Below are 53,189 nucleotides of genomic sequence, written 5' to 3'. Positions count from 1 at the left end.
GAAATCACCCGGGCGGGATCATTCCGTTACAGGGGGGCGCGATCATCTCGTAATCGGGGGGCGCCATCATTCCGTTAGGGGGGCGCCTTCATCTCGTTTTAGGGGGGCGCCTTCCGTCGGAATCATCAGTCACGTTCTCGGTGACCATCGTGATCTCCGCAATCGTGTCGTTGACGCTGGCGCCGATGCTACGTCGATTGCGCACGAAAATCGGTGCGGTGTATTTAATCAGCCGAACGCAAGCCGGTCAGCCGAGCCAATTCTCCAGCTTCAGGCTTCTGACACGGCTGAACTCCCCCATATTGTTCGTGACGAGCAGGAGGCCCAAGGCGATTGCATGTGCGGCGATGAACAAGTCATTTTGTCCAATGGGGCTGCCTGCCGCTTCCTCGAACGGAATCGTTCGATCGATCAGAATTGACTTCAAAGAAAGAATGCTAATCGGCAAGGGGTCACAGAGCCAAGCCGTTGATTGCTCCTGAATATTCTTGTCGAATCCACGCCGATAGGGGTGCGTCACGCCGAAATATGACTGCGGTTTGGATAAAGCTCGATCCGGTCCGCTCCGTCATCTCGCCGCCTCTACGGTCCTTTCGCACGCCGCGACGCGCCGGAACCTATCCTTCGCAAGATAGTTTTGCAGTCGCGTTGCTCGTCGATGACCAGCAAAGTTCACGTCACGCCTTTTTTCGTGTCGACTGAGAGAGACTGTCTCGATGCAGCCGAGTCATTTTGCGCGGCGCCGTTTCACGCCGAGTTCCAGAAGCGTCGCGACGCTTCTGCCAAACGCTTCGATGTTGCTGCTCGCGGGCTGCTCCGGTGGGGTGCTCGACCCCAAGGGACAGATCGGCGCCGAGGAAAGCAAGATTCTCGTCAACGCCTTCGGAACAATGCTGATCATCGTCGCGCCGACCATTTTGGGCGCGCTCGTCTGCGCCTGGTGGTTCCGCGCATCCAATCGAAAGGCCCGCTATCTTCCCGACTGGGTGTTCTCCGGGCGGCTCGAGCTCGTCAATTGGGGCTATCCGCTGCTCATCATCATCTTTCTCAGCGGGCTCATCTGGGTCGGCTCACATCGCCTCGATCCCTTCCGGCCGATCGCCTCCGCCAATGAGCCGCTCGAGGTGCAGGTGGTCTCGCTCGATTGGAAATGGCTCTTCATCTATCCGGAGCAGTCGGTCGCGACCGTCAACGCGCTCGTCCTGCCGGTCGAGGTCCCGGTTCATTTCTCGCTCACTTCCGCCACGGTGATGAACTCGTTCTTCGTGCCGCAGCTCGGCGGCATGATCGCCACCATGCCCGGAATGGTGACGCAGCTCCATTTGAAGGCGGATCACATCGGCGATCTCTGGGGTCTCTCGACTCAGTTCAGCGGCGACGGCTTCGCCGGCATGGGCTTTTCCGTGCGCGTCAAGTCGAAGGAGGATTTCGCATCCTGGGTCGATGAGGCGCGCAAGAGCGCTTGCGATCTCGATCGCGCGGGCTATGCCGCGCTCCAGCCCGAGAGCCGCAATGTGCGTGCTTTCGCCTTCCGCTCGGTCGCTCCGTCCTTGTTCTCCGAGATCGTGAGAGGAGAGCTTTCCCTGCAGAAAGCGAGCGAGAGCGCCGGCCCTGTCGTCCCGTGCCCGGAGGCGATGCGATGAACCTCTTCGGCAATCTGTCGTGGGACGCGCTCCCCTGGAACTCGCCGCTACCATTGATCGCGGGCGCCGTCGTCATCGCTCTTTGCGTCGCGGTCGCGGCATGGGTCGTGCTCGCCGGCCATCTCCCATACCTCTGGCGCGAGTGGATCACCAGCGTCGATCACAAGCGCATCGGCGTGATGTATATCGCGCTCGGCCTCGTCATGATGCTGCGCGGCTTCGCCGACGCCATATTGATGCGCTCGCAGCAAGCCGTCGCCTTCCGTGCGGAGGGGTACCTTCCCCCTGAGCATTTCGATCAGATTTTCAGCTCGCACGGAACCATCATGATCTTCTTCGGCGCCATGCCGCTGACGCTCGGCCTCATGAATTTCGTAATTCCCCTGCAGCTCGGCATGCGCGACGTGGCCTTTCCGACCTGGAACTCGACGGGCTTCTGGCTCACCGCCACGGGCGCGCTATTGGTCAATATCTCGCTCGTCGTCGGCGTGTTCTCGCGCGCCGGATGGCTGCCGTATCCGCCGCTCTCCGAGCTGCAATTCTCGCCCGACGTCGGCGTCGACTATTATCTCTGGGCGCTGCTCATCTCCGGCGTCGGCACGCTGGTGACGGGCATCAATTTCGTCACCACCATTCTCAAGATGCGCGCTCCCGGCATGGGCTATCTCAGAATGCCCATGTTCTGCTGGACCGCGCTCGCATCCAGCCTGCTCATCGTCGCCGCTTTCCCGATTCTGACGGCGACGCTCCTCATGCTCACGCTCGACCGCTATCTCGGCTTTCATTTCTTCACCACTGCCGGCGGCGGCAATATGATGATGTTCATCAATCTGATCTGGGCCTGGGGCCATCCCGAGGTCTACATCCTCGTGCTGCCCGCCTTCGGCGTTTTTTCGGAGGTCATCTCGACCTTTTCCGGAAAGCCTCTGTTCGGCTATCGGTCGATGGTGGCCGCGACGCTCGGCATCTGCATCATCTCCTTTCTGGTCTGGCTGCATCATTTCTTCACCATGGGCGCGGGCGGCACGGTCAATGCGGCCTTCGGCATCGCCACCTCGGTGATTGCGGTCGTCACCGGCGTCAAAGTCTTCAATTGGCTGTTCACCATGTATGGCGGACGCATCCGGTTCGAGACGCCGATGCTATGGTCGCTCGGCTTCATCGTGACCTTCGTCATCGGCGGCATGACGGGCGTGCTCCTCGCCGTTCCGCCGGCCGATTTCCTGCTGCACAACAGCCTCTTCCTCGTCGCCCATTTCCACAACACCATCATCGGCGGCGTGGTGTTCGGCGTCTTCGCCGGCATCGCCTATTGGTTCCCGAAAGCTTTTGGCTTTCGCCTGCAGGAGGGCTGGGGAGTCGCCGCCTTCTGGCTCACGCTCGCCGCCTTCTACGCCGTCTTCGTTCCGCTCTACATGCTCGGCCTGCTCGGCATGCCGCGGCGCATGCAGCATTACGACATGGAGATGTGGCGCCCCTGGGTGCTGGCGGCGATGATCGGCGTCGTCCTCTTCGGAGCCGCCATGATCTGCCAGGTGATCCAGCTTGTCGTCAGCATCCGCCGTCGCGACCTGCTGCGGGACGAGACCGGCGATCCCTGGAACGGCCGCTCGCTCGAATGGGCGACCTCGTCCCCGCCGCCGCAATTCAACTTCGCCGTGACGCCGAATGTGGCGGGCGAGGAGCCCTATTGGGAGATCGAGCGGCGCGTGATCGCGAGCCGGCAGAACGAGAGCGGCTATGAAGCGATCCCGATGCCGAGAAACACGGCGACTGGCTTCGTGACCGGCTTCTTCGCGACGATCACCGGCTTCGCCATGGTGTGGCACATCTGGTGGTTGGCGATCCTCGGCCTCGTCGCCGCCTATGCCGTGTTCGTGTGGTACGCATGGCGCGACGTTTCCGAGGAGGAGATACCGGCGGAAGAGGTGGCGCGCATCGACCAAATCCACCGCAAGAGGCGAGCCGATCGGCTCGCGCGGCATTCCGACGCGGGGGAATCGGCATGACGACGACGATCGAAGCGCCCGCGCTCGAGCGACATGCCGCCCCCTACAGGCTCGGCCGGGCCGACGGACTCGCGACCGGCCATGGCGAGGCGGGACCGGCGTCGAAACGCGTCGTCGTCGCCTTCGGCTTCTGGATCTTTCTGCTCAGCGACATTGTAATGTTCTCTGCCTTTTTCGCGGCGCATGCGGTGTTGCAGACGGCGACCGACGGAGGGCCGACCGGACGCGATTTGTTCAATCCGACGCGGGTCGCGATCGAGACTGCCTGCCTCCTCGCCTCGAGCTTCACCTGCGGCCTGTCGGCGTTGGCGACGGATGCGCGCAATCATGTCTGGACGCAGGCGGCGCTGCTCGTGACGGGCCTCCTCGGCCTCGCCTTCCTCTCGCTCGAGGCGCAGGAATTCGCCGCAATGATCGCGAGCGGCGCGGGGCCCGAGCGCAGCGCATTCCTCTCCTCCTTCTTCGCGCTCGTCGGCCTGCACGGCGCCCATGTCTCCGTCGGCCTGCTCTGGCTCGGCACGATGATGGCGCAGCTCTTCGTCAAGGGATTCGAGCCGGTGATCTATCGGCTGATCTGCTTCAATCTCTACTGGCACGTGCTCGACATCATCTGGGTCGCGATCTTCACCGTCGTCTATCTGATCGGAGAGGGCCGATGAGCGATTTCGAAGGGCGCGCTGCGGAAGACGTGGCGCCCGGCTTTATGGACGCCCCCGGCCGCAGCCTGCGTGACGGCCTCTTCAGCTACAGCGCCGGCTTCGTGCTCGCCGCCGCGCTCACCGCGGCGGCATTCTTCATCGTCCGGACGGATTTGATCTGGGGACCCGGGATCGTCATGGCGCTGGTCTCATTGGCGATCGCGCAGATCGGCGTGCATCTCGTCTTCTTCCTCCACCTCACCACGGCGCCGGACAACACCAATAATGCGCTCGCCCTCGCATTCGGCGTTCTGATCGTGACGCTCGTCGTCGGCGGGTCCTTGTGGATCATGTCCCATCTTGCGCACAATGTGATGCCCGATCGCATGATGGCGAAGATGGACCTCGACAGCATGGCGGCCGAAAGCGCTCTGCGCATAGAGGGCGTCGTCGCTCCGAGGGAGACGCGGGAGGTCGGCGCGCGCGTGGCGGGAGTCGTGTCGTCCGTTCGATGCGACGCCGGCATGCATGTCGAGGCGGGGCGGCTCTGCGCGGAGATCGATCCGCGACCTTTCCGGGCGGCGGTGGATCGCAAGACGCGAGAGCTGCAGGCGGCGCAGGCCCGGCTCGATGGCGACCAGGCGAGGCGAGGCGCGGCGCGCGACGCTCTGGAGCGCGCGCAGGGCGCGACGCGGAGCAGCGGCGTCGCGCGCCTGCGTCGATCGGTCGAGACGCGCGAAAGGCGCGTCGAACGCGCAAGCGCCGGGGTCGCGCGCGCCGAGGCGGAGCTCGCCGCGACGCGCATCGTCTCGCCGATCGAGGGAACGATCCGCTCGCGCAATGTCGAGCCGGGCCGCGAGGTCGCGGCGAAGGCGAAGACGCCACTGTTTGTCGTCGCGCCCGATTCGGTGCGCATCGCGGCGAGAATCGGCGCCGCCCAGAGCGGCCGGATCGTTATCGGCGACAAGGTCGTCATCACGGTCGACGCCCTTCCCGGCCAATCCTTCGACGGAACGGTGACGAAGATCGAGCCGCTGCGAGAGGGGGCGGAGGCGATCGTCGACATGACGGCGCGAGATCCGCGTCATGCGCTCGAGCCCGGGATGGCGGCGAATGCGCGCATCTCGAAGCAATAGAGCAATCGCCTCGATGATTTTGCTCTTTCACTCTGCATCAGCGGAGCACACGAAACCACGCCCGCGTGTTGGCTTGGAGAAATCGAGGGTCGCCAGAGCCGTCATCGCGAACGAAGCGAAGCGATCCAGCGCCGCGCGGCGACTCCTCGATTCCTTCGTCGCTGCGCTCCTCGCAATGACGGCCTATGGCGCTTGCGAAGCCGCGCGGATCAGGGAGGCGACATGAGCGCAAGCGGCGATGAGCTCTCGGCGCTCGTGCTCCAGGGCGGCGGCGCGCTCGGTTCTTATCAGGCGGGCGCCTATGAGGCGCTGCTCGCCGCCGGCCAAAAGATCGACTGGGTGGCCGCCATCTCGATCGGCGCGGTAAATGGCGCGATCATCTGCGGCAATCCACCCGAGCGCCGGGTGGAGCAGCTGACGAAATTCTGGCGCGAGACTTCCAGCCTGATCACCGCGGCGCCGGTCAATGACGAGGAGCTGGTCCTCCAGCTCTTCGACGAAACCAGCGCAGCGATCACCGCCGCTTGCGGCGCGCCGGGATTCTTTCGTCCACGCCTGCCGCCGGCGCTTCCCGGCTTCCGCCACGCGCCGGAGAGGTTGAGCGTCTACGACACGGCGCCCTTGCGCGAGACGCTGCTGTCGCTCGTCGATTTCGACCTCCTCAACTCCGGCGCGACCCGCTACAGCATCGGCGCGGTCAATGTGAAGACCGGCAATTTTCATTATTTCGACACGGCGCGCGAGCGGATCGGCCCCGAGCATGTGATGGCCAGCGGCGCGCTGCCGCCGGGCCTTCCAATGATCGAGATCGAGGGCGAGCGCTATTGGGACGGCGGCCTCGTCTCGAACACGCCGCTGCAATATGTGCTCGACTACGAGCGGCCGCGACGGGACATGCTGGTGTTCCAGCTCGATCTCTTCAGCGCGCGCGGCGAGCTGCCGCAGACATTGCTCGAGGTCGCCAGCCGCGAGAAGGACATTCGCTATTCCTCGCGCACCCGCATGAACACCGACTTGATGTGTCGCCTGCACGCGCTGAGCGCCGCCATCGCCCGGCTCGGCCCCAAAGCGCCGAAGGAGCTGCGCGAGGACCCGGACTGGCGCATTCTGAACGAGGCCGCGCATGAGAACACGACGACGATCGTGCATTTGATCCATCGCCCCGCGCCGGGCGAAGGCCCCGCGAAGGATTTCGAGTTTTCTCGCTGCACGATGGAGCGCAATTGGATCGACGGCAAGCGCGACGTGGAGAAGACGCTGAGCCGCCCGGAATGGCGCGAGCGCGCCCGCGCGCCGGGAGGGGCGGTGACGCTGGATCTGACCGAGGACGCGGAAGGAACCGAGCACAGCTGTGCGAGAGGAGACGGCTCATGAGAAAAGCGCTGGTTGTCACGCTCGGCGTCGCCGCGGCCGTCGGCGTCGCGGCCGCAGGGGCGATCTATGCGAATTGGAACGCCTTCGTTCCGATCGCGGCGATGGGAATCAATTATTGGCGCTATCTCGACGCGCCGAAGGGCGAGCTGACGGTCGAGACCGCAGACGGCTTCGACGCCGCGAATGCAGGGGACCCGGTCCGCTCGCCGCCGCCGGACGACGGCCTCTGGCCGAGCTACAACAAGACGCTGACCTCCGACCGCTTCTCCTCCCTGACGGAGATCGACCGCGACAATGCGGGCCGGCTGCGCGTTCTCTGCACCTATGACACGGGGCAATACACGGGCTTCAACTCGGGGCTCGTGATGGTGGACGGAGCGCTGCTGTTCACCACGCAATATGACACTTTCTCCATCGACCCGCTCACCTGCCGCGAGAACTGGCGAAAGCACGAGAGCTATGCGCCGGCGACGCCGCAGGACGTGAACCGCGGCGTCGCTTATCTCGACGGACGCGTGTTTCGCGGAACGCAGGACGGGCGCGTGCTCGCTTATGATTTCAAGACCGGCGAACGCTTGTGGGAAACCGCCATCGCCGATCCGAAGAAGAGCGAGAGCGCGCCCGCGGCGCCGATCGCCTGGAACGGCCTCGTCTTCATCGGCAACGCCGGCGGCGACTTCAAAGGCGTGAAAGGCCGCATGTATGCGCTCGATGCGGCGACCGGACGGATCGTCTGGGAGTTCTATCTCGTTCCCAGGCAGCCCCGCGATCCGACCCGCGGCCCGCAGGGCGAGACGCCGCTCGACGCCTCGAGCTGGAAAATGGCCGCCGACGCGCCGATCTCGGGCGGCGCGACCTGGACGTCCTATACGCTCGATCCGCAAAGCGGGCTGCTCTATGTGCCGGGTGGCAATCCGGCGCCCGATTTCGACGTGATGCTACGGGGCGGCGACAATCTCTACTCCAATTCAGTGATTGTGCTCGACGCGAGGACAGGCGCCTATCGCGAGCATTTCAAGATCGTCCCCAAGGACTGGCACGATTGGGATGTCTCCGCCGCGCCAGCGCTCGTCACCACCGCAGCTGGCCGCCGCATGATGCTGGTCGCGCCCAAGGACGGCCATCTCTACGGCTTCGATCTCGAGACGAAGGAGCGGCTCTATCGCGTGCCGATGACGAAGATCGAGAACGCCGACGTTCCCTTCTCGGCGGACAAGAGCGTGCATTTCTGCCCCGGCTCGGTCGGCGGCGCCGAATGGAACGGACCAGCCTATGACCCGCAGAACAATCTCGTGATGGTCGGCGAGGTGCAATGGTGCACGACCGTCCGCATCGAGCCCGAAAAGGAGATCGAGGGCGAGGCGAAATTCACGCCGTGGTCCGGGGAGGATTCAATAAATCCCTTCAACATGTGGGGCCGAGCCGATCCGGTGTTCCAATGGGCGGGCTGGCTCCAAGCGGTCGACGCGGACAGCGGTCGCTGGCGCTGGCGCGCCAAGACCAATTATCCCGTGCAGAGCGGCGTGGCGCCGACGGCGGGCGGCGTCGTCTTCTTCGGCGACATGGGCGGCAATTTCTACGCGCTCGACGCGGACACGGGCCGCAGGCTCTGGGGCCAGAAGATCGGCGGCGCGGTCGGCGGCGGCGTCATCACCTTCTCGACGCCGAAGGGGCAGCGCGTCGCCGCCGCGACCGGCCTCACGGAGGTCCTGTGGCCGACCGAGATCACGACGGCCAAGGTCTCCATCCTGGGCCTCGACGATCATTGATATCGGCCAGTCGCGAGAGCATGCAAATGGGCGATCGGGTTTTGCCGCCCTTGCGGCCCATCAGGCCCGCCATCCAGCTCGCCGAACCCGAGGCGGTCTCAGGATCGTCGGCATAGGCGAAAAACAATCCAATCTTTTCGGTTTGTCATTGAGGCCGAGGCGACTCGAGAGCCTGGACGCAGCCACTTTGCTCAGGCAGAGTTGCACATGAGCGCCCACGTCGCCCAATTTACGGCTGAGCCCCTCGCAGGCCAGCTTTTTGGCCGTCGGGGCAGCAATCCCGAAGCGTCCGATTTTTCGGTTTAGCGGCTCCGTAGCGCCCGTTGCCGCCGTCGAGCGCCGGCGCAATCGAAATCTTGGCGACGTGTCGGAAGGGGCGTGAAAAGCCATGACTGAGGCAAGTCTGGGAACAGATCGCAATTTCGGTCTCACGCTGGCGGCGCTCGGCGCGGTTTTGTTCTCGACCAAGGCGGTTCTCGTCAAACTCGCCTACGCCTATCCACTGACGCCGGAAGCTTTGCTCTCGTTGCGCATGCTCTTCGCAATGCCCGTGTATCTCGCTGTCGCGGCCTATCTGAGCCGCAGTGGCGCGCGCCTGTCGGCGCGGGATATCCTCGGCATAGCCGCCTTTGGTCTCGTTGGCTATTACGCCGCAAGTCTCCTCGATTTCGCTGCTCTTGTCCGGATCTCCGTGGATCTGGAGCGGCTGGTTCTCTACACTTATCCGCTGATCGTCGTCCTGCTATCCGCCCTGGCCTTCGGCCGGCCGATCACGCGAAACGACATGCTGGCGTTCGGCGTCGCCTATCTCGGCCTCACGCTCGTGGTGCTCGACGATCGCACCAGGGCCGGCGCGACGCCAGATTGGATCGACGGCGTGCTGTTGGTGCTGCTGAGCGCAACAGCCTATGCGGTCTACCTGATCGGCAGTCAGAAAATCATCGGACGTCTCGGCGCCAAGCGATATACGGCGCTCGCCATGCTGGCGGCGACGGGCGGCACACTGCTGCATTTCAGCCTGTCCGGGCCCGCCTCCCAGCTCCTCGAGCAGCCAGCGGCGGTCTATGGCTATGGTTTTGCGCTCGCGATCTTCTCGACGGTCCTGCCGAGCTTCTTGACCTCGGAAGGGATCGCGCGGATCGGCGCCGCCAACACGGCGATCATTGGCGCGCTGGGGCCGATCGCGACCATGCTCATGGCCTGGCTGCTGCTCGACGAGGCGATCACCGCCGTGCAACTCGCCGGCACGGCCCTCGTGCTCCTCGGCGTGCGCGAAGCTTCCAGGAGCCCTTCCCGGTGAACGGCGAGCGGGATATTGCTAGTGCCCCGCTTCAGCCAATTTGAAGGGGCCTCTCCTTCCCCCGAGTCGGAGTTTCTGATTCGCTTACGCATTGATTCGACCGAGGAGGCAAGGATGGCGCAGGACGAGATCGGCGAGAAGAAATATGTCGTGCGGCTGAGCGGCGAGGAGCGCGCGCAGCTCGAGAGCATGTCGAGCAAGGGCAAGCACTCGGCCAAGACTTTGGTGAAGGCGCGGATTCTTCTGAAGGCCGACGTGTCCGAGGCCGGCGAAGGCATGAGCGACGGCGAGATCATCGAGCAGCTGGAGACGAGCGTGTCGATGGTCTACCGTGTGCGCAAGCAGCTGGTGGAGGAAGGCTTCGACGCGGTCTTGACGCGCAAGCAGCACTCGCGCCCCGCCGTGCCGCGCATATTCGACGGGGAGAAGGAAGCCAAGCTGATCGCGCTCTCGTGCTCGGCGCCGCCGGAAGGCTATGCGCGCTGGTCCTTGCGGTTGCTGGAGCGAAAAGTGGTCGAGCTCGCCATCGTCGATGCGGCGAGCGACAGCACGATCGGTCGTGTTTTAAAAAAACATCTTGCAGCCGCATCACAAGGAGCAGTGGGTCATTCCTCCGCATGCGGACGCGGCCTTCGTCGCCGCGATGGAGGACGTGCTCGAAGTCTATCGGCGTCCGCATGATCCGTCGCTGCCGGTGGTCTGTCTCGATGAGGCGACCAAGCAGCTGATGAAGGAGACACGCCCGCCCATGCCGATGCAGCCCGGGCAGCCGCAACGCGTCGACTATGAATATGAGCGCAACGGAACCGCCAGCATCTTCATGATTTTCGCGCCGCTCGAAGGCAAGCGTGAAGCGATCGTGACCGAGCGCCATACTGCGATCGATTATGCGCATGCGCTCGAGCATGTCGCCGACGTGATGTTTCCGCAGGCGACGAAGATCGTGCTCGTGCAGGACAATCTGAACACGCACAAATCCGCCTCGCTCTATCAGGCTTTCGCGCCCGACAAGGCCCGACGGCTGACCGAGCGTTTCGAATGGCGTCACACGCCCAAGCACGGAAGCTGGCTCGATATGGCCGAGAGCAAGCTCAGCGTTCTGTCCTCGCAATGTCTCGCGCGCCGCATCCGCGACATCGAGAGCCTGCGCGCCGAAGTGGCCGCCTGGGTCGCCGACCGAAACACGCATCAGGCAAAGGCGGACTGGCAGTTCACCACCGCCGACGCCCGCATCAAGCTCAAAGCCTCTATCCGGTCTTCCCCGTTCAAAATGGCTGAATCACGCCACTAGTCGGATCGCCCGGAATCCCCTTCGACGCCTTGCCCCGTCCTCCGGCTCCCCACGGCGTTTTCGACCAACGAAAACGGCAATTCAGCGCCTTTCCGCCCCCGCATCACTGCGCCGAACCCAGCTTCATCCCCTGGTCCCGCGCGCCACGCGGCCGGCTCGGCGAACATCTCGATGGGCTAACCCATGGCCCAACCAGGACATCGAGGCGCTCATGCCTTGGAATTTCAAGCCTGCTGAGTGACCGGCGCCGGATGAGCGCTAACGGACGATCAACGTTCCGCGAAGCCGTCGAAGCGTCCCGGCGGCAGACAGCATTCGGCGACGAACGAGTCGCCGAACTCGCTCTATGATTTCGGCGCGGCCTGCGTCGCCAATTCGCATAGCGCGCAGGGCTGCTCCAATGCGGGCGGCGTAAAGACAGGCGCGGTCCAGCCGCCGCCGAGCGCCGCCATCAGCGACCACGCCGCCTGAAGGCGCCCCATGCGCAACGCGATCGCTTGACACTTCACTGATACTGAGGTATTACCATTCCACAGGAAGCAGGATTAGAGTAATATCTGAGCATAGCAATCTATGTGTGCCCGCTTACCGTAATTGCGTCTTATATATTCAGTTGTGGTTTGCATGGCGCACGCAAACATTATTTGGTGGAAATTCATGCGCTACGCACGTTTCATATTTGGTCTGCTTTATGTCCTGGCGGGACTGGCGAAAACCGTCCCCAGCATAGAGGATGTGCCGCAAACACTGCGCACCGCGGCGATCAACAATGCCGGAACGCTCCTGGAGCCGATCAGCCGGTGGCTTGCGGACCATGGCGGCGCTATGACCGCCGTCGTCGGAGTGGCGCTGTTCGCTTCTGGCGTCAGCTATCTTTTTGACCGCCTCGTGATGGCGGCGGCGATCGGTCAATTGGCGATGATCGCCTGTTTCATCGCCATACTCGCAAGAACGACTCCGGAGATTGTTGCTATCGATCTGCCTTTCGCGATCGTCGCAATTTTGCTGATACGCGACAAGTTGCAAAAGCGGCGCGCTCCTGCAACGCGACCGAAGGTGACGCGAGACGACGATATACGACAGCGCACGCCGGCGTCGACGCCGCAGAACCGATAGACCAAGCCTGCATTGAACGCCCACGATTTTGCGGCCGCGGCGCGGCCGAGCTAGGCCACGCGCCTCGAAGCTTGGGAGATTGCGATGCTTACGCGAGAATTTGACAGGCCGGCTTCACAAGAACTCGAACATTTTGAAAATAGCCGTCCGTTCAATGCGCCAAATTTCGCGGACGTGATCGTCGTCGGCGGCGGATTGGCGGGACTGACGGCCGCGTGGCGCATGGAAGGATTTGATGTGACTCTGCTCGAACAGGGTCGCAATGTCGGCGGCGCCGCCCGCTTCGAGCGCCATGGCGAATTGCGGTTTCCTACTGCAGGCGCCTGCCTGCAATCGCCGGCGCCCGACGGAAGAATCGCAGAACTCCTGAGAGACCTCGGGCTGTGGGGTTTGTGGCGCTCGGCGGCCGACGATTTGCTGGTTCTTTTCAAGACCGGCGAATTGATCGGCAATCTCGGCGTCGTGTCACGCGCTTTTCTTTCCCATCCCGCATCTCTTCTGAACCCCAAAGTTTACCGCCTGACCGGATCGCTCGTCGCGGCCGCGCTGTCGGGCCAAGCCTACGTCGCCGCAGAAAAGCGGCTTGGCGACCCGATCTTCGCGCATCTGAACGCTTATCTGGCGCGCATGGCGCCCGGACAGGGCCGCCACCCCTCCATTCCGTGGAATCCCGCCGACGGCTGGACCCGCGCCGAGATGGAGCAGTTCGACAGCGTCACTCTGGGGCAGTTGCTGTCCGACGCTCGCCTTCAAGACACGCTGCCGCCAGACCTGCGTCCCCCTAAAAGCCTCGACAATCTGATTCGTGACGCCATCGTCACGACGCTGCAGGTCGAAAGCCTGACGCTCGACGATGTATCGGGATACGTTGGGCTCCACTTCCTTATTGGCTACCTGTATGGCGAGCTTGTCGCATTTCCGGGCGGCAACGGCTTCGTGTCGGAGCGGTTGCGCGAGCGTCTTGAAATGCGCGACGGCTTTCGCTGCGTCAACGGGGCGAAAGTCACATCCGTGCTCAGCCGCGGCGCCGACCGCTATCGCGTGACCTTTGAACGCGAGGGACAGCAGCATGTGGTCGAGACGCGCGCGGTCGTGTGGGCGGCGTCGAAACACGCGGCGCTTGACGCGATCTGCGACCTTCCCTCCGCGCAGCAGGCCGCGATGGCCGAGATCGAGTACGGCGACTATGTCGTCGCGAACGTCGTTTTGAAGCAGCCGGTCTGGGCCGACCGCTTCGGCGCATATGTCATCGGCGGAAATGAAAACCGGGTCGCCCCTTGGGGCTGGTGCCGGATTGGCGGCTGCATCTCCGCGAACTGGCTCGATCCGACGCGAAGCCATCCAAGGGGCGTGCTCACCCTCCTTAAGCCTGTATCTCGCCGCGACAATCAGGGCCGGCTCGCCAAAGCGGCGTTCCGAGACCTTCAAGAAACGGCGCGAGCCGAGGTCTCGGACATATTGGCCTGCGCAGGCGTTTCGCCACAAGCGGTCGAGGACATTCGCCTGTGGCTTTGGCCCAAAGGGCTCGTATCGCCTCGTCCGGGACAAATGAAAAGCGACGTCTTCCGCAGAGCGTCGGCGCCCTGGGGTCGTATCGTTTTCGCCAATCAGGACACCTATGGAGTCGGCAATTTCGAATCCGCCGTCGGCGCGGGACTCGACGCCGCCGAACATTTGAAGGTCTCGCTGCACGCAACAAGCGCGCCGCGCGCGGAAGAATTCACGGCGATCTAGCGAGTCGCGAGCCATTTAATTCGTCAACTTCCAGCAAGAGAATAGCAATGGCCGATACGATGAAATACGTCCGAGCGCTCGACGGAACCGTCGAGGGGGATCGCCTGACGCTGGGAGGAAAAGCGGCGTCGCTGAACGCGCTCGTGCGCGCTGGCCTGCCGACGCCGAAGGCCTATTGCGTTACGACAGGAGCCTATCACGACTTCGTCGAACGCGTCGGCCTTACAGGGGAGGCGATCGCCAGCGATCCGGCGCGCCTGCGAGACGCCTTGGAGGCGGCTACGTTTCCCCAGGACCTGCAACACGAAATCGCCGCCGCCTATGCAACGCTCGGAGGCGGGCGGGTCGCCGTGCGCTCGTCGGCTGTAAGCGAAGATTCGGCGGAAAGCTCTTTTGCCGGCCAATACAAGACATTCCTGAATGTCGAAGGCGAGCGCGCCGTCATCGACTGCATAAAGCGCTGTTGGGCGTCATTATGGACCGACCATGCGGCGGTTTACGGCCGTCGGCGTGAGGCGGTCGCGCAGAGCGGCGACACGGAAAAATCCATCGCCGTCGTCATTCAGCAGATGGTGAACGCCGACGCCGCCGGCGTCCTCTTCACGACTGATCCTATCGGCGGCGACGCCAACCGCATTGTCATCGAGGCCGCATGGGGCGTCGGCGAGGGAGTTGTGTCGAGCCAGGTCGTCACCGATAGCTATCTCGTGGATCGCACGGACTTCACCGTCGCGAGTACGGTCCGCCACAAGCCGATGCGCACGATATGCCACCGAGACGGCGGCGTGGCGCTGGAAAAAACGCCGGCCATGATCGCCGATGCGGCCACGCTGACGGACGATCAGGCCGCGCAGCTCGCGCGACACGCGATGACCATTAGGCGGTCGTGCGGTCCGGCCTTCGCTGACAAGGAACTCGACGTCGAATGGGCGATCAAGGACGGAAAGATCGCCATTTTGCAAGCGCGGCCCATCACCGTGAGCGACCCGCACGCCGCCCATGCGGTTTTTGCCGACCCGGAGGAAGCGGAAAACTCGCTGCGAGACAATACGATGTTCTCGCGCATGGACACGGGAGAGATTGTCACCGGGCTGATGACGCCGTTCGGTCTGTCATTCTGCCGGTTCTATCAGCACAACATTCACGGCCCGGCGGTCAAGACTATGGGGCTGTTGAATATGTCGCCGTCACGGCACTTCATGGGCTACATCCGCGGATACGTCTATCTCAACATTTCGGCCTCGGCCTACATGCTGACGCAGTGTCCGCCGACCCGCGATCACATGAAATTCACCAAGAGATACGCCACCGACGAGGTCGATCTCTCCAACTACCGCAATCCCTACGGCGAGCCGGTGAAGGGGTTTGCGTATCTGCGCAGCGCCTTATACTGGCTACGCCAGCAAATCATCAACGTCGCGACCGCCGAAAAAACCGCGCAGCGCATGGAAGCGTTGGGCAAAGAGCGCATCGACAGGTTTCTCGCGCTCGATCTCACGACAATGAGCCTTGAGGAGCTCAACGCCGAACTCGAACTGATCGACCGCAACTTCTTGGCGAGCTGCTCGGCCTATATGCCGTTCTTTCTGCAATCCTTCGCGCTTTACGACGCTTTAGCGGAACTTTGCGAGACGTGGCTCGGCGGGCGAGGCGAAGGCCTGCACAACCGGATCAAGGCGTCGCTCAACAATCTGCGAACAATCGACGTCACCAAAGGCGTCGTCGCGCTCGCCAACACGGTGAAGGCTCACCAAGAGCTGCGCGATCTCTTCTTGGACGCCTCGGCGGACGAGCTGGTCGAGCGATTGCAGATCAACTCCTCCGGCAAGACGTTCTGGGATGGCCCGTTCGCGGAGTTTCTGCGTCAGTTCGGATCGCGCGGGCGTCAGGAATTCGATTTGAGCATTGCGCGCTGGAACGACGAGCCTCTCTATCTGCTAAAAGTCATCCGCCTGTATCTGCTAAACGAATTCGATCTTTACGACAAAATGCGCGAGAGCGACGCGAAGCGGCGCGAAGATACGGAGCGCTTGCTCTCGACCCTTCCGCTGAAGGCGCGGCTGAAGCTGCGCTTCGTGATCTCCAGCTATGCGAAAATGGCCGACCTGCGCGAGCGCGTCCGGCCCGTTTTCGTCGCCGAAACCTGGTTCTATCGCAAAATTACGCTGGAGATCGTGCGACGGTTGAGCGAAGAGGGCATGGTGCGTCTATCCGACCTTCCGTTTCTCGATTTCAACGAGCTGCGCGATTACGTCGCGGGCCAAAAGACCGCGGCGCAAGCCTTCTCGCGCGAGCTCATTGAGAAAAACCGGCGCGAGCATCTAATCAACCTGCGCGCCGACGAGCCGCCCATGAGCATCGTCGGGGGCTATAAGCCAAAACGGTCAACCGCAGCGGCGCGGCTGGCGGATGACGGGGACGCCCTTGTGGGACTCGCCGCAAGCCCCGGCGTCGTCGTCGCGCGCGCCCGCGTTATCACCGATTTGCAGCGTCAGGCCGAGGAATTTCAGCAGGGTGAGATCCTCGTGGCCAAATTCACGGACGCCTCTTGGACTCCGCTTTTTGTCCTGGCCGCCGGCGTTGTGGCCGACATCGGTTCGCCGTTGTCCCACAGCTCCATAGTGTCGAGGGAGTTCGGCATCCCCGCAGTCGTTAACACGCGGTCGGGGACGCTGAAGATTCGAACTGGCGACTTTCTTTATCTCGACGGAGACGCTGGCGTCGTTCGCATCGAAGAACGCGCCGAGCGGCAAGCCGCCGCCTGACCGAACGCCACAAAACTCTTGCCTCTCCGGGCGTCGCGCCCGGCGGGAATTTCAATTCGTAGTCGTTTTTGTCACAAACGCTGGAAACCGACCGTGGAAACTTCGATCTCCATCGCCGTCGTCGTCGTTACGAAAAGCCAGTCGTTTTTCCAGACTGGCGTGAACGTCATTAACGACATCAAGACAGACGTCTTCCATCGCGTCTTCGTTGACGCCGAATGGCCATGCGGTCAGGACGATCTCGTCGAAGATCCCGTCTACTCGGAGGCGCGCGAGAAAGCGATCCGCTTCTTATCGAGCCGCAAGGATCGACTGACCCTGCTCGTTGTGCAGTCGTCGACTTTGGATCGTGTGGCGGGCAAATTGATCGCTTTGCGGGAGCGGACGGAAGGCGGTTTTCAGGTCGGCATGGCCTTCGTCGATTTCAGCGATACCGACTTCGCCGCGATGTCGATCGACGACTTCGACCGCGCCCTGGCCGATTTTTACGCGAAACTAGGCGACGCCTCTATTCCGGCGTTTCAATCGTCTTTTTCGACTGTCGTATTCCAACGTCCCGGCCGCGCGCGCATACAATACCACCCCATGAACTACATCAGATGCGTCATGCCCCAGGATCGCGGCGTTCTGCAGACCAGACTCTTGTGTCTGTGGATGGACTTCTTCGAGATGAGCTATGCGAACCAGCGGGTCAAGCCCGGCGCCGCGCGGCGGCCAAAATCCGCGCTGGCGGAGAATTTGGCCGCCTTTCTTTCAGAGCGCGCCGGATCCGAATGGCTAATGTTCTATTACACGGGCTCGGTGGTCTCGACCCTCATTAACGCCCTCGAGAATTGCTGCAAAGAGGTCGGCGCCGCGGTCCTACGCGGCCCAAACGAGCATAGCCTGGCTTGCGGCGCCATGGCCAACTGGCAGCTCTATAGCAAGCCGTTTGTGATCGTCGTGACGAGCGGCATGATCGACGAATTCAAGGGCACGCTGGCGAATCTGCGCGAGGCGCGCGCAAAAGGATTCATCGTGTGCGCCGAACAGCGCTTAAATTCCTGGTTCGCGTTTCAGGCCACGATAACTCCCGACGAGGACAGCAGAGAAGTCGTCAAGGCGCGGCGCTTGCCTTGCGTGTACATGGACGATCCCGACCGCCTCGCCGAGGATCTGCAAACTGCGGCGACGCTTTACGACGCCGGCGAGGGTCCGGTGGTGGTGCTCGCGACGCGCGCGGTGATGGACGTCAGCGGCCCGATCGAGGCGCGCTTGCCGCCAGCCCACAACATGACAGGCCCGTTTGCGGCGGCGGAGGGCGATCCGCCCGAGTTCGGGGCGGTCATGGATATACTCAACAACGGTCCCGACAAAGTGTTGTGGCAATGCGGCCCAATGGACGACGACGAGTTGGAGCTCGTCCTCGACATCGCTGATCGCGCCGGCATCGCGCTGACCGACAGTCTCGCTTATCCGGGATCGATTCCGAAATTCCGCAATGGCGTGCGAAACCCGAACTTTCTGGGAACATTGGGAGTCTACGCCTTCAGCGAACGCGTCTATCGCTTTCTGCACACCGACGGGCGGATCAATCCGCCAAACGAACAATGCCTTTTCTTCGTAAAGAGCAAAATCTCCCAGATCGCAACGCCCTTCACGGAGGCAAAACTGGGCAGAAGTTTCGACATCGTGCAGGTGACGCACAACCAGGCTCATATTTCGCCCTTTACCGACCATTCGCTCATAATGGACAGCCGCGCGTTCCTGCAAGCGGTGGATCGTAGTCTCGATGTTGATCCTGCCCGGCGCGAGCGGAGAATCGCCGCGATGTCGACGCTCTGCGATACGCCGTCCGACGTCATCAGCAAATTGCCGGCGGCGCCGATGAGTCCAAACTACTTCTTTCACCAGTTCAGCCGACTGATCGAGCGCCTCATCGTTGCAGACGGCTACGATTACACCGGCGTCTACGATGTCGGCCGCTGCGGCATTTCGGCCGTGCGCAACGTTCCGCGCACGAGGCGCGGATTTTCGGGCTGGTACGGACGCGCGCTCATGGGCGACGCTTTGCTCGCGACACTGTCATTGGCGCACACTTGCCCAACCGATCTGATCGCATTCGTCGGCGACGGCGCGCATGCAATGGTTCCCGACGTTCTGCCCAGCATGGCCGAAAACATACTGGCGCAGGCGCCATTGGGCGACAAGACGATCACCATCTTCACCTTCTTCAACGGCGGCCTGTCGGCAATTAACACTTACCAGGAGCTCGTTCTCTTCAACCGGACGTCACGGCAAATGCGGCTCGTCAACATTGCCGCCGAAGAATGGGAAGAAAACATCTGCGGGCTGAAGGTGGTCTCTCGCACCCTCGACGCATTCGACGCAAAAATGCTGAAATACGCCTTACTTGAACGCGGCCGGCTGAATCTTTTCACGGTCAATCTGTCGCACAACAACGAAGGCGACGGGCTTTCGCTGGCGAGCGCAAAAGGTTGGCAGCGCGACGGCGCTTTGGCTAGGCAGCCGGCGCCGCGGTTCCGGCTGAACGCAGCGACCGGCGAAGTTCGCGGCCTCACGAAGGAATTCGGCAGATGAAGTTCGGTTTCATCGCGCATCCGACGTCGATCGAATTGAAGCGCTACGTCAAGATGATCGACATGATGGAGCGCACCTCGCGGGACCTGCATGACGGCTATTCGAGAGAGCTGTGGAGCCGCCGCAATCTTGTACCATTTATGGAGCTTGCGCCGATCCGTTCGGCCGGCGGCGGCGAATGCGCCGGCTGGGTCCAGTATTTGCCGTTGACGGCGGAGGAGATGCTTAACGAGCCGCAGATTATCCTTCGGCGTGTCGTCGAGGGCGTCGAGCGGATGGCTGACAAGGGCGCCGATCTGGTCGGCCTCGGCGGCTTCACGTCGATCATCGGGCGCCGCGGTTTGGAAACAGCGAAACGGGCCTCGATCCCGGTCACGAGCGGAAACTCGCTGACCTCTTACGCGGGTTTCAAAGGCTTGCGCAAAGTATTCGAGCTGATGCGGCTCGATCCCAAGGAGCATCGCGTCGCGGTGGTCGGCTTTCCGGGCTCCATTTGTCTTGCGATCGCTAGAATGCTGCTTGAAACCGGCGTTTCGCTCGATCTGGTTCATCGGCCTGGCGCCAATCCCGACGACGTGCTTTCGCACCTATCTCCCGAGTGGCGCTATCGGGTCGCTCTGACCGACGACATCGCCGACCGTTATCCGGTGAATCGATTCTTCGTCGCAGCGACCTCATCCGGCGGCGTGATCGACGCCGATCGTCTGCTCCCCGGTTCGGTCGTGATCGACGTTGGCCTGCCGCGCGACGTCAAGCGAGGCTCGAAGCGCCGCGACGATATTCTAGTGATCGACGGCGGCTGTCTGACGGGCTCCAGCGAGGTCCGCCTGGGAACGGAGTCCATGAATTTGTCGGTCAAGCAGCAACTCAACGGCTGTCTGGCTGAAACGATAGTTCTGGCGCTCGACGGTCGCGCCGAGCATTTCTCGATCGGGCGCGAACTCCCTCCAGAGAAAGTGATGGAAGTCGGACGCATCGCCGAGCGCCACGGCTTCGTCCCCTATCCCCTCGCCTCATACGGTGAGCGTCTTGCCGAAGACATAATCGCGAGTTTTCGCCGTTTTCATTTGAAGCCGAATGGCGTTCGCGCGCAGGCCGCGCTTGGCGACACAGAGCCGCCGGCTGCGGACGGACGAGATAGCCGGCTCGAAACGATCGATCGCTACCGCCGGCACATCAATCCGATGATGGCGAATTTCCTGCAGATGCTTCACTGCGACCATGTGTTCGCAAAGGGCGAGGGCTGTGTCCTGACCGATACGGAAGGGCGTCGCTTCTTGGACATGGTGGCTGGATACGGCTGTCTCAACCTGGGGCATAACCCGCCTGTCGTCGTCGACGCGTTGCGACGATTTTTGGCGGAAGGCCAGCCGAACTTCGTTCAGTATGTTTCGTTGCCCGAGCGCACCGCCCTGCTCGCCGAACGTCTGTGCGAGATGGCGGGCGGCGGGCTGCAACGGGCGTTCTTCAGCAATTCGGGCGCCGAAGCGATCGAGGCGGCGATCAAACTGGCGAAGGCCGCGAATCCTCGCACTCGACTGCTGTTCGCTGAGAACAGCTACCACGGGAAGACGCTCGGAGCCCTCTCCGTGACGGGCCGCGACAAGCATCAGCGCGCGTTTCGGCCATTGCTTCCCAATTGCTTCGGCGTTCCCTTCGGCGACCTGCAGGCGCTCGAACGCGAACTCGCCAAGGGCGACGTCGCCGCGTTCATCGTCGAGCCAATCCAGGGCGAAGGCGGCGTGATCGTGCCGCCAGTGGGCTATCTCGCCGGCGTGCAGGATCTCTGCCAGCGGTTCAACTCGCTGCTCATTGTCGACGAAATCCAGACGGGCATGGGCCGCACGGGCCGTATGCTCGCCGGCCAATGGGACGGGCTCGAACCGGATATTTTGGCCTTATCGAAGTCTCTTTCCGGCGGGCTTGTGCCGATTGGCGCGACGCTCTCGAAGCCAGAGGTGTGGGACGCCGCTTATGCCACAGCTGACCGCTTCCTGCTGCACACGTCCACGTTTGGCGGCTGCAACTTCGCAGCCGTCGCTGGACTCGCGGCTCTCGATGGAATAATCGAACAAAATCTGCCTGGGCGGGCCGAGGAGCTCGGAGCCTATTTCAAGAACGAACTGACGAGAGTCGCGGCCAACTATCCATTCGTCGCCGAGGTTCGCGGCCGCGGACTGATGCTCGCCATTCAATTCGCCAGCGATTTTCATGGCTGCGTGGCCGCGAGCGCGAAGGAATTCGCCACCCGCCTGCCCGGAGACTGGCGTCTGACATGGCGCTTTCTTCCTGACGCCGTTCAGGAGGGTTTGATCCAGGCGATGAACAAGATGGAGGAGACGCTCGGCGAGATGTTTTGCATGCGCTTCGTCACGAAGCTCGGCAACGACCACAACATCCTGACCTTCGTCACGGCGAACAGTTCGACCGTCATTCGCATTCAGCCGCCTCTCATTATCACCCGCGAGCAAATCGACGCATTCGTGCAAGCTTTTGCTGTTGTCTGCGACGAGATGTCAACGTTCTTGGATTGAGGAGATTGAGCCTTGGAATCAGAAATAAAGGAAATCGCCGGCATTTTGACAGGCTTCTTCCAATCGAAAGCTGTCTCCGCCGCATTGGAGTTGCGGATATTCGACGCGATCGACCCGCCGGCGCGCGCCGAGGTAGTTTGTCGTAGGGCGGGCGTGCCGCTTGCCTCCGGAAAGCGACTGTTGATCGCGCTCGAAGCCATGAAGCTCATTTTTCGCGAAAACGACGAATATCGCCTCTCCGATGCCGCCAAACGCTGCCTCGTCAGCACATCGCCGCAATGGATGGGCTGGATGGCGCGACACTGTGACGTTTTTCTTTACCCGCTCTGGGGCCATTGCGCGGAGGCGATTCGCCAAAACGAGGATCGGCGCACGGCGGTGTTTGGAGACAATCGCAGCTGGTTCGACATTCTTTACCAGAATCCAAGAGACGTGGCCGATTTTCAGGAATTTCTCGGCGTCCTCGCGCAGCCCTTCGTCGACGGCGTGATCGAATCCTTCGATTTTTCGGCCTACAAGCGACTCATCGATATCGGCTCCGGATGCGCCTCGTTGCCGATGTCACTCGCTCGAAGCCATCCCGAGCTTGAAGTCGCGGTTTGCGAACTTCCCCAGGCCGCGGCTTTCGTGCGCGAAAAGCTAAACGCGCGCGGCTTTGAAAACCGCATCGCCGTCTTCGAAGGCGACGTCATAGAAGGCGCGCTTCCCGGCGGTTTCGATCTCATTCACCTCGGCTGGATGCTGCACGACTACGCAATCGAGACTCAAAGGAAGATTCTCAAAAACATATTGGCGGTCATGCCGTCGAGCGGAACCTTCGTTGCAAGCGAAACGCCGCTCAATGACGACGAGAGCGGGCCGCTCTTCACATCGCTTCTTTCGATCAACATGCTCCTGTCCACCGACGGGGGCGTCGAGTCCACGACAGAGGAATATCTCGATCGTTTCCGTGACGCCGGGTTCGTCAACGTTCGAGCCCAGACGATCCCTGGTCCACGCAAACTGTTGATTGGGCAAAAAGCCTGACTGACGTCATTTGGAGGGATAAATGCTGGCAAACAAGATTCAGCGGCTTGTCGCCGAGACCTGCGCCGGCGGTGACGTGGACCAGATCGAACTGGACACCCCGCTGCTGGAACTCAACTTCCTCGACTCGAGCGCGCTGTTCGATCTGGTGGATCTGCTTAATCGTGAAGCGGATGTCGTCATCCCGCTTCGCGAGGTGACGCCGAACAACTTCGGCTCTGTGCAGGCAATAATCGATTTGGTCGAGCGATTGCAGTCGACGCTGCAGGCGTGAACGATTTTCATCATTCTAGCCATTAGGGGGCGGTAATGACTGCCATGATCGTGGAAAATGCGCGGCACGTCGAATCCTCGCTATGGGAGACGACCATCGACATCATTCAACGTCACACCGGATATGCGCGCGACGACATCGCGCCCGAAGCCGAATTCGAGGGCGACCTCGGGGTGGACAGCATCGTGCTGGTTTCCATCCTCGCCGATATCGGGAACGCCTACGATATGCGCCTGCAATCGACTGGCCGCGACCTGCGAACGGTCGACGATCTCGTCCAGCTCGTTCGCGCCCACCTAAATAATGAGGGTGCGCGCAGGCCGATGTCTCCTCCCGGCGAGGTGGGCGACGAAAACGACAAAGATCGCGCCCCCATCTCTGATGCGGTGATCGCGACGCTTGAGAGGCATACGGGCTATCCGCGGCGCCGATTGATCGAAGACGCCAGGCTGAGCGAAGACCTGGGCGTCGACTCCGCGAAGCTGAGCAACGTGCTCGCGGAGACGGCGGCTGCGCTGGACGTCCCGCGGGTGGGCGTTCCCTCCGAGCTCATAACGGTCGGCGATCTGATCGCCATCTTCACTGAGGCGGACGCCAGAAGCGCCAAGCGGGATGCGCCCCAGCCCCCACTGGCGCCCCAAGCGCACGCGGCTATTGCCGCGCCGCCGCAGTTCCGCGCGTCTCATTCCGCCGATGTGGCGAAAATGGTCGCCGCGTCGGGCGGGAGCGAGGTCCTTCCCGAAAAAAAAGGCTTCGAATCCGTCGAGCCCCCGAGCTTTTCGGCGATGGGGCTGCGAGAAGGCGCCGTCGAATCGCTGCGCGATAGCCTGCGCGATGAGCGTGGCGTGCAGGAGGTTGTCCATCTTGCCGACTGTGACACGATGGAAAAGCCTCACGCCTTCTTGCGCGCGTCCGACGCCAATAAGGTCGAGACTTTCGACGAAACGCGCGAGCGTGTCGTGAACACGCACAACCGTTTCGCTGCGCCGAACGGCGACCGGCGTACGATGAAGGACTTCATTGCCCTTCCCCACCGCGACCTATTCCACAAGGCGTATGAGTTCAACACGTTTTATCGGGGCAAACGGGAAGAGCAACTGTATTGGTATGGAATGCCGCTCGAAAGCAAGTGCCGCAACCGCGCCGTGATTCACGACGAAATCACCGGCAAACGGCGCGAGTTCCTGATGTTCGCGTCCAACAATTATTTGGGCCTCGCCAATCACCCAGAAGTGATCGACGCCATCGCGGACGCGGCCCGGCGTTATGGCGCGACAAACACCGGTTGTCGGCTGATCGGGGGCTCCAACGTCCTCCACAAGGAGCTCGAGCGCCGTCTCGCCAAGTTGAAACGCACGGACGACGCAATCGTGTACCCGTCCGGCTACTCGGCCAATCTCGGCTGCATATCGGCGTTGGCCGGACATGACGATCTCATATTCACCGACGCCATCAATCACATGAGCATCCAGGACGGCTGCAAGCTGTCGGGCGCATCCAAGAAAATATATCAGCACTCCATCGAGTCGCTCGAACGCACGCTGGAAAGATGGGCCGACCATCCGGGCGGCAAGCTGATCGTCACCGACGGCGTGTTCAGCATGCATGGCGACATCGTCGATTTGCCGAAGGTCGTTGCGCTAGCGCGCAAATACGGCGTGAAAGTGCTTGTGGACGACGCCCACGCCACTGGCGTCCTGGGAAAAACAGGCTCCGGTACGAGCGAACATTTCGGTATGAAAGGCGAAGTGGATCTCGAGCTTGGAACCTTCAGCAAGACGCTGTCGGGCGTCGGCGGCTTCGTTGCGGCCAAAGGCGAAGTCGTCGAATATCTGCGCTTCTATTCGAATTCGTATGTATTCGCGGCGACGATTCCGGCGTCCGTGGCCGCGGGCCTGATCGCTTCGATCGACGTTATGCAAAGAGAGCCGCAGCGGCTGGAAAAATTGTGGAGCAACATTCATCGCCTGCGCGGTTTGCTGTTGAGCGCCGGCTTCGATCTTGGCCAGTCGGCGAGCGCGATCATACCTGTCGTGATCGGCGACGAGACGAAGACTTTGGAGTTCGGCCGCCTCGTCCGTGCGCGCGGAATGTTCTGCCAGACCGTCGTCTATCCGGGCGTGGCGCTTGGCGACGCGAGACTCCGCATCAGCGTGACCTCTGAACACACGCTCGAGGATCTCGATCTCGCAGCCGAGATTCTTATCGACAGCGCGAAGGATGTTGGCGTCCGTTGCGAACCGCAGGACGCGCCCCCCCTTTCCGGCGCGACATTCTGAGGAATTTGGCATGAAGTCCGAACCGAAACCCACGACCGTCATCGACTCGCTGCGCGCTTCCGCTCTCGTTCACGGCGATCGCGCGGCCTTTGTCGGACGCGACGCCATCGCTTATGGCGCTTTTTATCGGCGGGTCCGCCACTGGGCGCAGCGCTTCGTCCGCGCGGGGCTCGCCCGGGGCGAACGCGTCGCGATCTGGGCGCCAAAAAGCGACCTCTTCGTCACGGCCATTTATGCGACGATGGAGGCCGGCGCCGCTTATGTTCCGCTCGACGGCGCGCAGCCCGCCGAGCGCGCGCGCAAGATCGTCGCTAGCGCCGAGCCAGCCATACTCGTGACCGACCGCGAACGATTCAGCGCGCTCGCCGACGAGCTGCCGGCGTCGCTGCGCCTTGCTCTGCTTCTTGACGGCGAGGACGGCGCCTGGCCGCTCGCGCCCGCGGGCGTGGAGACGGACGCCATCGTGACCGAGGCCCCGGACGCCGGCGCAGATCTGCCCGAACCGGCCATGGTCGGCCCCGACGACATAGCGGCAATTCTGTTTACCTCCGGCTCCACCGGAATGCCGAAAGGAGTGCAGATCAGCTACAAAAATCTAAATCGCTTCATCGGCTGGGCGGTCGAGGAGTTCGAGCTGACGGCGAACGACGTTCTAACCAATCACGCCGGTTTTCACTTCGACCTGAGCACGTTCGATCTATTCGCGGCGGCAACCGTCGGCGCGGCGGTCTGGATCGTTCGCGAGAACGAGCAACGCGACATTTGCACGCTGGCCGACGGTCTTTCCCAGCACGGCGTGACAACGCTGTATTGCGTGCCGTCGCTCTTGACGATGCTGGCCGGCAGCGGCGCGCTGACGCCTGAAGTCTCGGCAAGCCTCAAGCGTGTCCTGTTCGCTGGCGAGGCGTTCCCGATCAAGCATCTTAGAACGCTCGCGAAGCAGTTGCCGCCAAAATGCGCGCTGTATAATCTCTACGGTCCGACGGAAACGAACGTTTGCACTTTTCACAAAGTGCGCCCCGGCGACCTCGAGCAGGAAAGGCCGGTCCCCATCGGCATGCCCTTGCCAGAGCAAATCGCCATGGTGATCGATGGCGAAGGCCGGCCCGTCGAAACCGACGGCGAGATCGGCGAGTTGATCGTCGCCGGCGACTGCGTCACCGCAGGCTATTTCAATCGCATCGATCCGTCCAATCATGACAACCATAGGACAGGCCGTCACGCAACGGGCGATCTGGTCACGCGAAAGGACGGGCTGCTCTATTATTGCGGGCGCAAGGATCGGATGCTGAAAGTCAACGGCAACCGGGTCGAACTTGGCGAAATCGAGGCGGCCTTGTCGCGGCATCCCGCGATTCTCGAAGCCGCCGCAATCGGCATCGTCACCGAGACCGGCCAGACATTGGCGGCCTTTTATTCGGTCCGTCCTGGCGACGCGCAGCCCGGCGCAATCGAGATCAAACGCCACTGCTGCGCATGGCTGCCTCGATACATGATCCCACACCTTGCGCGCCCTTTGGACGCTTTGCCCAAGAACGCAAACGGGAAGATCGACTATTTCGCGCTGCGCCGCGTCGCCGAGCACGCCATCGCGGGGCCGGGCTTGCATCGACCGGCGCCTGCCATGGTGAACTGAATCATGCGACGAGCGCCTTTCACTGTCGAGCCCATGGCTATCGTTGGCGTCGGCTGCCTCCATCCCTGGGGCGCCGGGATCGACGCGTTTCGCCGCTTGCTTGCCGACGAACGTCCCGAATTCGGGCCTTATCCGGTCGATCGGTTTTGGCGTACGCCGCAGGCCGTTCGCGCGAGGCTGAGTCGGTGCCGCGGCGCTTTTTTCGGCGACCTCGGCTTCGACCTGCGTCAATTCCGCATTCCGAAGGTTTACGACCGCGCGGTGTCGACCATGACGCCCATGCTGATGCAGGCGGCGCGCGATTGCGTGCTCGATGCGGGCTATGGCGACGACGGAAGCGGCCTGCCCAGGGAAACCGTCGACGTGATCGTGGGGACCTGCTTCGGGCTCGACAGCGCCTTGACCAACGCGCTCAAAATACACGGCCTTGTATGGCTTGCCGACGGCGATCCGGCGACCGTCGAAGCCGGTCGCGAAGCCTTGCGCGCGCGCTTCGGCTCCTCGTCGCACGACCGGCTTGGCGAGATGTCGAGCAGCATCGCGAGCCGCATTGGCGCCATGTATGGCTGGCGCGGCCGCATCATGGCCATGGAGGACGGCGACTCGACCGGCTACGCCGCTTTGAGAACCGCCTTTCTGTCGCTCGCCGAGCGCCAGAGCGACGCCGCGCTCGTTGCGACCGGCCAGCGCTTCGAGAGCGTTCTGACGCCGCTCGCGCTGGCGGCGAAAGGATTTGACGGCGACCCTTTATCAACGACCGGCGCCGGCGCGCCGTTGTGCGAAGGCGCGGTTGCGCTGCTCCTGAAGAGATTGAAAGACGCTCGACGCGACGGCGATCGCATCCGCGCGGTGATCGCCGGAATCTCGGCCCGGCGAACGGACGCGCTCGAACTTCGCTACGCCGGAAGCGTCGACGCGGCGCGCGAGTGCGCTCGGGAGGCTTGCTTGCAGGCGGGGCTGGACATCGCCGACGTGGCGTCGGTCGAGTGCGTTCTTCCGGGCCTCGGCCACGTCGGTGCGGCGACTGCCGCGACGGTCTTTCCCGAAAGACCGCTGACCTGCGCGGCAAGCGTGCTGGGCCATGGGTTCGCGAACGCGGGACTGACCGCGGTCGTCGCGGCGACCCTTTCGCTCGACGACGAAGAAACGCCGAAAAAGCCTCTCGCCGTAGTCGGCGTCGGCCTCGGCGGCCTGACCTGGACGCTAATTCTTGATCGGCGCGACATGTCGCGCGCCGCTGCCGGCGGGCCATTTGCGGAACCAGCGAGCGAGCCAGAGCCCATCGCCGTCGTGGGCCTTGGCGGCTGCTTTGGCCCGAATCTTGGCCTCTCGGCCTACTGGGAGGCGCTCTGCGCCGGCGCCGACGGGATCGGCCGGATCAGCGACAGGATTTTGCCGCGCGGCGCGGCGTTCAGCGGCAGCGGCGCCCGCGCCCTGACCAGTTATGCCGAGAATGGCGGCGAGCTGAACGCCGAATGGGAGATCCGCCGTTTCGACGCGAAGCGTTTGCGGTTGTTCCCCAAGCGCGTCGCGGCGCTCGACGTCGCACACAAGCTCGCCTTGAGCGTCGTGGCCGAAGCGCTCGATGATTTCGGCCTCACCCCCGCGCGGCGAGGCGATCTGGGCAAGGCGATGGTCGTGTGCGCCTCCCCCCTCTGTCTCGCGAGAGAGCGCGAACTTTCGAATCGTCTGCATTCGCCGGAGCTTGGCTCTGTGCTCGGCCCCGACGAGTCGCGGCTGGCCGACGCCGAGCGCGCCGCCGAGGAGATCGATTCATTCACGCTGGACGGGCTTCTCGCCGGCAACATCGCCGCGCTGATTTCAAGCTGCTTCCGTCTTTCCGCCGAAACGATGGCGATCGAGGCCGCCTGTGCGTCGTCGCTCGCCGCCGTGCACGTCGGGATGCAGGCATTGCGGCTCGGCTACGCCGACTTTGTCGTCGCTGGCGGCGTCGAACTGCCTGTCAACATGCGGGATCTCGTTCTGTGCTCGACCCAGCTCATGCTGGCCAACGACAAGATTGCGCCATTCGCGGCGAACGCCGACGGCTTTTCGCCGGGCGACGGCGCCGGCATGTTCGTGCTGCGCCGGCTGAGCGACGCCCGTCGTGACAATGACGCGATTTATGGTTGCATCATCGGCGTCGGCGCGTCGAGCGACGCCGCGTCGATGACGGCGCCCGATCCCCAGGGTCAGGCCCTGGCCATTCGACGCGCGTTTGCCGATGGCCGCGCCTCGCCCGATAGCATTGCCTATGTCGAAGCCCATGGAACTGGAACGCGCATCGGGGACGGAGTCGAAATCTCGGCGCTGCGCGACGTTTATGGAAGTGGCGCACGCCGCGATCCGCTGCTGATCGGTTCGGTAAAATCCAACATCGGCCATGCTTTCGCCGCCGCGGGCGCCGCCGGCCTCATGAAGACACTACTCGCTTTAAAAAGCGATACGGTGCCGCCGACGCTGTTGCGGCGAGAGCTCAACCCCGATTTGGCGCTTGCGGCGATCCCCGGCGCCATCGTTTCAAAGCCTCGACCCTGGCCCGCCTCCGATGGGCCGCGGCGGGCGGCGATCAACTCCTTCGGCACTGGCGGCGTCAATTTCCACCTGCTGGTGGAAGCGCCATGATTTCGCAGTCGCGAGGAAACGGGACCTGGCCCATGGAAATCATCATACATAAAATTCGGCTGCTCGACGTCGGGCGCGCGCCCGCGTTCGAGGAGTGGGTGACGACGGAGGACTACGCCGCCTGCCCGGACCTACCCAGCGTGCGTCAATTTTCAGTTCAGCGCGTCAGCCTCGATCCCGCCGCGCCATTCCACTATTTCGAAGTGATCGCCGTCACGTCCATGGCCGACTTCGAACGCGACATGGCCCTCCCTGCATTCTGCCGACTCGTCGATCGCTTCTCCGCCATGGCCGAGCTCGCCGAGGAGGTGATCGGGACGCGTCTTGGCGCTGGCTACGGCGCGAATTCCAGGAATGTCGCGGATGCGATGGGTTCGTAACGTGCGGCTTGGCGGCTGGACCGTCACCCTCGTCGACGTTCACGTCACGGCGAAAGGCTTGGCCGACGAGACGCGCCGCCGCGCCGTGCTGTCGCCGCAGGAAGCGGAAACCTATAACGCGCTGCATTTCGAGAAGCGCCGCCGCGAGTGGCTGGCAGGCCGTCTCGCCGCAAAGCTGGCCCTGCGCCGCCGACTACGCGCGAGTGGCGAAACGGCGCCGCCGCTCGCCCATATCGCGGTCTCGAACCGCGACGGCGCCAGCGGTCCTCCGGTCTCCCCGATCGAGGGCGTCGTGAGCATCAGCCACTCGCATGGGCTCGCCGCGGCGGTCGCCGGAGCGACGCCGGTGGGCGTCGATATTGAACGGCTGCGGCCGTTCAGCGCATCTCTTCGGACGGTGTTTCTCAGCGACGCCGAGCGCGCCTGGCTAACTCGCGCGGAGGCCGAGCAGCCGGAGTTGCCCACGCTGGGATGGGCTTTCAAGGAGGCGTTCTGCAAGGCCCGGTTGATCGGAATCCACGATGGTCTACCGGGACCAGAATGGCGGGGGTGGGACGATAATGGCCGGCTGCTGTGGCGCTGGCCCCAAGGAGCCGCGCCACGAAAAAAAGACGCCATTTTCGCAAATTGGCAAGCGCATGGGCGGCTGATCGACGGCTACGCCGTCGCCGTCGTCGGCGCCTTGCGCTGAAACGCAAATTGGAAAAGCACATGAGCGCGCCGGATTTCGATCTGCTCTTACGACAGGCCATCGAGGCGGCTCGATGGGCGCCGTCGTCGCACAACTGCCAGCCTTGGCGAGTGGCCGTCGTTCCCGGCGCCTGCGAGAATGAGCGCTTGCTGCGTCTCACGCTCGACCAGGGCCGACGTCTAACCGCGCTCGAAAGCCTGGATTTAGAGATGGCTCTCAGCGTCGGCCTGTTCCTCGGCCTTCTCGTGACGGCGCTCCAGCGCCTCGGCTTAGCCTGCGAGTGGGCCATGGACGACGCGAGCGATCCGTCGCCGAAGGGCGAAATTTCGATGGCGATCGTAACCGTGCGGCGCGCCCCTGCCCGCGTCGTTGGCGGCGTTGACTGGGAATCCTTCGTCGATCTCGTACGCCGCCGCCGGACATGTCGCGCGCCCTTCGCTCCAGATCCGCCGTCCGCGGAGGCGATCGCCGCGATGTCCATCCGCCGCTGGCCGGAAACGCTGACCGGCAGCGCGCTGGAGATTCGCGCCGAAGCGGACCCGAAAACGTTGAAGAGCGTCGCTGAATTGACCGCGCGTTACGCCGCTCTCGATTTCACTCACCTCAAAGCCTGGTCCGAAACCTATCGTCATCTTCGCTTCGGCGAACCGGGGGACGAGGACGTGGTGGACGGCATTTTCGTCGACAGCCTGCTTGGGCCGATGACGCCGTTCAAGCGCCGCCTCCTTCGCTTTGCGCTCTCGCCGCTGGCCATGCAAGCTCTCCGTCCCTTCGGCGGCTCCTCACGCATGGCCGACGCCCTGGCGGGCCTCGTCGCCGCCGGCCCTGGTCTTGTGTGCTGCAGCCTGCCCGAGGAGCGCCCGCGCCGCCAGGATTTGCTCCAGGCCGGCGCCCGGCTGGCCGAAGTCTGGCTGAACGCGCAGGCCGCCGGCCTCGCTCTTCATCCGGTAAGCGTTCTTTTGCAGCACGATGCGCCGCGCCGAGAGATACAGCGGCTGCTCCGCCTCTCGACCCGTCGTCCCGTGTTCGTCGCGAGATTTGGCCTTGCTTTGCTCAATCCATCGATAAGTCCGCGCCGATCGGTCGACGCGATTCTGCGCATGGAGTGACCCGTCTCGAGGAAAACCTTTGAATTCGTAAGGAAGCTCGCAATGGATTTTCAACTGACCGACGAACAGATTGCCCGCAACGATCACATCGGCCGCTTCGCGGCTGAAGCCCTATCGGCGGGCGCGGCCGAACGCATTCGCGACGCGCGTTTCGACCGCAGTAAGTGGGACGCCGCCGCCGAGATGGGACTGGCCGGACTACCTGTCGACGCCGACTGGGGCGGGCCCGGCCTCGGCGCGCTCGACGCCATGCTGACGATAGAGACGCTGGGCCGCGAATGCTCCGACCTGGGTCTCGTGTTTTCGCTGTGCGCGCATATGTTCGCCTGCGTCGTACCGGTTTGGCGTCACGGCTCCGCTCAAATTCGCGAGAAATGGCTGCGCGACATGGCGAGCGGGCGCGTTATCGCCGCAAACGCGATGACGGAAGCGGAATCGGGCTCGGACGCATTCGCGATGTGCGCAACCGCAGAGCGCGACGGCGACGATTATGTGCTGACGGGCTTGAAATGTTTCATCACGAACGCGCCGATCGCCGACGTTTTCGTCGCCTATGCGAAGACGAACCCGCGACAGGGTTTTTTTGGAATAAGCTGCTTCGTCGTTCCGCGCGATGCGCCCGGCCTGACGGTGCGACCCGAGGCTCGCAAGAGCGGACTGCCCACCAGTCCCTGGGGCAGCGTCTATTTCGACGCGTGCCGCGTCCCGGCAGCCAATCTGCTCGGCGCCGAGGGGGCGGGCGCCGCGATTTTCAACGACAGCATGATATGGGAGCGTGGCTGCCTGTTCGCCGCATATGTCGGCGCCATGGATCGAGTTCTGACGCGGTGCGTCGAATATGCGCGCGATCGGCGCCAGTTCGGCAAGCCTATTGGCCGAAATCAGAGCGTGTCCAACAAGCTGGTCGACATGAAGCTTCGTCTTGAGACTGCCCGTTTGCTGCTTTACCGCACCGGCTGGCTGCACGACGTCGGTTTGCCTCATGAGGAGGCGAGCGCGCTCAGCAAGCTCTGGATATCGGAAAGCGCCGTAATGGCGGGTCTCGACGCCATTCAACTGTTCGGCGCCTCCGCGGCGATCGCCGACAACGGGCTCGACCGCCTGTTGCTCGATAGCCTGCCCTCGCGCGTGTTCTCCGGAAGTTCGGAGATACAACGCGAGATCGTTGCGCGCCACATGGGATTGCGATGATTTTTTTTGCGAAGCGCTCGACTGCGCCGCGTCGCGCGGTCAAGCGAATACGAAGAAGAAGGAGATTGGCGGATGGTCGAAAAATATATCGTTCTTCTGGTTGTCATCGAGGCGCTGGCCATTCTCGGCGTGATCGCCGCGAAAATCACCCAGGAGCCGAGAGCGCCATTCATCATCGGCTTCAACACGCTGCTTCCGGTCGCCGCAATCATCGTCGCATATGGAACGGGCGCACTCTGGCGTCAGATCACGATACTGGTCTTCGTAATTGCCTATCTCGTCCATATGAACTGGGTGCTGACAGCGGCCTATCGCGCGACCGCCGCGGCCAAGCTCCAGGGCCAGATCGATCGACCGACGCTTTATGCTTTGCCGGTCATTCTGACGAATACCTTCGGTTGGCTCTATTGCTTGCCCTTCCTGTGGGCCGCCGATCGGGCCGGGCCGTTCGACGCCTTCGACGCCGCAGCCATCGGCGTTTACCTCGTCGGCTCAGTCTTTCATATCGGCGGCGATTACCAGAAGTGGCGCTTCAAACAGAATGCGGACAGCCAGGGCAAGATTCTGGACACGGGCTTGTGGGGACTATCGCGCCATCCTAATTATTTCGGCGATTTTCTCATTTACGTATCCTTCGCTCTTTTTTCCGCCTCGCCCTGGGGTTTGATTGCGCCGCTCGCCAACGCTGTACAATATTTCTTCGACGCAATCCCAAAGAGCGAGGCTATGTCCAAGGAGCGATATGGCGCCGCGTGGGAGGAATATTGCAATCGCGCGCCCCGCTTCGTGCCGCGGCTCTACTCGGCGGCGCGCGCCTCTTGTGGCGAGAAAGAGCGGCCCTCCGCGTAAAGGGCGTCGGTCGCGGGGATCCTTCGCGAATGGGGGCGATGCATATTTCATGAAGCTTTGCCGAAACGTCTCTTGGGAAAATTAGCGAGACGCTCGGCGAGTCGGCAGGCGTTTCGACGGGTCGAAACGGTTTCAAAAAGCATTCGCAGGCATATCCCATGGAAGCGCGAAATTATATCGGACTGACAATGATCGCGGCGGGCGCGCTCTTGCAAGCGCGCCTGGCGCCGCTCGCCGCGGAAACATCGCCGCCAAATTCCGCCGCGCCGCAAACGGTTATGGGCATCGGCGCGCTTGGGCGCATCGAGCCGATGTCGCGCGTCATTCACGTCTCGCCCGACCAGGGAGCGAGCGGAGCGGTCATCTCGGAAATCCGGGTTCGTGAAGGGCAGGACGTGGCCAAAGGCGACGTTGTCGCCGTCTTTAGCGATTATGAGCGCCGCCGGACGGAGATCGATCTTGCCGCGGCCGAATTCGCCGTCTCGACCGCGCGTCTGGTGGCGGCGGAAGCCGAATTCAAGAAGGCACAGAGAGATTACGATCGCAAGAATTCGCTGCGCCTTTCGGGCACGGTCTCGGCCTTCGCTTTCGACGAAGCGGAACTGCGCTCCAGCAAAGCGAAGACGGACCTCGAAGCCATGCGCGCGAGCCTCAAACAGTCGGAAGCGAATCTTCGCCTAAAGAAGCTCCAGCTATTGCAAGCGCAGACGGCGGCGCCGATCGACGGCACGATTCTCAAGATTCATGCGAGGGCGGGCGAACGCGTGGGCGACAAGGGGATTCTGGACATGGCCGACTTGTCGTCGCTAGAAGTCGTTGCCGAGGTGTACGAGGCCGACATTGCGCGAGTCAAGGCGGGTCAGGCGGCCGTCGTGAGGCTGCCTTCGAGCGAGGCGGCCTACGAAGCGAAAGTTCGGATGCTCGGTTTCACGGTCGAAAAGAATCTCATGAACAGCACGGATCCCCTCGCGGACCGCGACGCCAGGATCGTCGAAGTTCGACTGACCCTCTCCGACTCGGCGCGAAAAGATTTCCTGCATCAGATTTACAGGCAGGTTCAGGTCCACATCGCGCCATGACGCCATTTCCAACTTTCTTCTTCGCCGCTCGTCTAGCCTGGCGGCAACTGACATACGATAAGCCGAAGCTCATCGCCGCGACGCTCGGCGTCCTGTTCGCCAGCGTGCTGGTGTTCATGCAGCTCGGTTTTCTCGATTCGCTTTACGCGAGCGCCGTGTCGGCGCCGATCAAGATGCGGGCCGATTTGTTCGTGCTGCACAAGCAGACGGAGGCGCTGTGGCGGCCCGTGCAATTCGAGCGCAGCGCGCTGATGCGCGCGCTCGGCCATCCGGACGTTCGCGCCGTTTATCCCATGTACGTGTCGCTTGGACAATTCAAGAACATGGACACTCATATACAGCGAACCTTGATGGTCTATGGTTACGATCTCAACGGCGACCTGATCGACGACGTGGACATTTGCGCGCGCGCCGACGACCTCAAACGCCAGGACGTCGCGCTCTTCGACATTGCCTCGAGGCCCGAGTTCGGTCCGGTGTCCGAGCAAATTTCCAAAGGACGCGACGTGACGGAAGTCAACGGACGCAGGATAAAGATCGTCGGAACGTTCCGCATGGGAACGACATTCGCCGCCGATGGAAACGTCGTCACGAGCGACTTGAATTTTCATCGCATCTTTCCGCAGCGCGCTTTCGACAAAATCGATCTCGGGTTCGTCTTGCTCAATCCGGGATCCGACGTTCGCAAGGCGCAGGCGGACTTGCTCGCGTTGATGGGCCAGGAGATGCGTGTGTTCGATTACAACGAGCTTGTCGAATTCGAAAAAGGCTACTGGGAGAACTCTGCGCCGATGGGATTTATCTTTGGTTTCGGCGTCGTAATGGGACTTGTCGTCGGCATGGTGATCGTCTACCAAATTCTCTTTACGGACGTGAGCAACAATTTGAGCCAATACGCGACGCTCAAAGCGATGGGATACTCCCAGTTCTATCTCCAACTGGTGGTTCTCTCGTCCGCAATCTATCTCGCGCTTCTCGGATTTGCGCTCGGTCTCGGCTTGTCCGTCGCGCTTTATCGTCTCGCCGAACAGGAAATATTCATTCCTTTTCCGATGCCCCTCGGCAAAATCGCGACAGTGTTCGCATTCATTCTTACGATGTGTTCGCTCGCCGGCGCGCTCGCCATTCGCCGCCTGAAAGCGGCAAATCCAGCGGATATGTTCTGATGGCGCTGGTCGATGTGAAAGGAGTGAGCTTCGCTTACGGCGCCGGCGAATTCCGCCGCCAAGTGCTCAACAATGTCGATTTTTCGGTCGATCGGGGGGAGATCGTCATACTCACCGGCCCCTCGGGTTCGGGCAAGACGACCTTGCTCACGATCCTGGGCGGCCTGCGCCTCGCCGTGACGGGAAGCGCCGTCGTGCTGGGCCGCGAGCTGGTGAACAGCGACGAAAACGTTCGTATGGGCGTGCGGCGGCAAATCGGCTACATTTTCCAGCAACACAATTTGTTTTGGCCGCTGACGGCCGTGGAAAATGTCTGCATGGCGCTCGAACTCGACGATCGGCTTTCGGAAGCCGAACGACGACAGCGAGCCGGCGAAATGCTGACCGAGGTCGGTCTAGCCGACCATCTCGACCGTCGGCCAAAACAATTGTCGGGAGGACAGCGCCAGCGTGTCGCAATCGCGCGCGCCCTGGTCTCGCGGCCAAAGCTCGTGCTGGCCGACGAGCCAACCGCTTCTCTCGACAAGGCAAGCGGTCACGAAGCGGTCAATATTCTCAAACGCCTCGCCAAGGACTATGGCGCGACGATCCTGCTCGTAACTCACGACTATCGGATTCTCGATATCGCGGACCGGATCATCACTCTCGAGGATGGCGCAATAACGCCCCAGAGCGTGCCGTCAAGTTAACGGCGGATAAGGGTTCGAGAGCAAATGGCCGCGCAGCCATGCCGCGCCTTCGCTCTCGTCGATCGCTTTGAAGGCGCGCCGCACCGCATCTTCGCTGACGACCTTCTTCATGCCGAGCAGCTCCGGCAGCACGGCGTCGCAGCGCGGCGCCGCTATATGAGCGTAGCGCTTGTGCCCGGCGAGCATGGCGAGCATCGCCGTGCCGAGAACGTCGCGCTTCTTGGGCGCATTGGGGCTGGCATAGCGCAGCGGACAATCGGCGACGAAGGCGTCGAACAGTCCGCTCGTTTTCAGGAAGTCGATGAAGAACGGCAGCTGCCCGAGCGGCGTCATCGCCGCTTCCTGATCCCATTCGACCCGGATCGGGCCGAAGAAGCTGTCGAGATCGACGCCCGCCGGGGCCTCGCCGACCACAACCGGCGATTGCTCACCCGCAGGGTGAGCCGAAGGAAGAGAGGAATCGTCCATCATGCGCTTGATAATGCGCCTCTCGCCTCATCCCTTCAAAGGGGAAACTCCCGGATTTAGGATGAACTCAGCGGGTTGGGCGGCTGTCCGGGGGCGGCGTGGGACGCCTACGCCGTGCGCGGTGCGCCGGCGAGCGGGCCGCGGCGGCGCGGCGACGGGGTCGAACGGATCGGGATCGAATCGGCGCATGGCGAATGGCAACAGACAGCGGCGCTTTGTCACGCAGTTTCACGGAAAAACCGCCGCACTCGTCGGCTCGATTCCATGTCCGATAATCTGCGCTTATCGGACAAGATTCGGAACCCCAGCAATGCCGGACGAAAACGCCCAAATCGACCCCCTCGAAGCCTCTCCGAAGCGTCGGGAAAATGCGAACGATTGAGGAACAGAGGCCTACGAGCCTGTCGGACAGCCGAAATTTGTGGATTCGAATTTGTGGATTCAACTCGCGGCGCCGCGGGACCGCGCATGATTTCGGGGATTCCGATTGACTCTGCGCCAGGACGACGCCGGCGGTCGCCGGCGTGGCGAGCGGCAGGCCGCGGCCCGCGAGCGCAAGTTGAAGGGCGCCGGCGAGCGTCGCCAATCGAGATCGGGCGGCAGGTCGAGAAGCGCGGCGGCTGCGGCGAGCCCTGCCGCGTCCAGCCTCGGCGGGCGCTCGGCGAAGGCGCGCCATAAGGCGAGGAAGCGGCCGGCAGGGCTGGTCTCCGAGCCTCCGGCGGCAAGACGCTCGGTATCGCGCAAGGCGGCTCGGGGCGTATGATCCGATCGAGCAACGCCAGCCCGGCGCCGGCGGAAAAAGCCGCCTCGGAGGCGCTTGCCGGCAGCCGCGGCCATGTCGGGTAATCACATGAAACGAGCCCGTCGGGCGTGCGCTCGAAGTCGGCGCGGGCGACTGCTGCGCGCTTCCGACCGGCAGGCGGCGGCTCGGCAGCCACGGGATCGGCAGGGTCGAATCGGTGCATATCTGATCGTAACCCGAGACGGCGCTTTATCACGGCCTTTGCCGCAATTTCCGTCGCGCCCGTCGTGCAAATTCGATGTTCGACCGCAATGCATATTGAAGGTCCAAAAACTCCCTCGGCCAGCGCCCGATAGGCATATGCTAGGATTCACTTGATTCTCAGCCGCCAAGGAACGCATTGGACAGGAGACGAGATTTTGCCGGCTTCCGAGGCCCCCTTCCCGGCCGACGCCACCCTGCCCGCGCCGATCGCCGAGCCGCCGGCTCATCTCGCGGCTCTCGGTGAGAGAGCGCGCGACTACGTCCGCAACGCCCAGTCGGACAACACACGCCGCGCCTATGAGTCCGACTGGCGCTCCTTCGGGACCTGGCTACGTCGGCAAGGCCTTTCTCCGCTGCCTCCGGATCCACGGACCGTCGGCCTGTATCTCGCCGCCTGCATGGAGACGGATCGCGGGCGTGCGCCGCTCAGCGTCACGACGCTGGAGCGGCGGCTCTCGGGCATTTGCTGGCGCTATCGCCAGCTCGGCGCGCCGCTCGACGCCTCGGACCCGCATGTCGCGACCGTGCTTGCCGGCATTCGCCGCGCCCATGCCCGCCCGCCCGTCCAGAAGCAGGCGATTTTCGCCGACGAGCTGTTGGCCATGTTGGCGACGCTCGAGAACGACCTGCGGGGCCTGCGCGACAAAGCCATTCTCGCGATCGGCTTTACCGGCGGATTGCGCCGCTCCGAGATTGTCGGCCTCGATTGTGGCCCCAGCCAGAGTGAAGACGGGACGGGCTGGATCGAGATTTTTGGATCCGCAAAGACAAACGACGACGAAGCGGCGCCGGCCGGTGAAGGCGGGCTGCTGCTCACGATCAAAGGCAAGAGCGGCTGGCGCGAGGTCGAGATCGGCCGCGGCTCACGGCCCGAGACCTGCCCCGTCGCCATGCTCGAGACCTGGATGCGGCTCGGACGGATTACGCATGGGCCCTTGTTCCGCAAGGTCGCGCGCAAGAACGGCGGAGTCGGCGCGGAACGGCTCGCCGATAAGCATGTCGCCCGGCTCGTACAGAAATGCGCGCTCGGGGCGGGCCTGCGCGGCGACCTCTCCGAAGGTGAGCGCCGGCTCGCTTTCGCCGGCCATTCGCTGCGCTCCGGCCTCGCCTCCTCGGCGGAGATCGACGAAGCGCATGTGCAACGCCACCTCGGCCACGCCAGCGTCGAAATGACCCGCCGCTATCAGCGCAAGCGCGACCGCTTTCGAGTCAATCTCACCAGGGCAGCCGGGCTATGACTGCTCACGGGCCGAAACCGCGCCAGTCGCCTTTGGCCGTCGCAACTCATCGAGCAAGTCCGGGTGGCGATCGAGCAGCATCATCAATTGGATGGTCGGGCCGCTCGGCTCGACGAGCCCCCGTTCAAATTTGTCGAAGGCGTTTTCCCCGACCTTGAACAAAACCCCGGCCTCGCGCTGCGATAGGCTCAACTTCGCACGCAAGCGCCGGATCGTCGACGGCGTGTGACCTCTTTCAAATCCCGAAGAGCGTCGTCGACCGGGCGCATGTCCCTGCCGACATGCACGCCTTCCCCCTCGACCGTCGCTTCTCCATGCCGCTCAGGCGCCACCATAAAGGGGTCGCGTCAAGGGTTCGAAGGGTTGACCTCATCCTGCCGCATTCCGCGCGCGCGCCATCTTTGCAGCCTTGCCGCGCAACAGCGCCATCAGCACCGACCCTAGCGAGAACTCCCCTGCCCGCGCCTTTTCGGTCAAGACGCGCAAATAACCGCCGGCGCTCTTGATCTCCTCGCCGCGTTGCAGGATCGCAGCAATAACGATCGACGCGTCATGCTCGCCCAAGACCTCCAAGGCCTGCGCCCAGGCGTCGGGCGAAACGCCGAGCGCCGAGCGCACCGTCGCCGCGGTGCATGCTAAGTCCCGCCAAGAAGAAATTTTGCCGCCCTTGCTGTAATCGACGATGTTGGGACATGCGTCCAGCACCATGCCGAGCGGATAGGTTCGCACTGGTGGTTTAGGATCCTGGCAGCGAGAATTCCGCACGGCTGTTTCAGCGCTTCCCTCGATCGGAGCACGTGTTGCTTCGAGATTTGGCTCGAACGGATCGGCCCTGCCTTCTGGAAGGCGAGGTTCAAGATCGATAATGTTTGTGGTTTGATTTTGTATATGACGCTCAGTTTGAGACTCATTGCCGCTCATATTTTGAACTTTTATGTGCGCTTCCAATCGCTTGTGTGTTTCCGCGGCCAGCGCGGCGAGGGCGCGCGCCAAAGCCTCCAGATCGACGCGTGCGAGCCGGCGCGCATATCGACTAGAGAGTTCCGCATAGCGCAAGTGAAAGCTCTCCCAATCACCGGACACGCCCTCCCCCTCTCCGGTTTCGATCATCTTGACGATGTCCCGCCGCGTCAGCGTGATCCGCTCACGCAGCAGCGCCATCGCCCGGTTTTCGGCCCGCACCTCCTCGGCGAGATTCTCGATTTCATCCGCACGCGCCACGAGCGGCGCGAGATCGAAGCCGAAAGCGTCCTCTATAGCGCCCCCCTGCCCTTTTCTGGCGAAGCGTTTGCCGTTCGGGGAATCACGACGGATGACCAAGCCCGCGTCGACGAGGCAGGCGAGATGCCGCCGCAGCGTCGCCGGCGCCATGCCATGCGCGCGGATCGACAGCTCCTTGTTCGAGGGAAACACGACAATGCCGCCGCCGGCAGAGCCCGCTTCCGCCGACTTCGACTCATTCGACGACAAAGTGAGAGCGGTCTCTTGATGGAAGCTCAGCAGCGCATGCAATACGGAGAGCGCGCGTTCGGTGACGCCGAGCGGTTCTTTGGCTTCGGTGAGCGCTCGAAACAGTCGCCATTTGTGCACGACGGTTTCGGATGCGCCCGGCTTGGCGGCGAAATCCTCGGTCGCGGTCTGGCTCGCCAGCATGGCGAGCGACAGCGGCCGCCGCCCGAAGGGCGTCGTTGGACGTGTCTGCATAAACTTTTGCCTCGTTCAGGCAAAAGAAATCCGCTCACCAAAACGGCGCCGACTCTTGACAGCGATTCACGGAAGTGTGATTCTCTTAGGTGCGAACTTTGAGAAGGGGCTTCCGGGGCGTTACGTTTCGGGGGCCTTTTTCTTTTGCGGTTCAGTCTCCGTTATCGATGTTTGTCTTTTCCTGCCTGTACGCTCGATACATATCGGCCAATCGTTCCGACAGATATTCTCCAAACGCTTTCGCGTCAGGACCTTTCGCTTTCAGCGACACCGTATAGCGCTTGCCCTCGGCCTTCATTTCAGCCGCCAGCACTCCATCTTCGGATGCCCACTTCAACGGCTGTCCGCTTCTTGCGCGGTTCGTCGACTTTTTGGATTTGAGCCGCGCCACGATCGCGTTGAATTTCTCATCGCTGGAAAGGCCGGAAAACCCAGCGTCCTCGATCGTTGCCAGCACGCTATCGATTGAACCGGGCCGTTCGAGAAGCGCCTTGAGCTCATACCAACGATCCCGTCCAACCCCTTTTGCCGGCCCGATCGCCTCGAGGACTTTCTGGGGCAAGCTCGCAACCGAGAGCATTTTGGAAAGCGTCGTTCGGTCGATCGCAAGAGCGGTGAGGATCGTGGCGTTGTCCTCGTCATACCGCAGCCGCGAGAGCTTTGCGGCGAACAGCGCCTTCTCGATGAAGGACAAGTTTGCTCTGGCCGAGTTCTCCTGCCCTTGAGCGACGACGTGTTCCCGGTCTCCGAGCTCCTTGATAACGGCGCGAACTTTTCGCTCGAGCATCTTCGCGACGCGCGCGCGCCTATGGCCGAATACGATCATGTAACGACCAGGCTGAGAAGGATGTGGTCGAACCAGGATCGGCGAATCCTGCCCGCGATCGCGAATAGCCGCCAGGAGTTCATCGAACTCACGATCATCTTCGTCGAGTCGATCACGAACAAACGATACATCGATGCTGTCGGGGTCGAGATCGACGACCGTCTCGCCTTCCATGAGCTTGTCCGCTCGGGCAGCCAACTCGTCGATTGAGCTCAAAATCGAACGAGAGGCGCCTTTCAGCGCATAGTCGAGGGCAGGGGTCTTTTCTTCGACGCCACCATGATCCATGAGGTTGGCGAATGGGTTTTTTCGAGCCACGATTCATCCTCCTCACAGATCTAGTTGATTGAAAGAAAATCGGGTTTTTGCTGATTTGACGGCCGTCAACATCACAGCCTCCCCCACGCCTGGTGAATGAGGCCTTGGATCTCGAAATTTACGGCGTCCATGCACTCGATCGCTCGATCATAGGTGTCGCGGTTGAAGTTCGCTCTGTCGACCTCATACAATGTCTGCTTCGTAAGGCCGGCGTCGGAGATCGCTGTCGACTTGAGCATCGGGCTTTTCAGAATTTCCTCGGCCAACATGGATTGCATGAACCCCAGCATTTGAGCTTGAGGCACATCCGTCGGCTCGTATCGCGTGATGAGGTATCGCAGCCAGTCCATCTGCACGCGAGCCCCGACCTGTTTGATGGTCCTGGTGATATTGCCGAGCATGAGCAGGAACTGACTCATCGACATCAGGTCCAACATTTGCGGATGCACAGTGATCAATACGGATGTTGCGGCGGCGAGCGCGGTCAGGGTCAGATATCCGAGCTGGGGAGGGCAGTCGATGATGACGACGTCATAGCGATCGTCCACCTCCTCGAGCGCGTTCCCGAGCCGGGCGAAAAACCGCTTGCCCTCCTTCGAACCCTGCATCGCGAGCGGCGTGGTATATTCATATTCCTGCAGTTCCAGATTGGCAGGAATGATATCGAGAGACGGAAAGTTCGTCGCCAGAACGACATCATGGATCGGCGTCTTGTCCTCGTCATAACGAATGGCGTCGTAGAGTGACGGGTTGCGGTCGATTTCTGGCTGGAACCCATGCAGGGCAGAGAGAGACGCCTGCGGATCCAAGTCGATGACCAACGTCCGATGCCCGGTCAAAGCCAGATGTTGACCAAGATGCGCGGCCGTCGTGGTCTTGCCGGATCCACCTTTGAAATTAACGACTGCGATAACCTGCAGCTTCTCTCCGACTTTTCGATGCGGCACGTATTTCTTGGCGTCAGAGCGACCATTCTTGTCCAAATATTGCCTCAGCTCGATCATCTGCTCGGCGTGATAGAACCGACGCCCCCCTGCGGCGATCGTGGGCTCGGGACCCTTCTTCTCGAGGTGAAGCCGCTTCAGGTTGTTCGGAACTACGCCCAAATAATGCGCCACCTCGGCCATCGAGAATTGACGCAGGGTCTTCTTTGCGTTCGGAGGAAACTTCTCCAAACGGAGCTGGTTGAGCTTCCGCGATATCTCGGCGCCTTGCGCCAGGATCTTATCGTCGAATTCGAATGTCGGAAGCATACGGCCTGCCCGATCTCGTCAAATAGCGCCAGGAACGCCCTTTCGGCGAATTTAGCGCCATTATGTCCGATTCTCTCTGGCTGGCAAGAACAATAGGGTTAACAGAATCCTAACGACCTCGACGCGGTTCAAGTCTTCGCACGCGCCTTGCAGAAACGGGCCAGCTTGCGCATATCCCGCTGATATAACGTACTTTTCTGTGGTCTTTTACGGCCGTCAACGAACAGCGGAGCGTGCGGCTGGCGGACAGCGCGCCGACCTGAAGGCCCCCATGCCGACAGGGCGCGCGGCCGCATGTTTCGCGCTTGTCGGCCCGGCCTCGCGCAGGATATATCTAGTTAACCGGTAGAGTTTCGATCGGATGATTCAAGATGCACGCAACGCCAACGCAGTCTCGCCAAAGCGGCGTCCGGGATGGTGATGTCTCGAGACGGAAGAGATGAAGCGAGGACGAGCGTCCACACAAGCGTTCGAGCCGGCGGCGGATAATGGCCTCCTGCATCGACGGGCGTTCATCGCCGGCGCCGCGGGCGCGGCCGATCCGGTGCGCGCCGAAGCGCTCGCCGTCGAGCCGTGGATGACGGCGCCGGGCGCGCCCTTCACAGCCTATGGCCAGCCTTCGCGCTTCGAGGCGAATGTCACGCGCGTCTTCGCCAATCCGCCCAATGCGTCGGGCTCCGGCGCCTCGCGCACGCCGCTGTCGCGACTACTGCAGGGGACGATCACGCCCAATGGCCTGCATTTCGAGCGCAGCCATAGCGGCGCGCCGGATCTCGATCCGGACAAGCACCGCCTGCTCATCCATGGGCTGGTCGCGCGGCCGCTGGTCTTCTCGCTCGAAGCGCTGGCGCGCTATCCGATAGAATCACGCATCGCCTTCATCGAATGCGGCGGCAACAGCGCGCAGCTCTATCAGAGGGAGCCGCTCGACGCCGATGCGCAGCGGCTGCACGGCCTCCTCTCCTGCGCCGAATGGACCGGCGTGCCTCTCTCCCTTCTTCTGGAGGAGGCGGGCGTCGACCACGCCGCCCGTTGGGTGCTCGCCGAGGGCGGCGACGCGTCAGGGATGAGCCGCAGCGTGCCGCTCGCCAAGGCGATGGACGACGCGCTGATCGCGCTCTTTCAGAACCGCGAGCGCATCCGACCGTCCAACGGCTATCCGATGCGCCTGCTGCTGCCGGGCTATGAAGGCAACATGCAGGTGAAATGGCTGCGCCGCCTGAAGCTCGTCGAGCGGCCGGCGATGACGCGCGACGAGACCGCCAAATATACGCTGCTGCGGCCCGACGGCCCGGCGCTGCAATTCGTCTTCGCCATGGAGGCGAAATCGGTGATCACGCAGCCCTCCCCCGAATTGTCCTTGAAGGAGCCGGGACTCTATGAAATTTCCGGCCTCGCCTGGTCGGGCTCGGGGCGGATCGCCAAGGTCGAAGTGTCGGCCGATGGCGGCCGCAGCTGGACGGAGGCCGCCTTGCAGCAGCCTGTTCTCTCGAAGGCGCTGCCCGGTTCCGCCTCGCCTGGCGCTGGGATGGCGGCCCCGCCGTCCTGCAGAGCCGCGCGACCGACGAAGCCGGCAATGCGCAGCCGACGCGCGAGGCGCTCCTCGCGCGCCGCGGAACGCGCGCGCTCTATCACTTCAACGCCATCGCCAGCTGGGGCGTGGCGCCGGGCGGGAAGGTCGGCCATGACTATGCGTGAGTCGATCGCGCTGGCGCTGCTGCTCGCCGCTTGCGCGAGGGCGCGCGCCGAAGGGCCGCGACTCGGACGTTCCGCGACGATCGACGAGATCGCGCGCTTCGACATCAGCGTCGGCCCCGATGGGATCGGTCTGCCGCCCGGCTCGGGCACGGCGCGCGAAGGACGCCTCGTCTACGAGTCGAGGTGCGTCGCCTGCCATGGCGAAAAAGGCGAAGGCAAGCCGAACGACCGGCTCGTCGGCGGTTCCGACACGCTGAAGGGTAACAAGCCGGCGATCAAGACGGTCGGCAGCTATTGGCCCTATGCGACGACGGTGTTCGACTATGTGCGCCGGGCGATGCCCTTCGATGCGCCGAAGTCGCTGCGCGACGAAGAGGTCTATGCGGTCACCTCCTATCTGCTGCATCTCAAAGGCGTGATAGCGGAAGACGCGGCCATCGACGCGGTGAGCCTGCCCAAGATCGACATGCCGAACAGAAGCGGCTTTACGCCTTTCGCGCCCGGAAATTGACGATGCGCGCGGATGACGACGCCGAGCTGTTGCGGCGAGCGATGGACTGGCGTCTCGCGAGGCGCAAGGTCGCGATCGCCACAGTGATCGAGACCTTCGGCTCGGTGCCGAGGCCGGTCGGCGCGCATCTCGTGGTCGATGAGACGGGCGCATTTGTCGGCTCTGTTTCCGCCGGCTGCGTCGAGAATGACGTCATTGTCGCGGCGCTCGACGTGATCGCCGATGGCGTCGCGCGGCCTCTCGAATTCGGCGTCGCGGACGAAACCGCCTGGCGCGTCGGCCTCTCCTGCGGCGGGCGCATCTGCGTGCTCGTGCAAAAGCTCGATGACTCGGCCGCCGAGCTGCTCGACGCCTCCTTGCGCATGATCATGGAGCGGCGCGCGCATACGATCGCCACGCCGCTCGACGGCGGCGTCGCGCGCGTCATCGAGATCAGCGATCCGCTCGCAGCTTTTGCCGGCTGGAGCGGCGTCGCCACGCATGAGGCTCAACAATGGTTCATCGAACGGCGCGAACCGGCTCCGCGGCTCGTGATCATCGGCGCCGTGCATGTCGCTCAATCGCTCGCGCCCATGGCCCGGATCGCCGGCTTCGAGACGACCATCGTCGATCCGCGCGCCGCCTATGCGACCGCCGAACGATTCCCCGATGCGCGTCTCGATCCGCGCTGGCCGCAGGAGGCGCTCGCCGAGATCGGCCTCGACGCATCCACCGCGACCGTCGTCCTCACGCACGACCCGAAGATCGACGATCCCGCGCTGCGCGCTACGCTCGCGTCGCCATGCTTTTATGTCGGCGCGCTGGGCTCGCGCGCCACTCAGGCGCGCCGCGTCGAGCGCCTCTCCGCGAGCGGCCTCTCGCGCGACGCGCTGATGCGCATCCGCGCGCCGGTCGGTCTGGACATCGGCGCGCTCGGTCCGGCGGAGATCGCGGTCTCGATCCTCGCGGAGATGATTCTCGCGCGCAAGCGCAAGCCTTTGCGCAGCAGCGCCGCCGTGAAAGACGTCGCGTGATCGCGGCGATCGTGCTCGCGGCAGGGCGAAGCGCGCGCTTCGACGAGCAGGGCGCGAACAAGCTGCTCGAAGATTTCGGCGGGCGGCCGCTGATCCGCCGCGCCGTCGACGCCGCGCTCGGCTCGCGAGCGACCAAGACCATCGTCGTGACGGGCTGGGACCATGCGCGTATCGCCGCTGCGCTCGGCGATCGTCCAGTGACGTTCGCGCATAACGCCCGGCATCGAAGCGGCATGGCCTCGTCTCTGCAAACGGGGCTCGCCGAGGCGCGCGAGGCGGATGGCGTGATCGTGCTGCTCGGCGACATGCCGACGATCGAATCGGGTTGTGTCGCAAATTTTGTCTATGGAGGCGACGCGAGCGTGTGAGAGTGGCGCGGCTCACACCGCGAGGGCATAGAACTGCTGGGCTGGACGCAATTCGCCCCTGGTCTGCAACTGGTCCTTTCGGATCATATGCATGAGCTCGATCCCCGAGAGCGTCGCAGCAGTTGATCGAAATGATTTGAAACCCGACATCGGCCGCGTCACTCGCTTCACCGCTCGATGGTCCTGTTCGACAATATTATTGAGATATTTGATGCGGCGGATTTCGATGTCCACTTCATGCTCCGCATTGTAGCTTTCGATCGCTGCCGTGTTGGCGCCGCTCTTGTCGATCGTGATCTTCTCCGGCTCGCCATGCTGACCGATCGCCTTGCGCAAAAAGCGCAACGCGGCTTTGCAGTCCCTCTTCGCCGTCAGCAGGAAGTCCACCGTCGCGCCTGCCTTGTCGACCGCCCGATACAGATACTTCCAGCAGCCTTTGACTTTCACGTAGGTCTCATCGAGACGCCAGCTGGATCCGATCGCGCGCTTGCGAGCACGGAACTGCTTCTCCAGCAAAGGCGCATATTTGACGACCAAGCGATTGAGCGTGGAATGGTCGACCTCGACGCCTCGCTCTTCCATCATTTCTTCGAGTTGACGATAGCTCATCGGATACGCCACATACCAGCGGACACCCCAAAGGATCACCTCGCGTTCAAAAGGGCTGCCTTTGAAATCAATCATCACGCTATTCCGCCTGCTCTGCTGCCTGCGATCATAGCCCATACCGACCCGTGTCAAAAATTCGCGACAAAACCCTTGAAATCGGCCTGCGCGGCGTCAGCGCGCCAGAATCGAGTTTACGTGACATCGCCCCGGACCGCCGAATAGGGGCAGGCCACTGGCATCTCGACGAAGTCGTCGTCTCGACCAACGGCCGCTGAAATAGTCCCACCGCAGCCTACCCGCCAGTTAGCGTGACATGCCTGAAAAACGCGCTTTTAAAATCACCGATCTCTAAGATATAGGACCTGTAAAAAAAATCAGACTCAAATTTTCTCCGTCCGAAAAGATCGGCGCATTTCAATCCGAGTGCGATTTATGGAGGGGAGTTTATGGGAATTCGCTTCATAGAAGAAAGTGCGTCTCCGAAAAAATTTCTGTCCATGCGAGTTGAGCCGGTTAGCGACTTGGACATCGACCGCGATGCGCTGTGGCGACAACTAGAACGGCTGGTCAATTTTGTGTCAGATGCGGGTAACACGATTCGGCATGCGACCGGGTGCGTGGTGCGACGCGGCGCGACCCGGCGTTTCAAGCTGCCGCTTGCGCCTCGCTCCGAGGTCTTATTGATCGTACCGCCATTTGCCTCGCTGTGGTACCCATCCCTCGCAGCCCATCTGTTGCAAGCCTGCGGGTGCCGCGACGATGTCGGGGTGGACGTTTTCTACGCGAACTTGCTCTTTGCGTCCTGGATTGGACAAAGACAATATGAGCGAATCAGCGCTGAGTCTCTCAGCCTCGCTTCCGAACGATTTTTTGCAAGATGCGCATTCGACATGCCCGCATTGGGGTTCGGCGCGGAGCATATGTATGATCCTAGACGAATTTTCGGAGACGATCACGGTCAACGTTACGGCGCGCTCTACCCTGACTCGGCCGCTGACAAGCGCGGGCGCAAAAACCCGCTCACGCTCGGAGAAATGCGGCGGTTAGAGTCTTCCGCACCTGAATGGATCGATCTCGTTGCGCGAAAGATCCTGGCCGCGGGATACAAGATTGTGGGCTGCACGACGACGTTTCAGCAGACCACGGCCAGTGTGGCGATTTTGAAGCGCGTGAAAAAGCTCGACCCATCGATCACGACAATTCTGGGGGGAGCGAACTGCGAAGGCGAAATGGCGGAAGGCCTCGCTGCGCTCGATACGGGCGTCGACTATTTCTTTTCTGGAGAAAGCGAGGATGCATTTTCCATTTTTTTGTCGGAAATATTGAAAGGCTCGCCCTCGCAATCAAAAATAATTCAGGGCGCGCCGCGTACCGATATGAATTCTCTGCCTCCTGTAATATATGATCAGTTTTTTGCGCAGCGTCGTTCGTTTCTGCCTCTCGCGGCCCCGGCCAGCTTCTGTCACCTTTCTTTTGAGACGAGCCGAGGATGTTGGTGGGGACAGAAGCGTCATTGCACTTTTTGCGGCCTTAACGGCGACGGAATGGCCTTCCGCAGCAAATCGCCCGACACGATTTTCTCTGAGCTGAAAACACTGCTGAGCGCTAGCCCGAGTAAGACGATAGCGATGACTGACAATATAATGCCCCGTGAATATTTTCGCACGCTTATCCCGAGAATCCAGACGGAGCTTCCAGGAGTCAGGATATTTTATGAACAGAAAGCCAACTTGTCATTTGACGAAATGCGCTCTCTAAAAGCCGCCGGCGTCGAGTTTATACAACCAGGAATAGAAGCATTGTCGACACGCCTGTTAAAACTTATGCGCAAAGGGGTATCTTCGAGTCGCAATATTATGGTTTTGCGCTATGGAAGAATTACTGGAGTGAAAATAATATGGAATATTTTGTGTGGTTTTCCGAACGATGATCTGGCGGCGTATCAAGAAACTATTGATATTATTCCGCTTATTGTTCATCTGCAGCCACCCAATGGCCTTGGGCATCTCAGCCTGGACCGATTCAGTCCATATTTCTATGAAATGGATGCGCACAATATTACAACAATCCGTCCACTGCCCGTTTACAGCGACATATTCCCGGCGGATGCTGATGTGAGCAAGATCGCCTACCGTTTTCTTGGCGATTACCCGAGCGATACACATATTCATGTAGATATAATGAGAGAGTTGAGCCACCAGGTTCGAAATTGGTCTTTAGCCTGGGAACAAAGATATCGGCAACGTCCGGAATTAAAGCTCTGCCCCCATGACGGCCACTATATCTTATTCGATACACGCGGACTGCCTGGACTGCCGGAAATGCGTCATATCGATCACGACGAGGCCACGTTGCTTATGAGCGCGCGGCCCTATCGTCACAGCGCTGAAGAAGATCAGGCGATCGCAAGAAAACTGGCGGTTCAACTGGACGATCGATTTATCCCTTTGGTCGTGGCGCGGGAAGACCTCTTTGCCAAATTGAGTTGCGAGACAAAAGGTGACTGCCCAGGTTCGGCGACGAAAAAAATTGCTTGACGCGAGGCGGACCGCCGTGAGTCAAGTTTTGGATGACGCCGGCTTCGAATCAATCGGATCGCGACGAGCTTGCGGCGGCTCTCGCCGCAGCGTTGGCTTCGAACGCCGCCTTGTTGCAGGCGATCGCCAAATTGGAGGCGCGGGTCGCCGAGCTCGAGCGCCGTCTCGGGCTCGACAGCTCCAACAGCTCCAAGCCGCCGTCGTCCGACGGGCCGAAAGGGCCGACGCGCACGGCGAGCCTTCATCGTCCGTCCGGCAAGAAGTCCGGTGGGCAGAAGGGTCATAAGGGAGACACGCTGCGCCAGTCGGCGACGCCCGACATCGTGGTCGATCACCACCCGCAAGCTTGCGCCGGTTGTGGCGCGGCGCTGACGTCGGAGATGAGCGAAGGGCACGCCGCGCGGCAAGTGTTCGATCTGCCCGAACCGCAACCGCTCGAAATCACGGAGCGCCGCGCCCACGCCTGCCGTTGCGCGCGATGCGGCGAGACCACGCGCGCCGCCTTTCCCGAGGGCGTTGATGCGCCCGTTCAATATGGCGCGCGCATCGCCGCTTTCGTCGTCTATCTGCTGCACTATCAATTCATCGCCGAGGATCGGCTGAAGCAATTGATGCAGGATCTCTTCGGCGTCGGCCTGTCCTGCGCGACCATCGCCGGAATGAGCCGCGCTTGCGCGTCGAGGCTGAAGGATTTTGCGGAGGCGCTGTGTGATCGCGTCGCGAGAGCCGACGTCAAGCACATGGACAAAACCGACTTTCGCATCGGCGGCAAGACGCAATGGCTGCATGTGGCCTGCACGAGCCTGCCGACGTTCTATCGCGTTTGCGCCAAACGCGGCGCGTTGCTGAGCGATATCGTCGAAGTCGTCGGCGTCATCGTGCATGACCATTGGAAGCCCTACTATACGATGGACGGCGTACGGCACGCGCTCTGCAACGCGCATCATTTGCGCGAGCTGAAAGCGCCGATCGACATCGAGAAGGAAGATTGGGCGCACCAGATGCAAATCCTGCTGCGCCGAGCCTGTCACGCGACCAATCTCGCACGCGAGCGCGGCGTCGCCCTGAAGCCTCGCTTCGTCGCGCGCATAAAACGGCGTTACGACGCCGTCGTCCGAAGATTTCGCCACGATCCAATCGGTCATCTCCACCGCCAGAAAACAGGGCTGGAACATCCTCCAAACCCTCACCTGCAGCCCCGACGCGTTGCTCCAGGCCCTCCGCGTAATTTGACGTCATCAACGAACCTGGGCAATCACGACAAAAAAAGAATTGAGCGCTTGAACTGGAAGCATGAAAATGCAAAGCTCACGGCGCATCCAGCGTCTCAAAGAACTCTGGGTAGGCGTGACGCGCGCAGTGATAGCTCTTTTGCACCTATGAATTGACGGAGAATTCATGTGGAAATCGATATTTATTTTATTTATACTCCGTTCAGCTCACAACCCGAAAATCCTTCGGCTTGATGACGCGAAAATTATCGGTGACCGAATCGCTGAACTCATCCCAGGTTCGGGGAATTTTTTCGCGCAGGAATTCGAGCGTCGCATCGGCGAACTCCGCGCATGTGGCGTAGGTTTTGTTGTGCGTCAGATGCTTGTGCATGAGGCCCTACAGCCACTCGATCGGGTTCAGATGGGGGCAGTAGGCCGGCACGAAATGCAGCTTGATCCGGCGCCCTGGCTGGGCCAGCCATTCGCGCACGATTTTGACGTGGTGATAGGCCGCATTGTCGAGAAAAACATGGATCATCGCCATCAACGGATACACTGCTTTGAGCGCTTCCAGCAGCGCGATGGTCGAGAGGGCGTCGACGGTCACGGCCTCGATTATCCGGGTTTCCCCGGTTTCCAGATTGACGGCGCCGTGAATGTTGATGCGCTGACGCCCGCTTGTCTGCTCGATTGCGAGCTTCTGGTCCTTTGGCGCCCAGCAGCCGGCCGAGCGCGCCGCATGGGTCGGATGCACGGCGTCCCCAAACACGACAACCTCGTCGTCGCTTATGGAATTCAACAGGTCTTCATAGCTGTCGATGAAGGCCTTCTGTGTCTTCTCATCGAGCTTGCGCGGGATGATGATCGGCTTGCGATATACCAGCCCCAGTCGATGCAACAGCACGATCAACCCCGAGCGGCTCTCGTAGACGAGGCCGAACTCCTTCAGGATGAACGCGCCGACATGGCGCGTCGAGCGCGGCAGCGTCGCGCCGACGAAGGCCTTCAGCGCCTCTTCCTGCGCGGCGCTCAAAAAGCCGGCGCTCCCGCCCATGTTGAAGCTTCAGACCTTCGATCCCGCGTTGCTCATAGGAGCTTGCGCCAGCTGCGAACGGTGTCGTCATCGAGCAGCAGCGCGCGGGCGACCTCGATGCAGCTCCACCCGTCGTCCAGCAGCACGAGCGCGTTGGCCCGCCGCGTCACGCGAGACCGCGCCGACCCGTCGCGCGCCAACACGATCAGTTTTGCGCGATCATCTTCGCCGAGGAAGCCACCTGTGTGCTATTTTTAGAACTCGCCCGTTTATTTCCAGCGGAGCCACAAATATGAGCCGAATACACAATGGTAAATATATATAGAGGAATGCGGTGGCTAATATGACGATGAAGAATTTGTCGATTCGGGATCGAGAACGTTTGTTGCAGCTTGCTCGCTCTCGTCAAATTATCCGTTCCGCATCGGCGGAGTTGCCGCCGATCCCGCTTGTCGACCGCACGGGTCCGCTCGCCTTATCCTTTGCGCAACAGCGCCTATGGTTTTTGAC

Annotated in this window: 44 protein-coding genes and 2 pseudogenes; 34 read left to right on the top strand and 12 right to left on the bottom strand. The window is 62.1% G+C overall.

Going from position 1 to position 53,189, the window contains the following annotated elements; all coding sequences use genetic code 11:
- Positions 1 to 247: 247 nt before the first annotated feature.
- A pseudogene (locus K3F48_RS18015) lies at positions 248 to 388 on the bottom strand (type II toxin-antitoxin system VapC family toxin); the annotation flags it as partial.
- A gap of 406 nt (positions 389 to 794) precedes the next feature.
- Between K3F48_RS18015 and cyoA the strand changes: the two are divergent.
- From cyoA to K3F48_RS17975, 8 genes are all read left to right on the top strand, one after another.
- Positions 795 to 1,643: a ubiquinol oxidase subunit II gene (cyoA, locus tag K3F48_RS18010; RefSeq protein WP_255609310.1), complete on the top strand. Its 849-nt coding sequence runs from the start codon at positions 795 to 797 to the stop codon at positions 1,641 to 1,643.
- On the top strand, positions 1,640 to 3,652 hold the full coding sequence (locus K3F48_RS18005) for a cbb3-type cytochrome c oxidase subunit I (RefSeq protein ID WP_222576816.1): 2,013 nt from the start codon (positions 1,640 to 1,642) through the stop codon (positions 3,650 to 3,652). Before cyoA ends, K3F48_RS18005 begins: the two co-directional genes overlap by 4 nt.
- A complete protein-coding gene (locus K3F48_RS18000) occupies positions 3,649 to 4,311 on the top strand; it encodes a cytochrome (ubi)quinol oxidase subunit III (protein ID WP_222576815.1) in 663 nt (220 codons plus the stop codon). The genes K3F48_RS18005 and K3F48_RS18000 overlap by 4 nt, the downstream gene beginning before the upstream one ends.
- Positions 4,308 to 5,426, top strand: a complete 1,119-nt coding sequence (gene cyoD / locus K3F48_RS25010) for a cytochrome o ubiquinol oxidase subunit IV (protein WP_222576814.1) — start codon at positions 4,308 to 4,310, stop codon at positions 5,424 to 5,426. The genes K3F48_RS18000 and cyoD overlap by 4 nt, the downstream gene beginning before the upstream one ends.
- Positions 5,427 to 5,648: 222 nt before the next feature.
- The gene (locus K3F48_RS17990) at positions 5,649 to 6,800 is read left to right on the top strand and encodes a patatin-like phospholipase family protein (protein ID WP_222576813.1); all 1,152 of its coding nucleotides are present in this window, start codon (positions 5,649 to 5,651) and stop codon (positions 6,798 to 6,800) included.
- Positions 6,797 to 8,569: a PQQ-binding-like beta-propeller repeat protein gene (locus K3F48_RS17985; RefSeq protein WP_222576812.1), complete on the top strand. Its 1,773-nt coding sequence runs from the start codon at positions 6,797 to 6,799 to the stop codon at positions 8,567 to 8,569. Before K3F48_RS17990 ends, K3F48_RS17985 begins: the two co-directional genes overlap by 4 nt.
- Positions 8,570 to 8,957: 388 nt before the next feature.
- Positions 8,958 to 9,869 carry a DMT family transporter gene (locus K3F48_RS17980; protein WP_222576811.1) on the top strand — a complete coding sequence of 304 codons (912 nt, stop codon included), beginning with the start codon at positions 8,958 to 8,960 and terminating at the stop codon, positions 9,867 to 9,869.
- A gap of 114 nt (positions 9,870 to 9,983) precedes the next feature.
- Positions 9,984 to 11,160, top strand: a protein-coding gene (locus tag K3F48_RS17975; RefSeq protein ID WP_222576810.1) for an IS630 family transposase whose coding sequence is annotated in 2 segments (ribosomal slippage) — positions 9,984 to 10,447 and positions 10,446 to 11,160 — 1,179 coding nt in all. Because the reading frame shifts where the segments join, the coding sequence is not laid out codon by codon here.
- 344 nt (positions 11,161 to 11,504) lie between these two features.
- Here K3F48_RS17975 and K3F48_RS17970 read toward each other — a convergent pair.
- Positions 11,505 to 11,642: a hypothetical protein gene (locus K3F48_RS17970; protein ID WP_222576809.1), complete on the bottom strand. Its 138-nt coding sequence runs from the start codon at positions 11,640 to 11,642 to the stop codon at positions 11,505 to 11,507.
- Between the two features lie 142 nt (positions 11,643 to 11,784).
- On the opposite strand from K3F48_RS17970, the gene K3F48_RS17965 reads away from it, so the two are divergent.
- From K3F48_RS17965 to K3F48_RS17880, 18 genes are all read left to right on the top strand, one after another.
- Positions 11,785 to 12,276, top strand: a complete 492-nt coding sequence (locus K3F48_RS17965) for a DUF6041 domain-containing protein (RefSeq protein WP_222576808.1) — start codon at positions 11,785 to 11,787, stop codon at positions 12,274 to 12,276.
- A gap of 84 nt (positions 12,277 to 12,360) precedes the next feature.
- Positions 12,361 to 14,010, top strand: a complete 1,650-nt coding sequence (locus tag K3F48_RS17960) for an FAD-dependent oxidoreductase (protein ID WP_222576807.1) — start codon at positions 12,361 to 12,363, stop codon at positions 14,008 to 14,010.
- A 47-nt stretch (positions 14,011 to 14,057) separates the two neighbouring features.
- Positions 14,058 to 16,775 carry a PEP/pyruvate-binding domain-containing protein gene (locus K3F48_RS17955; protein ID WP_222576806.1) on the top strand — a complete coding sequence of 906 codons (2,718 nt, stop codon included), beginning with the start codon at positions 14,058 to 14,060 and terminating at the stop codon, positions 16,773 to 16,775.
- 93 nt (positions 16,776 to 16,868) lie between these two features.
- Positions 16,869 to 19,355, top strand: coding sequence for a hypothetical protein (locus K3F48_RS17950; protein ID WP_222576805.1), 2,487 nt, complete (start codon positions 16,869 to 16,871; stop codon positions 19,353 to 19,355).
- Positions 19,352 to 21,889: an aminotransferase class III-fold pyridoxal phosphate-dependent enzyme gene (locus K3F48_RS17945; protein ID WP_222576804.1), complete on the top strand. Its 2,538-nt coding sequence runs from the start codon at positions 19,352 to 19,354 to the stop codon at positions 21,887 to 21,889. Before K3F48_RS17950 ends, K3F48_RS17945 begins: the two co-directional genes overlap by 4 nt.
- Before the next feature lie 12 nt (positions 21,890 to 21,901).
- Positions 21,902 to 22,915: a methyltransferase gene (locus tag K3F48_RS17940; RefSeq protein ID WP_222576803.1), complete on the top strand. Its 1,014-nt coding sequence runs from the start codon at positions 21,902 to 21,904 to the stop codon at positions 22,913 to 22,915.
- Between the two features lie 22 nt (positions 22,916 to 22,937).
- A complete protein-coding gene (locus tag K3F48_RS17935; protein ID WP_222576802.1) occupies positions 22,938 to 23,189 on the top strand; it encodes an acyl carrier protein in 252 nt (83 codons plus the stop codon).
- A 35-nt stretch (positions 23,190 to 23,224) separates the two neighbouring features.
- Entirely contained in the window at positions 23,225 to 25,468 is a 2,244-nt protein-coding gene (locus K3F48_RS17930; protein ID WP_222576801.1) for an aminotransferase class I/II-fold pyridoxal phosphate-dependent enzyme, read from the top strand.
- Complete coding sequence (locus K3F48_RS17925; RefSeq protein WP_222576800.1) at positions 25,410 to 27,104, top strand: amino acid adenylation domain-containing protein; 1,695 nt, start codon at positions 25,410 to 25,412, stop codon at positions 27,102 to 27,104. Before K3F48_RS17930 ends, K3F48_RS17925 begins: the two co-directional genes overlap by 59 nt.
- Before the next feature lie 3 nt (positions 27,105 to 27,107).
- Positions 27,108 to 29,729 (top strand): polyketide synthase, encoded by a 2,622-nt coding sequence (locus tag K3F48_RS17920; protein ID WP_370631448.1) that lies wholly within the window; start codon positions 27,108 to 27,110, stop codon positions 29,727 to 29,729.
- 32 nt (positions 29,730 to 29,761) lie between these two features.
- Complete coding sequence (locus tag K3F48_RS17915; RefSeq protein ID WP_222576798.1) at positions 29,762 to 30,109, top strand: hypothetical protein; 348 nt, start codon at positions 29,762 to 29,764, stop codon at positions 30,107 to 30,109.
- Positions 30,093 to 30,800, top strand: a complete 708-nt coding sequence (locus K3F48_RS17910; RefSeq protein WP_222576797.1) for a 4'-phosphopantetheinyl transferase superfamily protein — start codon at positions 30,093 to 30,095, stop codon at positions 30,798 to 30,800. The genes K3F48_RS17915 and K3F48_RS17910 overlap by 17 nt, the downstream gene beginning before the upstream one ends.
- A 20-nt stretch (positions 30,801 to 30,820) precedes the next feature.
- On the top strand, positions 30,821 to 31,909 hold the full coding sequence (locus K3F48_RS17905) for a nitroreductase family protein (protein WP_222576796.1): 1,089 nt from the start codon (positions 30,821 to 30,823) through the stop codon (positions 31,907 to 31,909).
- Between the two features lie 42 nt (positions 31,910 to 31,951).
- Entirely contained in the window at positions 31,952 to 33,100 is a 1,149-nt protein-coding gene (locus K3F48_RS17900; RefSeq protein ID WP_222576795.1) for an acyl-CoA dehydrogenase family protein, read from the top strand.
- A 72-nt stretch (positions 33,101 to 33,172) separates the two neighbouring features.
- A complete protein-coding gene (locus K3F48_RS17895; RefSeq protein ID WP_222576794.1) occupies positions 33,173 to 33,949 on the top strand; it encodes a DUF1295 domain-containing protein in 777 nt (258 codons plus the stop codon).
- A 188-nt stretch (positions 33,950 to 34,137) separates the two neighbouring features.
- The gene (locus tag K3F48_RS17890; protein ID WP_222576793.1) at positions 34,138 to 35,028 is read left to right on the top strand and encodes an HlyD family efflux transporter periplasmic adaptor subunit; all 891 of its coding nucleotides are present in this window, start codon (positions 34,138 to 34,140) and stop codon (positions 35,026 to 35,028) included.
- Positions 35,025 to 36,194 (top strand): ABC transporter permease DevC, encoded by a 1,170-nt coding sequence (devC, locus tag K3F48_RS17885; RefSeq protein ID WP_222576792.1) that lies wholly within the window; start codon positions 35,025 to 35,027, stop codon positions 36,192 to 36,194. The genes K3F48_RS17890 and devC overlap by 4 nt, the downstream gene beginning before the upstream one ends.
- On the top strand, positions 36,194 to 36,883 hold the full coding sequence (locus K3F48_RS17880; RefSeq protein ID WP_222576791.1) for an ATP-binding cassette domain-containing protein: 690 nt from the start codon (positions 36,194 to 36,196) through the stop codon (positions 36,881 to 36,883). The genes devC and K3F48_RS17880 overlap by 1 nt, the downstream gene beginning before the upstream one ends.
- Here K3F48_RS17880 and K3F48_RS17875 read toward each other — a convergent pair.
- Both K3F48_RS17875 and K3F48_RS25005 read right to left on the bottom strand, forming a co-directional pair.
- The gene (locus K3F48_RS17875; RefSeq protein WP_222576790.1) at positions 36,875 to 37,354 is read right to left on the bottom strand and encodes a hypothetical protein; all 480 of its coding nucleotides are present in this window, start codon (positions 37,352 to 37,354) and stop codon (positions 36,875 to 36,877) included. The genes K3F48_RS17880 and K3F48_RS17875 overlap by 9 nt on opposite strands.
- A 438-nt stretch (positions 37,355 to 37,792) precedes the next feature.
- A complete protein-coding gene (locus tag K3F48_RS25005; RefSeq protein ID WP_370631447.1) occupies positions 37,793 to 38,188 on the bottom strand; it encodes a DUF1403 family protein in 396 nt (131 codons plus the stop codon).
- Between the two features lie 324 nt (positions 38,189 to 38,512).
- Between K3F48_RS25005 and K3F48_RS17865 the strand changes: the two genes are divergently transcribed.
- Entirely contained in the window at positions 38,513 to 39,595 is a 1,083-nt protein-coding gene (locus K3F48_RS17865) for a tyrosine-type recombinase/integrase (RefSeq protein ID WP_255609308.1), read from the top strand.
- Here the strand turns inward: K3F48_RS17865 and K3F48_RS24500 are convergent.
- The 4 genes from K3F48_RS24500 to repA all read right to left on the bottom strand — a co-directional run bounded on the left by K3F48_RS24500 (position 39,590) and on the right by repA (position 43,696).
- Positions 39,590 to 39,799: a type II toxin-antitoxin system MqsA family antitoxin gene (locus K3F48_RS24500; protein WP_255609307.1), complete on the bottom strand. Its 210-nt coding sequence runs from the start codon at positions 39,797 to 39,799 to the stop codon at positions 39,590 to 39,592. The genes K3F48_RS17865 and K3F48_RS24500 overlap by 6 nt on opposite strands.
- 165 nt (positions 39,800 to 39,964) lie before the next feature.
- A complete protein-coding gene (gene repC / locus K3F48_RS17855) occupies positions 39,965 to 41,299 on the bottom strand; it encodes a plasmid replication protein RepC (RefSeq protein WP_222576788.1) in 1,335 nt (444 codons plus the stop codon).
- A 151-nt stretch (positions 41,300 to 41,450) separates the two neighbouring features.
- Complete coding sequence (repB, locus tag K3F48_RS17850) at positions 41,451 to 42,443, bottom strand: plasmid partitioning protein RepB (RefSeq protein ID WP_222576787.1); 993 nt, start codon at positions 42,441 to 42,443, stop codon at positions 41,451 to 41,453.
- Positions 42,444 to 42,514: 71 nt separating this feature from the next.
- Entirely contained in the window at positions 42,515 to 43,696 is a 1,182-nt protein-coding gene (gene repA, locus K3F48_RS17845) for a plasmid partitioning protein RepA (RefSeq protein ID WP_222576786.1), read from the bottom strand.
- 439 nt (positions 43,697 to 44,135) lie between these two features.
- On the opposite strand from repA, the pseudogene soxC reads away from it, so the two are divergent.
- The 4 genes and pseudogenes from soxC (at position 44,136) to K3F48_RS17825 (ending at position 47,286) form a co-directional block, all read left to right on the top strand.
- Positions 44,136 to 45,394, top strand: a pseudogene (soxC, locus tag K3F48_RS17840) (sulfite dehydrogenase).
- Entirely contained in the window at positions 45,381 to 45,905 is a 525-nt protein-coding gene (locus tag K3F48_RS25000; RefSeq protein ID WP_222576785.1) for a cytochrome c, read from the top strand. The pseudogene soxC and the gene K3F48_RS25000 overlap by 14 nt, the downstream one beginning before the upstream one ends.
- A gap of 2 nt (positions 45,906 to 45,907) precedes the next feature.
- Positions 45,908 to 46,918 (top strand): XdhC family protein, encoded by a 1,011-nt coding sequence (locus K3F48_RS17830; protein WP_222576784.1) that lies wholly within the window; start codon positions 45,908 to 45,910, stop codon positions 46,916 to 46,918.
- Positions 46,915 to 47,286, top strand: coding sequence for an NTP transferase domain-containing protein (locus K3F48_RS17825; RefSeq protein ID WP_370631446.1), 372 nt, complete (start codon positions 46,915 to 46,917; stop codon positions 47,284 to 47,286). The genes K3F48_RS17830 and K3F48_RS17825 overlap by 4 nt, the downstream gene beginning before the upstream one ends.
- Before the next feature lie 12 nt (positions 47,287 to 47,298).
- Here K3F48_RS17825 and K3F48_RS17820 read toward each other — a convergent pair whose 3' ends face one another.
- Positions 47,299 to 47,970 carry an IS6 family transposase gene (locus K3F48_RS17820; protein WP_222576783.1) on the bottom strand — a complete coding sequence of 224 codons (672 nt, stop codon included), beginning with the start codon at positions 47,968 to 47,970 and terminating at the stop codon, positions 47,299 to 47,301.
- 50 nt (positions 47,971 to 48,020) lie between these two features.
- Here K3F48_RS17820 and K3F48_RS17815 point away from each other — a divergent pair, with 50 nt between their 5' ends.
- The 3 genes from K3F48_RS17815 to K3F48_RS17805 all read left to right on the top strand — a co-directional run bounded on the left by K3F48_RS17815 (position 48,021) and on the right by K3F48_RS17805 (position 51,820).
- Positions 48,021 to 48,170: a hypothetical protein gene (locus tag K3F48_RS17815; RefSeq protein ID WP_222576782.1), complete on the top strand. Its 150-nt coding sequence runs from the start codon at positions 48,021 to 48,023 to the stop codon at positions 48,168 to 48,170.
- A 171-nt stretch (positions 48,171 to 48,341) separates the two neighbouring features.
- Positions 48,342 to 50,432, top strand: a complete 2,091-nt coding sequence (locus K3F48_RS17810; RefSeq protein WP_222576781.1) for a RiPP maturation radical SAM C-methyltransferase — start codon at positions 48,342 to 48,344, stop codon at positions 50,430 to 50,432.
- A 32-nt stretch (positions 50,433 to 50,464) separates the two neighbouring features.
- Positions 50,465 to 51,820: an IS66 family transposase gene (locus tag K3F48_RS17805; RefSeq protein ID WP_222576780.1), complete on the top strand. Its 1,356-nt coding sequence runs from the start codon at positions 50,465 to 50,467 to the stop codon at positions 51,818 to 51,820.
- Between the two features lie 46 nt (positions 51,821 to 51,866).
- Here K3F48_RS17805 and K3F48_RS17800 read toward each other — a convergent pair whose 3' ends face one another.
- From K3F48_RS17800 to K3F48_RS17790, 3 genes are read right to left on the bottom strand one after another with little or no spacing between them, the layout of a single operon-like run.
- Positions 51,867 to 52,037: a hypothetical protein gene (locus tag K3F48_RS17800; RefSeq protein WP_222576779.1), complete on the bottom strand. Its 171-nt coding sequence runs from the start codon at positions 52,035 to 52,037 to the stop codon at positions 51,867 to 51,869.
- A 6-nt stretch (positions 52,038 to 52,043) separates the two neighbouring features.
- Positions 52,044 to 52,679 (bottom strand): IS630 family transposase, encoded by a 636-nt coding sequence (locus K3F48_RS17795; RefSeq protein ID WP_222576778.1) that lies wholly within the window; start codon positions 52,677 to 52,679, stop codon positions 52,044 to 52,046.
- A 53-nt stretch (positions 52,680 to 52,732) separates the two neighbouring features.
- Entirely contained in the window at positions 52,733 to 52,849 is a 117-nt protein-coding gene (locus tag K3F48_RS17790) for a helix-turn-helix domain-containing protein (protein WP_222576777.1), read from the bottom strand.
- Positions 52,850 to 53,189 lie beyond the last annotated feature (340 nt).

Origin of the sequence: Methylosinus sp. Sm6 (assembly GCF_019802345.1) — a bacterium.
In the GTDB taxonomy this organism is placed as follows: domain Bacteria; phylum Pseudomonadota; class Alphaproteobacteria; order Rhizobiales; family Beijerinckiaceae; genus Methylosinus.
The sequence above is the reverse complement of the archived record's forward strand: the minus strand, read 5'-3'. Positions and strand labels throughout refer to the sequence as shown.

Coding starts and splice junctions, on each gene's coding strand:
- cyoA (WP_255609310.1), top strand. CDS start 795: ATGTTGCTGCTCGCGGGCTGCTCCGGTGGGGTGCTCGACCCCAAGGGA.
- K3F48_RS18005 (WP_222576816.1), top strand. CDS start 1,640: ATGAACCTCTTCGGCAATCTGTCGTGGGACGCGCTCCCCTGGAACTCG.
- K3F48_RS18000 (WP_222576815.1), top strand. CDS start 3,649: ATGACGACGACGATCGAAGCGCCCGCGCTCGAGCGACATGCCGCCCCC.
- cyoD (WP_222576814.1), top strand. CDS start 4,308: ATGAGCGATTTCGAAGGGCGCGCTGCGGAAGACGTGGCGCCCGGCTTT.
- K3F48_RS17990 (WP_222576813.1), top strand. CDS start 5,649: ATGAGCGCAAGCGGCGATGAGCTCTCGGCGCTCGTGCTCCAGGGCGGC.
- K3F48_RS17985 (WP_222576812.1), top strand. CDS start 6,797: ATGAGAAAAGCGCTGGTTGTCACGCTCGGCGTCGCCGCGGCCGTCGGC.
- K3F48_RS17980 (WP_222576811.1), top strand. CDS start 8,958: ATGACTGAGGCAAGTCTGGGAACAGATCGCAATTTCGGTCTCACGCTG.
- K3F48_RS17970 (WP_222576809.1), bottom strand. CDS start 11,642: ATGGGGCGCCTTCAGGCGGCGTGGTCGCTGATGGCGGCGCTCGGCGGC.
- K3F48_RS17965 (WP_222576808.1), top strand. CDS start 11,785: ATGGCGCACGCAAACATTATTTGGTGGAAATTCATGCGCTACGCACGT.
- K3F48_RS17960 (WP_222576807.1), top strand. CDS start 12,361: ATGCTTACGCGAGAATTTGACAGGCCGGCTTCACAAGAACTCGAACAT.
- K3F48_RS17955 (WP_222576806.1), top strand. CDS start 14,058: ATGGCCGATACGATGAAATACGTCCGAGCGCTCGACGGAACCGTCGAG.
- K3F48_RS17945 (WP_222576804.1), top strand. CDS start 19,352: ATGAAGTTCGGTTTCATCGCGCATCCGACGTCGATCGAATTGAAGCGC.
- K3F48_RS17935 (WP_222576802.1), top strand. CDS start 22,938: ATGCTGGCAAACAAGATTCAGCGGCTTGTCGCCGAGACCTGCGCCGGC.
- K3F48_RS17930 (WP_222576801.1), top strand. CDS start 23,225: ATGACTGCCATGATCGTGGAAAATGCGCGGCACGTCGAATCCTCGCTA.
- K3F48_RS17925 (WP_222576800.1), top strand. CDS start 25,410: ATGTTGGCGTCCGTTGCGAACCGCAGGACGCGCCCCCCCTTTCCGGCG.
- K3F48_RS17920 (WP_370631448.1), top strand. CDS start 27,108: ATGCGACGAGCGCCTTTCACTGTCGAGCCCATGGCTATCGTTGGCGTC.
- K3F48_RS17915 (WP_222576798.1), top strand. CDS start 29,762: ATGGAAATCATCATACATAAAATTCGGCTGCTCGACGTCGGGCGCGCG.
- K3F48_RS17910 (WP_222576797.1), top strand. CDS start 30,093: ATGCGATGGGTTCGTAACGTGCGGCTTGGCGGCTGGACCGTCACCCTC.
- K3F48_RS17905 (WP_222576796.1), top strand. CDS start 30,821: ATGAGCGCGCCGGATTTCGATCTGCTCTTACGACAGGCCATCGAGGCG.
- K3F48_RS17900 (WP_222576795.1), top strand. CDS start 31,952: ATGGATTTTCAACTGACCGACGAACAGATTGCCCGCAACGATCACATC.
- K3F48_RS17895 (WP_222576794.1), top strand. CDS start 33,173: ATGGTCGAAAAATATATCGTTCTTCTGGTTGTCATCGAGGCGCTGGCC.
- K3F48_RS17890 (WP_222576793.1), top strand. CDS start 34,138: ATGATCGCGGCGGGCGCGCTCTTGCAAGCGCGCCTGGCGCCGCTCGCC.
- devC (WP_222576792.1), top strand. CDS start 35,025: ATGACGCCATTTCCAACTTTCTTCTTCGCCGCTCGTCTAGCCTGGCGG.
- K3F48_RS17880 (WP_222576791.1), top strand. CDS start 36,194: ATGGCGCTGGTCGATGTGAAAGGAGTGAGCTTCGCTTACGGCGCCGGC.
- K3F48_RS17875 (WP_222576790.1), bottom strand. CDS start 37,354: ATGATGGACGATTCCTCTCTTCCTTCGGCTCACCCTGCGGGTGAGCAA.
- K3F48_RS25005 (WP_370631447.1), bottom strand. CDS start 38,188: ATGGCCGCGGCTGCCGGCAAGCGCCTCCGAGGCGGCTTTTTCCGCCGG.
- repC (WP_222576788.1), bottom strand. CDS start 41,299: ATGCAGACACGTCCAACGACGCCCTTCGGGCGGCGGCCGCTGTCGCTC.
- repA (WP_222576786.1), bottom strand. CDS start 43,696: ATGCTTCCGACATTCGAATTCGACGATAAGATCCTGGCGCAAGGCGCC.
- K3F48_RS25000 (WP_222576785.1), top strand. CDS start 45,381: ATGACTATGCGTGAGTCGATCGCGCTGGCGCTGCTGCTCGCCGCTTGC.
- K3F48_RS17830 (WP_222576784.1), top strand. CDS start 45,908: ATGCGCGCGGATGACGACGCCGAGCTGTTGCGGCGAGCGATGGACTGG.
- K3F48_RS17820 (WP_222576783.1), bottom strand. CDS start 47,970: ATGATTGATTTCAAAGGCAGCCCTTTTGAACGCGAGGTGATCCTTTGG.
- K3F48_RS17810 (WP_222576781.1), top strand. CDS start 48,342: ATGGGAATTCGCTTCATAGAAGAAAGTGCGTCTCCGAAAAAATTTCTG.
- K3F48_RS17805 (WP_222576780.1), top strand. CDS start 50,465: ATGACGCCGGCTTCGAATCAATCGGATCGCGACGAGCTTGCGGCGGCT.
- K3F48_RS17800 (WP_222576779.1), bottom strand. CDS start 52,037: ATGCACAAGCATCTGACGCACAACAAAACCTACGCCACATGCGCGGAG.